43 protein-coding genes and 1 pseudogene (2 of these 44 running past the window's edge) are annotated in these 57,671 nt (G+C 47.3%); 29 read left to right on the top strand and 15 right to left on the bottom strand.

Annotated features, from left to right (window positions below):
* A protein-coding gene (locus M1D61_RS17970; protein WP_458119974.1) for a dipeptidase crosses the window boundary here: on the bottom strand, positions 1 to 227 show its beginning. The gene continues 700 nt to the left of window position 1, outside the view; the window shows 227 of its 927 coding nt (coding positions 1-227); the start codon lies at positions 225 to 227; the stop codon falls past the left edge of the window.
* Positions 228 to 429: 202 nt separating this feature from the next.
* Here M1D61_RS17970 and M1D61_RS17965 point away from each other — a divergent pair, with 202 nt between their 5' ends.
* A complete protein-coding gene (locus M1D61_RS17965) occupies positions 430 to 1,092 on the top strand; it encodes a hypothetical protein (RefSeq protein ID WP_458119973.1) in 663 nt (220 codons plus the stop codon).
* A gap of 104 nt (positions 1,093 to 1,196) precedes the next feature.
* Here the strand turns inward: M1D61_RS17965 and M1D61_RS17960 are convergent, their stop codons facing one another.
* The 3 genes from M1D61_RS17960 to M1D61_RS17950 form a co-directional block, all read right to left on the bottom strand.
* Positions 1,197 to 2,201, bottom strand: a complete 1,005-nt coding sequence (locus M1D61_RS17960) for a cation diffusion facilitator family transporter (protein ID WP_458119972.1) — start codon at positions 2,199 to 2,201, stop codon at positions 1,197 to 1,199.
* 546 nt (positions 2,202 to 2,747) lie between these two features.
* Complete coding sequence (locus tag M1D61_RS17955) at positions 2,748 to 5,291, bottom strand: diguanylate cyclase domain-containing protein (protein ID WP_458119971.1); 2,544 nt, start codon at positions 5,289 to 5,291, stop codon at positions 2,748 to 2,750.
* 35 nt (positions 5,292 to 5,326) lie between these two features.
* Positions 5,327 to 5,914: a biliverdin-producing heme oxygenase gene (locus tag M1D61_RS17950; RefSeq protein WP_458119970.1), complete on the bottom strand. Its 588-nt coding sequence runs from the start codon at positions 5,912 to 5,914 to the stop codon at positions 5,327 to 5,329.
* Positions 5,915 to 6,668: 754 nt separating this feature from the next.
* On the opposite strand from M1D61_RS17950, the gene M1D61_RS17945 reads away from it, so the two are divergent.
* Positions 6,669 to 7,247, top strand: a complete 579-nt coding sequence (locus M1D61_RS17945) for a hypothetical protein (RefSeq protein WP_458119969.1) — start codon at positions 6,669 to 6,671, stop codon at positions 7,245 to 7,247.
* Positions 7,248 to 7,364: 117 nt separating this feature from the next.
* Here the strand turns inward: M1D61_RS17945 and M1D61_RS17940 are convergent, their stop codons facing one another.
* Both M1D61_RS17940 and M1D61_RS17935 read right to left on the bottom strand, forming a co-directional pair.
* Positions 7,365 to 7,754: a hypothetical protein gene (locus M1D61_RS17940; protein ID WP_458119968.1), complete on the bottom strand. Its 390-nt coding sequence runs from the start codon at positions 7,752 to 7,754 to the stop codon at positions 7,365 to 7,367.
* Between the two features lie 25 nt (positions 7,755 to 7,779).
* Entirely contained in the window at positions 7,780 to 7,986 is a 207-nt protein-coding gene (locus M1D61_RS17935) for a hypothetical protein (RefSeq protein WP_458119967.1), read from the bottom strand.
* Between the two features lie 578 nt (positions 7,987 to 8,564).
* Between M1D61_RS17935 and M1D61_RS17930 the strand changes: the two genes are divergently transcribed.
* The 5 genes from M1D61_RS17930 (at position 8,565) to M1D61_RS17910 (ending at position 11,875) form a co-directional block, all read left to right on the top strand.
* Complete coding sequence (locus M1D61_RS17930; RefSeq protein ID WP_458119966.1) at positions 8,565 to 9,221, top strand: hypothetical protein; 657 nt, start codon at positions 8,565 to 8,567, stop codon at positions 9,219 to 9,221.
* Between the two features lie 43 nt (positions 9,222 to 9,264).
* Complete coding sequence (locus tag M1D61_RS17925) at positions 9,265 to 9,441, top strand: hypothetical protein (protein ID WP_458119965.1); 177 nt, start codon at positions 9,265 to 9,267, stop codon at positions 9,439 to 9,441.
* 368 nt (positions 9,442 to 9,809) lie between these two features.
* Positions 9,810 to 9,956, top strand: coding sequence for a hypothetical protein (locus M1D61_RS17920; RefSeq protein ID WP_458119964.1), 147 nt, complete (start codon positions 9,810 to 9,812; stop codon positions 9,954 to 9,956).
* Positions 9,957 to 10,137: 181 nt separating this feature from the next.
* Positions 10,138 to 11,445 carry a helix-turn-helix domain-containing protein gene (locus tag M1D61_RS17915; protein WP_458119963.1) on the top strand — a complete coding sequence of 436 codons (1,308 nt, stop codon included), beginning with the start codon at positions 10,138 to 10,140 and terminating at the stop codon, positions 11,443 to 11,445.
* 73 nt (positions 11,446 to 11,518) lie between these two features.
* Positions 11,519 to 11,875, top strand: a complete 357-nt coding sequence (locus M1D61_RS17910; protein WP_458119962.1) for a DUF1878 family protein — start codon at positions 11,519 to 11,521, stop codon at positions 11,873 to 11,875.
* Between the two features lie 228 nt (positions 11,876 to 12,103).
* Here M1D61_RS17910 and M1D61_RS17905 read toward each other — a convergent pair whose 3' ends face one another.
* Positions 12,104 to 13,477, bottom strand: a complete 1,374-nt coding sequence (locus tag M1D61_RS17905; protein ID WP_458119961.1) for an MFS transporter — start codon at positions 13,475 to 13,477, stop codon at positions 12,104 to 12,106.
* A gap of 291 nt (positions 13,478 to 13,768) precedes the next feature.
* Here M1D61_RS17905 and M1D61_RS17900 point away from each other — a divergent pair, with 291 nt between their 5' ends.
* The 5 genes from M1D61_RS17900 to M1D61_RS17880 all read left to right on the top strand — a co-directional run bounded on the left by M1D61_RS17900 (position 13,769) and on the right by M1D61_RS17880 (position 25,522).
* On the top strand, positions 13,769 to 16,366 hold the full coding sequence (locus M1D61_RS17900) for an ATP-binding protein (protein WP_458119960.1): 2,598 nt from the start codon (positions 13,769 to 13,771) through the stop codon (positions 16,364 to 16,366).
* A 14-nt stretch (positions 16,367 to 16,380) separates the two neighbouring features.
* Positions 16,381 to 18,756, top strand: a complete 2,376-nt coding sequence (locus M1D61_RS17895) for a hypothetical protein (protein WP_458119959.1) — start codon at positions 16,381 to 16,383, stop codon at positions 18,754 to 18,756.
* Positions 18,757 to 18,966: 210 nt separating this feature from the next.
* Positions 18,967 to 20,139 carry a DNA cytosine methyltransferase gene (locus M1D61_RS17890; protein WP_458119958.1) on the top strand — a complete coding sequence of 391 codons (1,173 nt, stop codon included), beginning with the start codon at positions 18,967 to 18,969 and terminating at the stop codon, positions 20,137 to 20,139.
* Between the two features lie 154 nt (positions 20,140 to 20,293).
* Positions 20,294 to 22,576, top strand: coding sequence for an MrcB family domain-containing protein (locus M1D61_RS17885; protein ID WP_458119957.1), 2,283 nt, complete (start codon positions 20,294 to 20,296; stop codon positions 22,574 to 22,576).
* A gap of 21 nt (positions 22,577 to 22,597) precedes the next feature.
* Positions 22,598 to 25,522: a DUF2357 domain-containing protein gene (locus M1D61_RS17880; protein ID WP_458119956.1), complete on the top strand. Its 2,925-nt coding sequence runs from the start codon at positions 22,598 to 22,600 to the stop codon at positions 25,520 to 25,522.
* Between the two features lie 737 nt (positions 25,523 to 26,259).
* On the opposite strand, the gene M1D61_RS17875 is transcribed toward M1D61_RS17880, so the two are convergent.
* On the bottom strand, positions 26,260 to 26,496 hold the full coding sequence (locus tag M1D61_RS17875) for a hypothetical protein (protein WP_458119955.1): 237 nt from the start codon (positions 26,494 to 26,496) through the stop codon (positions 26,260 to 26,262).
* 618 nt (positions 26,497 to 27,114) lie between these two features.
* On the opposite strand from M1D61_RS17875, the gene M1D61_RS17870 reads away from it, so the two are divergent.
* The 3 genes from M1D61_RS17870 (at position 27,115) to M1D61_RS17860 (ending at position 32,409) form a co-directional block, all read left to right on the top strand.
* Complete coding sequence (locus M1D61_RS17870) at positions 27,115 to 29,253, top strand: glycoside hydrolase family 6 protein (RefSeq protein ID WP_458122553.1); 2,139 nt, start codon at positions 27,115 to 27,117, stop codon at positions 29,251 to 29,253.
* Between the two features lie 234 nt (positions 29,254 to 29,487).
* Positions 29,488 to 29,646: a hypothetical protein gene (locus tag M1D61_RS17865; protein ID WP_458119954.1), complete on the top strand. Its 159-nt coding sequence runs from the start codon at positions 29,488 to 29,490 to the stop codon at positions 29,644 to 29,646.
* A 1,140-nt stretch (positions 29,647 to 30,786) separates the two neighbouring features.
* On the top strand, positions 30,787 to 32,409 hold the full coding sequence (locus M1D61_RS17860) for a cellulase family glycosylhydrolase (RefSeq protein ID WP_458119953.1): 1,623 nt from the start codon (positions 30,787 to 30,789) through the stop codon (positions 32,407 to 32,409).
* 358 nt (positions 32,410 to 32,767) lie between these two features.
* Here M1D61_RS17860 and M1D61_RS17855 read toward each other — a convergent pair whose 3' ends face one another.
* Together M1D61_RS17855 and M1D61_RS17850 are read right to left on the bottom strand one after the other, a co-directional pair.
* Complete coding sequence (locus M1D61_RS17855) at positions 32,768 to 33,553, bottom strand: Cof-type HAD-IIB family hydrolase (RefSeq protein ID WP_458119952.1); 786 nt, start codon at positions 33,551 to 33,553, stop codon at positions 32,768 to 32,770.
* 206 nt (positions 33,554 to 33,759) lie between these two features.
* Positions 33,760 to 35,103 carry a nucleobase:cation symporter-2 family protein gene (locus M1D61_RS17850; RefSeq protein WP_458119951.1) on the bottom strand — a complete coding sequence of 448 codons (1,344 nt, stop codon included), beginning with the start codon at positions 35,101 to 35,103 and terminating at the stop codon, positions 33,760 to 33,762.
* A 592-nt stretch (positions 35,104 to 35,695) separates the two neighbouring features.
* Here M1D61_RS17850 and M1D61_RS17845 point away from each other — a divergent pair.
* Positions 35,696 to 38,218: a rhamnogalacturonan lyase gene (locus tag M1D61_RS17845; RefSeq protein ID WP_458119950.1), complete on the top strand. Its 2,523-nt coding sequence runs from the start codon at positions 35,696 to 35,698 to the stop codon at positions 38,216 to 38,218.
* Positions 38,219 to 38,606: 388 nt separating this feature from the next.
* Positions 38,607 to 40,304 (top strand): methyl-accepting chemotaxis protein, encoded by a 1,698-nt coding sequence (locus M1D61_RS17840; RefSeq protein ID WP_458122552.1) that lies wholly within the window; start codon positions 38,607 to 38,609, stop codon positions 40,302 to 40,304.
* Positions 40,305 to 40,443: 139 nt separating this feature from the next.
* Here M1D61_RS17840 and M1D61_RS17835 read toward each other — a convergent pair whose 3' ends face one another.
* Positions 40,444 to 41,532, bottom strand: coding sequence for a glycoside hydrolase family 64 protein (locus M1D61_RS17835; protein ID WP_458119949.1), 1,089 nt, complete (start codon positions 41,530 to 41,532; stop codon positions 40,444 to 40,446).
* Between the two features lie 632 nt (positions 41,533 to 42,164).
* On the opposite strand from M1D61_RS17835, the gene nrdI reads away from it, so the two are divergent.
* From nrdI to M1D61_RS17805, 6 genes are all read left to right on the top strand, one after another.
* The gene (nrdI, locus tag M1D61_RS17830) at positions 42,165 to 42,533 is read left to right on the top strand and encodes a class Ib ribonucleoside-diphosphate reductase assembly flavoprotein NrdI (protein WP_046213271.1); all 369 of its coding nucleotides are present in this window, start codon (positions 42,165 to 42,167) and stop codon (positions 42,531 to 42,533) included.
* Complete coding sequence (gene nrdE / locus M1D61_RS17825; RefSeq protein WP_458119948.1) at positions 42,520 to 44,604, top strand: class 1b ribonucleoside-diphosphate reductase subunit alpha; 2,085 nt, start codon at positions 42,520 to 42,522, stop codon at positions 44,602 to 44,604. Before nrdI ends, nrdE begins: the two co-directional genes overlap by 14 nt.
* Positions 44,605 to 44,681: 77 nt before the next feature.
* On the top strand, positions 44,682 to 45,146 hold the full coding sequence (locus M1D61_RS17820; RefSeq protein WP_458119947.1) for a VOC family protein: 465 nt from the start codon (positions 44,682 to 44,684) through the stop codon (positions 45,144 to 45,146).
* A gap of 199 nt (positions 45,147 to 45,345) precedes the next feature.
* A complete protein-coding gene (gene nrdF, locus M1D61_RS17815; protein ID WP_458119946.1) occupies positions 45,346 to 46,314 on the top strand; it encodes a class 1b ribonucleoside-diphosphate reductase subunit beta in 969 nt (322 codons plus the stop codon).
* Between the two features lie 358 nt (positions 46,315 to 46,672).
* Positions 46,673 to 47,191: a hypothetical protein gene (locus M1D61_RS17810; protein WP_458119945.1), complete on the top strand. Its 519-nt coding sequence runs from the start codon at positions 46,673 to 46,675 to the stop codon at positions 47,189 to 47,191.
* Between the two features lie 36 nt (positions 47,192 to 47,227).
* On the top strand, positions 47,228 to 47,554 hold the full coding sequence (locus tag M1D61_RS17805; protein WP_458119944.1) for a thioredoxin family protein: 327 nt from the start codon (positions 47,228 to 47,230) through the stop codon (positions 47,552 to 47,554).
* Here the strand turns inward: M1D61_RS17805 and M1D61_RS17800 are convergent.
* Positions 47,530 to 47,976 (bottom strand): GNAT family N-acetyltransferase, encoded by a 447-nt coding sequence (locus M1D61_RS17800; RefSeq protein ID WP_458119943.1) that lies wholly within the window; start codon positions 47,974 to 47,976, stop codon positions 47,530 to 47,532. The genes M1D61_RS17805 and M1D61_RS17800 overlap by 25 nt on opposite strands.
* A 355-nt stretch (positions 47,977 to 48,331) precedes the next feature.
* On the opposite strand from M1D61_RS17800, the gene M1D61_RS17795 reads away from it, so the two are divergent.
* The 6 genes and pseudogenes from M1D61_RS17795 (at position 48,332) to M1D61_RS17770 (ending at position 55,790) form a co-directional block, all read left to right on the top strand.
* On the top strand, positions 48,332 to 48,721 hold the full coding sequence (locus tag M1D61_RS17795) for a GntR family transcriptional regulator (protein ID WP_046213266.1): 390 nt from the start codon (positions 48,332 to 48,334) through the stop codon (positions 48,719 to 48,721).
* Positions 48,714 to 49,619 (top strand): ABC transporter ATP-binding protein, encoded by a 906-nt coding sequence (locus M1D61_RS17790; RefSeq protein ID WP_458119942.1) that lies wholly within the window; start codon positions 48,714 to 48,716, stop codon positions 49,617 to 49,619. Before M1D61_RS17795 ends, M1D61_RS17790 begins: the two co-directional genes overlap by 8 nt.
* On the top strand, positions 49,594 to 51,615 hold the full coding sequence (locus tag M1D61_RS17785) for a hypothetical protein (protein WP_458119941.1): 2,022 nt from the start codon (positions 49,594 to 49,596) through the stop codon (positions 51,613 to 51,615). The genes M1D61_RS17790 and M1D61_RS17785 overlap by 26 nt, the downstream gene beginning before the upstream one ends.
* A 475-nt stretch (positions 51,616 to 52,090) precedes the next feature.
* Positions 52,091 to 52,963 carry a rhamnogalacturonan acetylesterase gene (locus tag M1D61_RS17780; RefSeq protein ID WP_458119940.1) on the top strand — a complete coding sequence of 291 codons (873 nt, stop codon included), beginning with the start codon at positions 52,091 to 52,093 and terminating at the stop codon, positions 52,961 to 52,963.
* A 274-nt stretch (positions 52,964 to 53,237) separates the two neighbouring features.
* Positions 53,238 to 53,480: pseudogene (locus tag M1D61_RS17775) on the top strand (GDSL-type esterase/lipase family protein); the annotation flags it as partial.
* Positions 53,481 to 54,047: 567 nt separating this feature from the next.
* Entirely contained in the window at positions 54,048 to 55,790 is a 1,743-nt protein-coding gene (locus M1D61_RS17770; RefSeq protein WP_458122551.1) for a methyl-accepting chemotaxis protein, read from the top strand.
* A 300-nt stretch (positions 55,791 to 56,090) separates the two neighbouring features.
* Here the strand turns inward: M1D61_RS17770 and M1D61_RS17765 are convergent, their stop codons facing one another.
* From M1D61_RS17765 to M1D61_RS17755, 3 genes are all read right to left on the bottom strand, one after another.
* Positions 56,091 to 56,249, bottom strand: a complete 159-nt coding sequence (locus M1D61_RS17765; RefSeq protein WP_458119939.1) for a DUF1540 domain-containing protein — start codon at positions 56,247 to 56,249, stop codon at positions 56,091 to 56,093.
* 263 nt (positions 56,250 to 56,512) lie between these two features.
* Positions 56,513 to 57,349 carry a 1,4-dihydroxy-6-naphthoate synthase gene (locus M1D61_RS17760; RefSeq protein WP_458119938.1) on the bottom strand — a complete coding sequence of 279 codons (837 nt, stop codon included), beginning with the start codon at positions 57,347 to 57,349 and terminating at the stop codon, positions 56,513 to 56,515.
* A gap of 1 nt (position 57,350) precedes the next feature.
* A protein-coding gene (locus M1D61_RS17755) for a futalosine hydrolase (RefSeq protein WP_458119937.1) crosses the window boundary here: on the bottom strand, positions 57,351 to 57,671 show its end. The gene runs 360 nt beyond the window's last position; 321 of the gene's 681 nt are visible here — the last part of the coding sequence; its start codon lies off the right edge, out of view — the gene reads right to left on this strand; it ends in the stop codon at positions 57,351 to 57,353.

Genomic DNA, 57,671 nt, shown 5'->3' with positions numbered 1-57,671 from the left:
TCCAGCACTTCCGCGTAGAAATAATGAATCTGATCCAGACAGGATTGGAACTTTAGCGGATCAGGCAGATCGGGATCGACGAACACCGCGTATCCCTGCAGACGGATCTGTCCTTTCAGCAGTCTGTTCCGGTTCGTCTCCAGCTCCGGAGCATCCGTATAGCGAAGCTTGCCGCCAGATTCCCATATCTTATATAATGCATCACAATGAAGATCGATAATATGCATACAATTCAGCCTCCCTGGCTACCATTTGGAATATATTGTTTCTAAATTACAACATATAAGAACGAGATGGTAAAGGGAGCAGCCCAATCGGGTATAAGAAAAGAAGATCATCAACAGGAAACCATGAATCTGTGCCATGTCAAAAACATGGCTGTCTGTTTCCAGCCAAAAGTCATTATGTATCATACATTCGAGGTGCAGCATGAAAAAATGGTATCAACCTATACAATCCCTGGGACGCCGATTATTTGACAAGGATCATGATAACCGCATTCAATGGGCCGAAATCTATCTGGCTGTTGGTGGTGTACTGCACCGCGCACTGGTCGAAGCACCGCGCCGCCGTGCCGCCGTTCGCCGTCAGCAGCAGGACCTGCCCGTATCCCGCATCCGTGAGACTCCGCTGCTGCCGGGCGACATTATTTATACCCCCAGCTCCGAGTCGACCTATTATGCCGGACATATGGGCATTCTCGGAATGGACGGACGGGTGTATCATGTGCATCCATTCGGTCCGGTCTTCTCGGATACGGTGGAATGGTATATCAAGCGCTTCTACGTAGGCGACCGGTTCGTCGTGTTCCGATCGAGACAGCCGCAAGCGGGAGAGCAGGCTGCCCGCTGGGCACAGGAACACTACAAGCAGGTCACTGCCTACCGACTGCATACCGGCCTGGATAATGTCCAGCGCAATTATTGTTCCAAGTTCATCTATCAGGCATACCTGTTTACCAGCGGTATTGATATCTGGGCCAAAGGCAGAACCCGCACACGGCAAGGCTACATTTATCCGTTCCGTATCGTCAAATCCAAAGAGCTGGACATGATCGCCAGCTACTACCGGGAAGCACCTGCCGGTCAATAAGTTCGCTTGGGAATTGAAATCCGATCCAATACGAATAACCAAAAATAAGCTGCAGCGTCCATAAACAGACACTGCAGCTTATTTTAACTATAATTCCAGTCAGCTTACTCCGGCTTGGTCTCTGCTTTGCCCGCTTTCCAGCTTTGTACGCTGTCGTCCTCGACAATGCTCAGCGCCGCGTCTGCGATATCCGGGTTCATGAGGAGTGCTTGCTGTACCCGCAGTTTGATATCGTCCGCGTCGGCCAGCGTCAGCCCTTTGGTCAGTTCGATGACACCATCGACATGGTAATAGCGCCCTTCCTGGATAATACGCAGCGACTGGATATCCGCTACATGACTGTCTGCAAAGATGGTCGCCGTTACTTTATCCGCCACATCCTGCGGAGCCGCGACGCCGATCAGACCGATCATATTGTCATAACCGACCCGGAAAGCGACCGCGATCATTAGACAGCCGATCAGGAGGGTCACCACACCATCCATCAGTGCAAAGTTGGTCAAGGAGATCACGATAACCGAGATCAGTGCCAGTAGAGCGCCCAGCACGGCAACGATATCTTCATAGAACACCAGACGCGTCGGCGGTGCCGCCCGGCCTACATTTTGAAACGCACTGCTGACGATTCCAAAGCCATGCGCCTCGGGGGCACGGGATTCGTGGATAATCTCCTTCATCGCTTTGACCAGAATCATGCCGTCGACGAGAATATTAATGATCAGCACGACAATATTCAGCCAGGCACCGCCTGATGAAGCCGATGGATGCTGAAGCAGGTGAATGCCTTCATGAATGGTCTCGTACGCCATAATGGTCACCACGATGACCGCGATCATGCAGAAAATATTGATTACCCGTCCAAAGCCGGTCGGGAAGCGGGGAGTCGGTTTCTTTTCCGATAAAATACTGCCGACAAATACAAATCCCTGGTTTACCGCATCCGCCAGCGAGTGCATCGCTGAAGCGAACATCGCCCCGCTGCCGCTGAACAGAAAAGCGCCGCCTTTACACAGGGCAATAATCGCATTGCCGATCATGGCGATCGCAGATGATTTATTGCCTTTTTTAATAAGTGAGCCGAATGTTTCCTTTGCTGGTTCCTGAGCCACAATAGCCCTCCTTGTGTGAATGAATTATGTATGATATAGGACGAATCTAACCGATTATATCCAAAGTTAAACGTTCCTCCAAATAAGATACGGTGCTGACGAGGGGGCTCATGTTACATAAGAGACATATTAATTAAGGCATTACTGTCATACGTTTGGCTATGTCGGTTGTAATAATTGTGCTGCTAACAACTGGTTTTTGTGAATGTGAGTGGAGCGGATAAAAAATATTGCGGAGTAGGTATTGGGATGGCAGAATTTGTTGTGATTTGTTGTGGGTGCTGCATCCAGTACATTCGCTGTATCCGCTGCGGAAAGAGATTCTACCACTCCGTGCTACAAGTTTGCTTGGGTAGATTTTAGATGCAGAAATGATACCTTAGGACGTGTCCTTATTCCTTTCCGGAGTGAATGACATAAGTCTCCTAGCTGCTTTTCGCTGTACATAAACATTTAAAAACAAAACACCCTCTGCTCACAAACGAACAGAGGGTGCATATTCAGCTCCCAGCACAATAGCTGCCAAGCGCAAGTACCACGTACAATCTAAAGGAATGCCACCTGACTTTTGCCCAGATTCTTCGCCTGCATAAGGGCTTCTTCAGCACGCAGGATTAGATCGGTCGGGTGCATCAGCGGGTCAGGATTCAGGACGATACCGCCTACGCTGACAGTGATGTATTCGCCGGAGTTGGACATGTCCGTCGGGATTTGCAGAGCGAGTACATTGTTGCGAATTTCGTCGGCGAGCTCATGGACTTTTTCCTCGGCGTTGCCCTGAATCTTCATCATAAAAGTACCTCCGCTGAAGCGGGCAATATCGGCATTATATTTGGAGCCGACGACGTTCAGTACATCGCCGACCCATTGGACGCAGAGATCGCCGCCGTTGAGGCCATGGATCGCATTGTATTCGCGCAGATCATCGATGTCGATCAGCAGCAGGGACACCTGGTGTTTCTGCTGAATAGCGGTATACCAGTCATCCAGCATTTTCTTTTCAAAGGAAACACGGTTTGGCATATCGGTCAGCGGATCGGTCGCCATATAGCTCTGCAGCTGATCCGTTATGACTGTATAAGCTTCGGTAAGTCCGGATTCCTGCTGGGCTTCGCGCGCGATGATCATGACCGACGGCTTGCCGCTATAGCTGATCGAGGCGAGCGTCAGTTCCAGCTTGATCGATTCGCCCTTGGCATTCTGGAAGCAGGAATTGTTGGAGATCATGTGGATCAGATTCTTCTCCAGCTGGTCAAGGTAGCTGATCATATCGGATTTGAAATTATTCTGAACGAACTGCAGGAAGTCCTGGCCGACCAGTTCGCTGGAGTGCTCTACGCCGAGCAGCTCTGCCGCCTGACTGTTGGAATAGATAATATGCCGATTCGTCAGGGTAAAGAAAGCGACCGGTGACATCTCCATTAGCTGCATATACCGCTGTTCATTACGCCGTAGGGTACGGGCATCCTGCAGTGCCTGATCCTCGATCTGGCGCAGCTGGTTCTCGGTCTGCTGATGCACGATGGATTTGAGTTCCGGCAGGATATTCAGTTCCTTGTTCTGCCATGGCAGGGAAGTGGACTCTACAACCTGTCTCCATTTCTCAAAGGATTTGCGTGGAGACAGACGGACACCGTCGTCTTCCTGTACTACCGCTTTGTCCGGATCTCCCGCCCAATCGACAACCTGTACGACTTCCGGACGGAACCAGATAATATAGTTTTGCTGTCCGGGCGAGATGGCCAGGTACAGGGCGCCGGAAGCTTTGTCCTTGTAAGCACGAGCAGATTCATATTCGAGACTGAGCCGTGACGTAGCATACGCATAATCTCGCGAACGGCTTCCCAACCAGCCAGCCAATTCGCGTACCTGACCGGGATTGGGTGTGATGCCATAGAGCAGCAGCTTGTCCTGATAGCTGACGGCTGCACCCGACGCGCTCATGAGGCTGAGCAGCGTCTCTTCCTCATCCTGCAGCTGCTCGGCGACCCGTACTGCACTGGTCGCACCCGTGAAAATGCTGGAGATGCGCAGCGCCTGCTTGCGCAGCAGCAGTTCGCCTTCATAGCTGTCCAGCTGTTGACGCTGGTAGAGCTCGCTGGAGAAGAACGAACCAAGGAAGTTGCACAGATTACGCAGCCGATGGGAAATATATTTCGGTGAATAATGGTGACAGGTGATCAGTCCCCATAACTGGTTGTCATGGATCAGGGAGATGGTCAGTGTCGCACCGACGCCCATATTATGCAGATACTCAATATGCAGCGGAGATACGCTGCGCAGTACGGACAGGCTGAGATTCAGCGGTTTACCGGTCAGCGGCTGTACTGCAGGCAGCACATCCACCGGCTTGTAATTCACATCGACAATGACTCGCAGCCAGTTGCGCAAGTAGAGCGCACGTGCCTGCTTGGGAATATCGGATGCCGGATAATGATGGCCGAGAAAAGGCTCCAGCTCATCGGTTTTGGCTTCCGCGATGACTTTACCATTCCACTGCGGATCGAATTCATAAATCATAACCCGGTCATAACCGAGCATATCCTGGATCTGTTTGGCAGCGGCCTGACTCGCCTCGGCGCGGCTGCTGGTCTGCTTGACCAGGTTGAAGAAACTGCGAATCCATTCGAATTCATTGAAGACGCGGTCGTCTTCCTTGGAGGAAATCTCCAGCTCCAGGATAATCAGTCCTTCACTCTCATGCAGAACGACAAAGAAATCAACCATTTCGTCACGAACTTCCAGCGCGACTTCGATATATTGCAGATCCGATGTCGCTTCGGCGGTTAGATCGCCGCTCAGTAGAGTGAACAACTGCTCTGCGCCAATAATGGCTTCCAGCGGCTGGCCGAGCATTTCATCCACCGATCGTCCCAGCAGTTCATCGGAATTGGCACTGCATTGCACAATCTGGTGTTCGCTGTCCTTGGTCACGGCGAGCAGTACACCATGGGGCTGAATGCGTCCGGGAATATGAATCGGTTCCCGGTCACAGTTGGTCAGATCGATCGGTTCCTGGGTAACATAGTTGCCGTCCGTTAGTAAGGAACGGTTCAACGACTGATTTTCTTTTTTATTGGTATCAGACATAATGGACAGGCCTCCGTTCTGGTGTTGTAGTCAAATTATGCACCCAGCCATTGATCCAGCAGACGGAAAGTCTCTCTGGCCGAATGAACAATCTCAAGGCTCTCTTCTTCAGATGCACCGATGTCCAGTATCATCTGGCGGAAGGCCAGCCATTGCTCACGGGTGTCCTGGCCATATCCGTTAAAATAGGAAATACCTGCGCCCGGCTCAACCGGCAGGAATTTCATCAGCTGTTTGGTAATGATCTGTCCGCCCAGCGTGGAGCCCTCAATGACATAAAAGCAGCCAATCATGCGCGGCGGTGTCGAGAGATCCGGCAGTTGTATGCAGAGCGGCAGTTGCTCCAGCTGCTCATGCGTGACGCCCAGATGCAGCAGATCCTGTTCCAGCAGAGTGGATTTACCGCGGATGTCCATGTCAAAGCCAAGCTGCTGCGGCAGTCCGGTCTGTACAGCCTGCTGTTCCAGCGGCTTCAAGAATCCGTAAAATAATTTCAAGTAGGACACATATTCCGGCAGTGTCATGCTTTTGTCCATCATGGATTTGGCATAGGCGTTATTCTCGATCTGCTGATGAGCTTCCGCCGTATCCTGCCGTAATCGTTCCAGTACATTTGTAGTCATCGTCATCGCACCTTATCTGAATGAAATTAGTTTGCATACTGCATAACAAAAAAATCCATGCTACCACCAGTACCTCGACACATTCCGTAACATCGGGCGTGTGAGGTCAGAGCCGGGGACGAGTATGAGGATACAGAGCAGACTGTATCTTCTCGATGTGTCATCAGGCCGGAGAGCGGTTTACCATGGATTTCGATTTGAAGCGGGTAAAAGACAGACAGACGCAGTTGAGTTATTCACTTCAGTACTTGTTGGTAACTTGATAGGTTAGCCAACAGCTCATTTGAAGCCTGCACTGCAAAAGGATATCCTTCATGGCAGCACAAAGGCATAATCGTTCCTGACTATTTTACCATGCTACATCAGACAAGAATAGTTACTAATTTAAACATAGTCTATACAAGTAAATGAGCAGATTACATATGTTCAAAAGGAGAATCACCTTATGATCCTCTTGATCCCTGTTCTGTCGTATAATGGAAATGCATCCAGCAGTGGGAACTGGGTACAGCATAGACAGAATTAACCACAAATCTAACTTGTGAATAACCTAACGGCAGGTAGAGAAGTTGCTTGGGCCACCAGCAAAATCTCATTTGTAAATTGTTTGCAGCAATATTCTATCTGCAGATGATGTATTCAATTCCAGTTGAATCCGGGTAATATGTAAGTGAATCGCTGCAGGCTGAAAAGTGACAGAAGAACAGGTACATATCAACTGTCATTATCGTTCAATAATGAGGAGGAATTACATATGAAAGCGTTTAAATTCGGAATACTGTCTGTCGCGCTCACGCTGCTTTTATCCGGTTGTTCCGGTGCAGGAACAGATCATTCTCTATCCGGCGGTGCTTCTGGCAGTACGGCTGCAGCAGATGCCTTGGCGAGTCAGAAGACAGGACAAAGCGGTATGTATGCCAATGCAGTCAGCATCCAGACAATGGAAGCGGCCGAGGCGGTGGAAGAGAGTTCAGGGGTGAATTATGATGAGAATGCTCGTATGGCGCTCAAAGATACGATTAATCTGACCTTTAACCTCATCAGTGCGATGAATAAAAATGATGCGACCTACATAACTTCTGTCGCTGCGCCGGATGTAAAGGTAGACCCCGAGCAGCGAAGTGTCACGGTAGACGAATACGAACGTCCTTTCCTCAAAGGCATCAGTCTGGATAATCTGCAGTACCGCTATTATTTCCCACGGGACCCGCAGCATATCGAACTGGCCTTTACCGTAGTCAGTCACAATGAGACTCCATCGTATGAATTGGTATTCAATTATGTCAAAGGGGAAAATGGGCATTGGCTGTATCACGGTCATTTGACCCGCTAATATCAGTCCACATCGCTAAAATTAGCCTACATTATAAGTCAGAACATAAATAAAACCAAAAGCGCTGTCCGTATAACAACAGGACCAGCGCTTTTGGTATGAATTGCCCAAGCAGCATTATGCACGAGTGGTATCGGCTTTCTTTTTCACCCAGCGCATCATATAGAGGTACCCCGCCATCAGGCCGACCACAACAATGATAATCCAGATATACTGCAGCACGACAGACATCTCCATCTCAGCGATCCAGCGCAGACCATATATGATCAGCGGTGTCGCGACAGCGACCATGACCAAGAATCCGATCAATCCGGCTGTCTTTTCCTGAGTGGAAGAGAATTGCAGATAACTGCGAATTTCTTTACGTTTGTGTACAGCGGTCAGCAGCACGTATACCAGGATGAGTCCCAGATTTGAGCCTACATTTAGCACAATAAAATTAAGCAGCATCAGCAGCACGAGAAATCCGGTCAGTTTCATATAATGACGATCCAGCCATTGCAGCATAGTATCCACCTCATTTTCTATAAATTTAGACGACATCCTTATATTCAATATTACGGATTGCCATATAGGCAAATCCCACACCAATCGCAGCAAAAATGACAGATACAATAGCAAATTCCCAGTTTGTGTTCCAATACATAGGCGGCGCGGCTGATCTCGGAAGTGACCCGTTCGATATATTCTGCCTGCTGATTGCGAGATCTTCTTTGATTACAAGTAAACGTTGATTCATGAGAACCTCCTGCATAGTGGTTATAAGGAATAGACGGAATAAAAGTCTGTAACCTAGCCGTAAAGCCGCCATATGTCATAGCTGCAAGGAATTATATGCTGTACTTTAATGTGCCGCGAGTCTTTCTTTACATTTGCCGCTGACCTACCGCTACTATATTAGACCAAAATAATGGAGGAAGGAACATTAGCGCCATCAACAGACATCCAGCAGTGAACCCGCTGGTACATAAGGTCCACAACTTTTGCAGCGCTCCATCAACAGAATATTGTCGAATCCGGTACGAACTAAGCAGGAGAATAGAGCCGGACAGAAAATAGTCTCGAGAAATTCGCAGAGGAACATCCAGAATCCCGGGTTCTATCCAAAAGCATCTGCCGTATCCCCTGCGGTTGTCCCATTCCTGCATTTCCATTCTGTATACATCCTCATCGTGCATCCTGCTGAATAACAGACAGGGATATGTAAGCACATACAGAGACATAGGTTGCGATTTCTCCATATCCGTAGCTATTGGTTTACAGGTATAGTAGCGTAGTACCTGTATTTTCCAAATAAACATTACAAAGGAGACTCACATGACGCAAAAGGTAAACCGTTACTTCATCCCGTTTCTGGCAATGGTCCTGGCATTCACATCGGCGTTCTCCAGCTATGCCCATGCGGAAGTACAGAAGAATGACGTCAATCAGCAGGCGCTCGACAGAGCCAAGTCTGCAGCAGCCATGAGTGAACAGGAGCGCGAGGAAGCCTTTGGTAGTATCCCGGATCTGGCCAAAAAAGAAGCCGCCCTGTCCGAGTCGCTCGAATACAGCGCTCGTACCGGTAAAATTGCGATTAACCAGGTAAAAGCCAAACAACTGTACAATTTCTCGGATCAGGAAATAAAAGGGTATGCAGCCTTTCTGGACAGCCTGACCCCGGATGAGACCAAAGAATTGCTCACTGCCTACGGAGTGGATGTATCTGCCGCCGATACCGGTAACGGCGAGATTACCCCACAGATCGCTCCGATTATCTGGATCGGTATTATCGCGATCGGTGTGATTGCAGGCGGCGTGATCTTTACCGCACTGTATTTCAATCACCAGCAAAAGATGACGCTCATCAACAGATGCTACGATGAAGGCGGTACACCAAAAATCGACAGCCGCGATAGCAGCGGACTAAATGGCACAACCAGCAGCGGCGCAGCCGAAGGCGCCAACGGCTACAAATTCGAATGTGTGAAATAACATGCTCCACAATGTTTTGGCAATGGAAAGGAGAGTGAACTCCATGGGATTAACGATGCTCATGTACAGTCTGGCATTTCTCGTCGTCGGCGTCATTGTGCTTGCCTTTTATACGACCGTCCAGACGTACAAAGTCCGCAATCGCGAACTGGAACTGCAGCGATTGGAACTCCAGCTGGGCCACCAGTCTGATCAGCCGGCAGCCGGCTCGCATTCCTGATTGGATACACGGTAAATGAACCGGATACACTCCAATCGGATATGACTGCAAGTGGAAACTCCCTAACAGCAACCTGTCCATGCCGATTCGGCTGGGCAGGTTTTTGTGTAGAGCATATATTGGCTGTAACGCACATATTGGTATGGGTACAGGCTCCATAGCCAGGCTGCACAGCGCGTATTGGTATAAGCTCTACAGCCATGCTGCAAAGCACGTATTGGTATAAGCTCCAAATCAGGCGGCAAAGCTGTCTATTCGCGGCCGCAGCTGCACAACGAAGCTGGCTGGAAGCTTATTGGTAATTCGTAGTGAAATATAGTAGGGTAAAGGGAGGAACTATACATTACTGGCCAAAGGATGTGATGACCGTGAGTATAGACACGCTGTATTACGTACTGGCCCTGCTCGTCGTCGGAGTGGTCGTGCTGGCCTTTTACAATACCGTCCAGAGCTTCCGGATCAAGAAGCGTGAGCTGGATATCCGGGAAATGAAGCTGCGGCAGCGAATGAAATAGCATGAATCGTATGGACATTATAGACTCCCGACATATGTTGGGAGTCTATTTGAATAGCAGTTGTAACCAAAATGAGGTTTTACCGGACTGCTGCACAGTCATATAATGAAAAGAGTCGCGCATAACATGCCGAAGACGAATAACAGGGGACAGCCCGCATGGACGATCAGGAGGAATTGAAGTGAATCACAGAGAGACGATCCAACATCATATTCAGCAGTTCCTCACCGATCACCAGATCAACCTGGGCGAGCTGTCCACAGCGACGGGAATCAACCGCGGCTCACTGAGCGCAGCCATCAACGGCAATCCGCCCAAGATGCTGTCTGTACATATGCTTGATGCCATTACGAATTATATGGGTCTGCCGGAAGGTTATTATTATCCGTTATATATAGAAGAATCTTTTCAGGAAGGCGGACACTGGCGCCGAATCAAGGCACTGCTGATGCGGTGTGCGGAGATTGGGCGGCTGGATTATATTGAGAAGATTTTGCGGTATGTAGCAGACGATCTCAAGCAGATTCCGCTTATTTTCGAGACGGCAGAGGAGCTGTACCAGCATGAACAGAAGGAAGCTGCTGTGCTGCTGTATGAATGTGTCATCGAATGCGAACGTTCCAACCAGTCGGAGCGGCTGGCGATCAGCTACTACAGGCTGCTCCAGATGCACCGTTCCAATCCGGGGAAAAATGTGGAGGCAGCGATGCAGTTTCTGCCGCATCGGAATAAGCTGCCCGATCATTTATTGCTGGATGGACTGATTCTTCTCTGTCACTTTTTTGGGGCAAGGGAAGATATGGAGTCATTTATCAAATACGTGGATGAGCTGCTTGAGTTAACCCACAGGATCTATGAGAGTAAAAGCTGGCAGCAGGAAGGATTCGCTACAGATCGTCATTTTGTATACTACTATGGTCAGGCTTACCTGCTCAAATCGCATTATTACGAATTCAAGGAAGATTATGATGAATTCCGCCTGTATACGCAGGGGTATGAAGACCTGAGCTGGTTTGAAGATTTGGATGCAGCAGGGGAAAAAGAAGTAGAACATTTCAAATTTATCGCCAAAGCGAATTTCCTGTCCCTGGAAGTCAGACTCGGTAATCGTGGATTTATCCCGGAGTACGTAGAGCTGCTCAAAGAGAATGAAGACGAGATACTGGATGGATTAATTACACTGGTGACCTCAGCCAATGCCCATCACTATCTGATCGATGAATATCTGGCAGAATTCGATCAATATCTGGAAACTTCCACCGAACACTCCTTCCAGCTCGGAACGTACAAAGAAGAATTCAAAGTGCTGAGATACTACACCCTTAACCGGGAATATGCCCATTATTGTTTTCGCAAAAAGGAATATCGCAAAGGGCTAGATTGCCTGATGCAGTGCTTTCACAGTGCCCTGCGCCTGGATAACAAAGAAGGCATCCAGGAATCGATGAAGCTGCTGGAAAAGTACCGTCAGGAAGCCATGGATCAGTAAGCCATAGATCAATAAGCTACCTGATATTTTGGTAAATACTCGTTTAAATTTCTGTAAAAGGAGATAGATCAAAATGGAAGATCTGCAAAGTAAAGTGGATCGTCTGGAGTTCTACGTCGGTCTATTAAGAAATATTGCCCAGAACCCGGATGAATTCTCTCTGTTGGATTGGGTCATTGCCGAGAAGTTGAACGAGAACCAGTATGATCAATTGATGGAAGTCTTAAAGAAAGCGAATCATTCCCTAATGAAGCAAAAAGAAACCGGCAGTGGAGATATTCCGGGTTTACAGGAATTATCCACGCAAATAGCAGAAGTTCTGGCAATCGAGAATGCTCGCTTAAATGAGAAAAAGGTAGAGCATGTTATCCGAAATGCTGCCAAGCTTCCGGGATTTCACCTGTTCCATCATTATGTGGAGCAGCTCTAATATGGTTTGCTGGAAGTGTCAGTATCCATCATTTCCGTGTAAGTAAAAAAAGACGATCTACCTTGAGTGAGTGTAATATTACCCCTCAACGTAGACCGTCTTTGTTATTTACAATCCTATAAAGTGAACAAACGATACTCACCATATCTCCTGTTAAAGCATACCTCATAACAAGCGTACATCAACCAATGAATACAGCAGACAAATTGCAAGGAGTAAATTAATTTCCTAACCCGCCTCGTTCCCCGCCAGCTGGCCACTATGGGCAGCCCGTGTCGTCCGCACCCTGTCAAAGCTCCCATACTTTTCCTGCACTAGCAGAAACGCTACGCCCCCGATCAGACACGGTACCGCAAAGAACATAAATGCATTTTGCGGCGCCATGCTCGTCGCCAGTAATAATCCGATCAGCACCGGTGCCAGAATCGCTCCAATTCGTCCGACCCCCACGCTCACCCCAACTCCCGTCGCGCGGATCTCTCTTGGATAATATTCGGAAATATAAGGGTTCACCAGATTCTGCGTACCGACCGTACATGCCCCGCCAAGCGCGATCAGCACATACAGCAGCGCCGTGCTTGACGTCATGCTCAGCAGGACAAAGCATACCGCCCCGGTCAGGAACAGCGAGACGAGTACTTTGCGGTGACCGACGCGCTCCACCAGATACCCGCCGAGCAGCGACCCACCAATCTGCCCGATCGCCAGCACCAGGCTGAACGACAGGCTGGACGTGATGCCGTAACCCGATCCCTGCATAATCTTCGGCAGCCATGTGTTCAGCCCGTAGATCATCAGCAGACAGCTGAACACCGCCATCCAAAAGGCAAATGTACTCACCGCCCGGTTCTGGACAAACAGCTTCTTCACCGGCATGCCCTGCGCACGCTGCTGTACTGCCGCATATTCAAAGTCATCGCTCGCCTGGTAATTCCCCTGCGGATTCACCCTGTTCAGGATCGCCGCGACCGGTGCGCCCTGCTTGCGCACGATGTAGTACGACAGCGATTCCGGGAACTGCTTCCAGAACAGCGGCAGGGCGAACAGCGGAATGATGCCGAGCCAGTACAGGAACCGCCAGCCCAGACTCTCCATCAGGTACATCCCGACCAGCGAAGCCGCGATGCTGCCGATCGAGTAGCCGCAGTACATAACTGCCACCGTCAGCGCCCGGTTCTTTTTGGGCGAATATTCCGTCATCAGGGAAATGACCGCCGGCATCAGCCCGCCCATCCCGATCCCCGCGATAAACCGCATAATCGTAAACACCGCCGCATTCGGCGCCAGCCCCGCGAGCAGCGAGAAGACGCTGAACAGCAGCATACAGATCGCGAGCACCTTTTTCCGCCCGATCACATCCGACAGGGCACTCAGGACAAAAGCGCCCAGCATCATACCGACGAGCGTGTAACTCCCGATCGCCCCCGCTTCCACCGGCGACAGCCCGTAATCCTCCATCATGAGCGGCAGCCCAATCCCATATGTAGCAATATCAAACCCGTCAAACCCGATTGCAAAAAAACACCATAAAAACACCAACAGATGAAATTTGTTAAACCGGCTATCCGCGATAACCTGATGTGGCTGTACTGTACGCATCATCCGACCCCTTTATGTCTCTATTTTGCATGTATCATAGCATGGGGAGGGAGAGAGGGCGTAACTGTTAATAGTAATAGTCGGTTATAGGGAAAGGCTATGCCAACGTGGAAATATGTACGAGTTTAACGTATATTTTTATTTACAGATTAGAAACCAAGAAAAAATTTGATAAACCTTCAAAATATTTACTTTTACCTATATTTACAAAAGTGGTACTATAGATCCAGGTGATTAGACCTGATAATTTAATTTAGAGTATGTTTTTAAATACTAATAATTTAGAGGTGAAAAATGGAGAATGTTACTTTTTCAATTAATTCACGTATTTTAGAACACTTAGGAAAAGATCTTATTACCAGTGATGAAATTGCAATTACAGAATTGATAAAAAATTCGTATGATGCTAAAGCAGATCTAGTAAAACTTTATTTTTTTGATTCTGAAGATTTTATCAATTCTGAAAAGTTTCTTAATCCACTTGATTTAAAGGTCAAAGATGCAGTGATAGAGTCTTTGCAAGTAACCAAAAGAGTTATCGTTCTTGAAGATAATGGAGATGGTATGGGACGTGATGATTTAATTGAAGGTTTTTTTACGATTGGGACAGATATAAAGAAGAAAAAGAAAGTGGAAAAAGAAACAAATAATGATAGGTTACCCTTGGGAGAAAAAGGGATTGGAAGGTTAGCAGCTCAGCGATTAAGCCGAGTTTTAATTATGGAAACTACAAATGCAGTTTCTGAAAAAACACACATTGTTAAAATTAATTGGAGTGATTTTTTAGAATCGGAGTCATTATTAGAAGATATAAAAATGCAGTATTTTCAACTTGACAAGAAACAAATAGCATATACAAGACTTTGGTTTGTTGATTCTTATAACAATTTTGATGATTTAATAGATGATAAACGTAGTCAGCAACTTAATTTATTTGAAGAAGAACACGAATCGCAACTACAAATATCAGAAGAGTTTGGGTCCCTATTAGGCTTCCTAATCTCTCCTTTTGAAGAAAAGAAAGAAAAATTTAATATCCAAATTTATCTTAATAACGAATTAGTAACAAACGATTTTAATGGCGAAATTATTAATATAGCTGAAACATTGCATAGTTTTTCCTTTAATCAAGTAAATGATAAAGATATTACTCTAAAAATGGAGATGAACTTAAAGCCCTGGTACTTAGAAAGAGTACACTCTGGATTAATGGAAGCAGATGTTTTTAAAGATTGGAAATTGGATTCTAAGGAGTATAACAAGTTACTTAATGAGAATTTAGAACATTATAGTAAGAGTCTCATATTAGATTTAAATATTGAACAATTTAAAAATCGATTCAAAATACCTTCTGATTACTTAGATGCTTTGAAAATTCTCACTCCAATCAGCGGAAAGGTATATTCATTTAAGCGCTCAGGAAAATTATCAGCTATGGCAATATCTTCTGCAAAAAATTTAGGGCAGTTAAAAAGGAAGTTTACTATTCAAAAAGTAGCAAGATTTTTAGAAGCGCATAATGGAGTGAAGCTTTATAGGAATACTAATCGCGTGACTACTCTTGGCGATAAAGACAGTGACTGGCTACAATTACAGCAGGAAAGAACTAAAGGACAACAATTTTTCAGATTCGAATTAGGTAATGTTATTGGTTATGTAAGCGTAAATGACCCATATCAACATTATATTAAGGAAACAAGTTCTAGATTAAATTTATCCGATAATCAACATTCTAAAATTTTACTATCCTTTCTTAAAACGATATTTAATGACATATTTTATTCATTTAGCCAATCAGCTTTTTATATAACAAAAGAAATTTTAAAAGATAAAAAATTAGTCCCCGAACGATCGTTAGATAATTTAAAAATTACTGTTAATAATACTAACATTCAATTTGAAGAAACAAGTAAAAAAATTATTGAATTAGATAAAGCTTACAAAAGCTTGAAATCTACGCTTCAAGGTCATCACGATCCTAATGTAAAAACAGCATTAGAATATTTAAATGCTACTACAAAATCATTTAAAGATGCTTTTCATGATACCACTATACAATTGAAACGAGCAGGAAAGCTAGTATCAGAAGTAGAGAGTGAAAGAAAACTTATACAGGTAGAATCTTATAATAACTATAAGCTTATGGCAAATGGATTAGTTACAGAAGTTCTAACACATGAACTGCATTCTATATTTAGTAATATTAATAATTCAAAAGACCAAGAAAGTCACTTTGATAATATTATTAAGTATCTTCTTGAACATGATCAGTATTTATTAATCAGTGAGCATTTAAATCCTATATCTGAAGATTATTCTTTTATGAGACAAAGAATGAAAGAACTAGGGAATTTCTATGAGTTGATGGAAAAAACGTTTTTACGGAATGGTACAGCAGATGAATTTGTAAATGAAAATTTAAAATCATTTTTATCTGATTTAGAATCTCGTTTAGAAAATAGATTAAAAGAACGTGCAGTAACGATAGATTACTCTACAATTGACATGACTTGGTTTGTACCAAAAGGTGTATTGGTTCATATTTTTTACAATTTAATTGATAATTCTCTTCATTGGATTCATGAAAGAAAAAATAAACAGAAACAAGATAAAATTTATTCATATAGCGAAAAAGAGAGAATACAAATTCAACGACAAGATGAAGGTGTAATTTATTATTCGGATACAGGAACTGGAGTCCTTGGAAGAATGGAAAACACTTTATTTCAACCATTGGTGTCTGGAAAAGAGAAGGGAAGAGGTCTGGGAATGTATATCACTCGTAACCTACTAAGGTCTTTTGGAGGAGATATTGAATTATTGCCAGATAGAAATGTTTTTGGGAATCGTTATATATTCGCTATCTATTTGAAAAAAGAGGAAATTAATTAAGGAGAGGGTAATCAGTGCAAGATAGACTTGAAGAGTTAATGATGGGACTTAATATTGGTTTAGTAATACTTATAGATGATGATTTTACTATACCTGATAATATTAAAGTAGAAACCATAATCAATGATATACTTTTGCTAAAAGAGAGGAATTATCAAGACTTCATAGCTAGATTAAAAAGAGACGGGATGGATTCTTTAGCTAACAAAATTTCGGAAGCTAAAGAATCTATATTGAAGTTTTATGAAGAAGAATCATTTATGCAGGCATTAAAAGCTAAACAAGTCTTTTTTAAATTGAAAGATACAGACTTAACTCTTTTTGAGCAAATTAAATTAACTATAGAGGAAAAATTAAGTATAGAAGTAAATTTGAAAAATGTGTTTCTAAACTTTGGGATTGGAGTTCAAAATATAAGTAATTATAAAAAAATAAGAGGAATATCAGAAAATGTCTCTTTGAGAATATACAAATATATTCCAGACATAGATGATATATTAAATGAGATTCATATGTCATTACACTCTTCTGAATTCTGCATGTTTATAGTTGATAAAATGATTAGTGATGATAGTCAAGGTGGTATTAATTTTATTAAAAATGACTTGTTACTAGCTGAAAAAAAACCGGAAAATTTAATCACTATTATATACACTACTCAGCCAGAAGAAGAAAAAGCTGATACACGAGTAACAGAACAAGATTACTTTTTATTTGAAGTTGATAAAAATATAAAGGATAGCGAGAATATTATTGCAAAAGGATTGGCAATTTGCGCTTTTAGTATATTACTAGAAAGATTAAGTTCTTTGCAAACTGAATCTATAAAAGCAGCTAGTAGTATGGCCTTATCTAAAAAAGACAATATTATATACCTAGCTGGTATGGCACATAGTGAAGGTATAACTTCTTACGAAGCTATATTGAATTGGTTTAATATAGCAGCACAATATGAAACACAAAAAAATATTACTAGTAGTACTGATAATGAAACCTATAAATTTATTTTAGGTTTGACTCAATTTTTGGAGGAAGAACTCTTAACTGATAATTCTTCTATTAATATAGATGATGAACGTGATATTCAAAAACTTAATACTTTTGAATTATTTGATTATAGTGTAAATATGATGCATCGCCCGCCAGCCCCTGGTGATATTTTTGTTTTAAATGAAGAAAATTTTTTTATTTTAGTAGGGCAAGATTGTGATCTTATGATTAGAAGTAAACCTATTAAAAGAAAAGCTAAATATGCTGAATTACTAAAAAGTAATTTCATAAAAAAGCATAATAATGAAAAGGTAGAGAAAAAAATAAATTCTATTGAGTTTAATTATTTTAAAAAAGCTCAAGAAGATGATTTTGGAGTTTTAAAGGTTAACCTTGAAGGAACAGATACTGGCGACTTTGAGTTATTAGATTTATGTGTATATAATTCTGACGGTCAAAGTAAAATAGCTTTAAATTCGCCTCTAAACCCAGATATTCAAAGGTTCTTACCAAAATTTTGGAAAGAATATTATTATCAACTTCAACAAAAAATGAATTTTCATTTAAAGCATTTTGAAATCTTACAATCATCAAATATGGATCTGGAATTTTTCAACAATACGGATATTTCTATAATTGATAATATTTCGTTAGCTTCAAATCAATGTGAAGAAATAGTTTTTCCACTTAAAAGACTATGTCGTATAAAAGCCGAATTTTTAGATATTTTACTTAACTCGTATTGGGAACATAAAAGCAGGATAGGAATTAATACTATAGGCTTAACACGAGTTGTAGAATTACCTCATGTAAAAGTATATGTTAGATTTCCAGGACAGGAATACGAAGAATTGATTAATACTGATGAAACAAAAGAAATTGACTTCACATGTTATTTGACTAGAAAAAATCAGAGAGTAAGTAGTAAACCTTTAGAAAATGTTAAATTGTGTTTAGAAATCAAAAAAGTAAATGAAAAATTCTCAAGGCTAGACTGCGTAACATCAGAATCTTTGATTATCGAAAAAAATCAATTTGTTCATCCGTCTACTGACATAAGATTTAATAAGATCACAAATGCAAATAATAAAAATAATATCGAAAGAATCGATATTGAAATACCTTATATAATCAGAAGGGGAGATGAAATTCGTAAACATCATAAAGAAAAATTTACTTTGGAAGATATTATATTGAAAGAAGAATTAAATAAGCTTACTATTTCTAAACAAAATTTAACTTATATTGTAGAAGGAAAGGACAAAAATAATCCTTTATATTCAGAAGGAAAACCAATTGGAATAGAAGTAAAACATCTGGTTAAAGGGATATATATTGAAGGAATTAATTGTAAGATAAAAATAGATAAACAAGGGGAAGTATTAGTTACTGATAAATAAATTATAATTACATGATCCTAAATAGATGAGTTATTTTGTAAGATATAAAAATAACTCATCTTATATATTTGCATAGGATTTTAAAATCACATTCTCAAACTAATTTTTATTACTCTAATTTCTCAATATATAATATAATTCTATTATTAAATCGTAACTTAAATACAAATATATAAAGTTATTGTATTTGGAAAGATTAGAGGTAAATTAATGAGATTATTAGACAAAAGAAGTTACTCAATCATATCGCTATTTTCTGGTGGTGGTTTTTTAGATGTTGGGTTTATGAATAATGGATTTCAAATTCAAGCTGCTCATGAAATAGATTTGAAATTTATCCAAGCATATAATTTTGCACTTTCAAATTATGTATCTAATTCTAAAAATCCTTATTTTTCAGAGAATATAATTACTCATTCTTTAGTTAATGATTCTACAGACGTATCAGACATATTTGTACAGTATAAAATAGGAAAAGATTATAAAGGAATTGAAGGGGTCATAGGAGGCCCCCCTTGTCAAGATTATTCTATAGGAGGTAAAAATATAGGAATAATTGGCGAACGTGGTAAATTGATCTTAAGCTACTATAGCATAATTGAAAAAGTTAAACCTTTATTTTTGTTGTTTGAAAATGTAGAGGGATTATACAGAACTAAATCTCATAGAGAAAATTTTTTAGATTTAATAACCAACATAGAAAAATTAGGATACACTGTTTGGTATGATATAATTAACCCTTTAAATTATGGGTTTCCTCAAGACCGACCAAGAATAATTGTAGTGGCATTTCTAAATCAAGTAGTTGAACATATGCAAAGTAAGGGTTTTGTTTTAGAACGAAATAATGATATTTTAAAAAGAAATAGTGATGATAGATTTATTTTTAGATGGCCATTAATAAAATTTGAAAATCCGAAAATATTTCAATGGCCAAAGAAATGGGAGTTTGGAAGTACCGTTTTTGAAGAAGCTAAATTAATTCCAGAAGAGTTTTCGAGCTTATTAGTGAAAAATGCTATAGAAAATATACAAGAAAATTTTCCTAATCAAAATGAAGTGTTTAATCCTTTCTCTAAAAAATTTCAAGAGATTCAAGAAGGTGATACGCAGAGAAAGTCTTTTAAAAGGATTCATAGGTATAGATTTAGTCCAACGGTAGCTTATGGAAATAATGAAGTTCACTTACATCCTACTTTGCCAAGAAGATTAAGTGTAAGAGAAGCTTTACGAATCCAAACTGTACCAGATGAATATATACTTCCTAAGGACATCACGTTAACATCTAAATTTAAATTGATTAGCAATGGTGTCCCAACAGCACAAGCTGATTTAATTGCTAAAGAAATCAGAAGGACATTAAATTTATTTTATAATAACTAATATTGCTTGAAACCATGACCTTAAACTTGTCATGGTTTATTTTTTAATAATTTATAGGAGAATACTTATGACCTTACCAACAGAACTCCAAAACATTTTCATACACAAACAAAAATCATACAAAATGGTCCTCATCCTCATACTCATAGAAGAAATGCGAGCGAGCCGTGAACGCGAAGTGTCCATGACTCGTATCAAAGAACGCTTTCTGGACTATTTCCAAAAACGTGAAGCCAGAAGCGAGCCAGTAGATGCACCGCCATCCCGAATGGCTTTCCGCTGGGCAGACCTGCCTTTGAACAGAGTACAGTACGTAATCGATACACCTATCGAGGCACTATCCTCCATCCTGGACTATCCCAACTCCGGCTACACGATCGGCTTCAAGCCGGAGATCTACGACCAGCTCAATCCGGCTGTACTGGACGAACTGTATCACTTCACCCTCGATGAGCTGGATGCCTACTATGCGCCGCCGCAGTCGGATTTCTCGCTGCGTGAGGACCTGATGAACATCATTCGCAATTACCAGCAGGCCAAGGCGCAGTCGCTGTCCGGGCATCCGCTGGCCGAGTATGTGCGGCGGGATATACCGGAGCATTTGAAGTCGCTACCGTTTATCCATAATCATTTCAAAGTCCAGGGATCGGTGGGGCGTGGCAACTGGGCGACCATACCCTGGATTGCGGTGCTGTACCCGCAGATTACGGATACGATCCAGCGCGGTGTATATGTAGCGTATCTGTTCTCGGCAGATATGAAGCGGATCTATCTCACGCTCAACCAGGGACTGGGCGAGGCGCGCAGTCAGCTGGGACGCGGGGAGGGACTGGCTTATCTGCAGGAGCGTACGCAGGAGATTCGTTCCCGGCTGCCGGCCAGCCGGATGAAGATGTCGGATGATATCGAACTGGGAGACGGGCGGCTCGGAGATGATTACCAGATGTCGACAATTGCCTATTTCCACTATGAAGCCGATCATCTGCCGGATAATGAGCAGTTGATCACGGATCTGTGGGATGCGATGGACAGTTATATGTTCTATATCGAGAGCACGGCGATTACACCGAATACGGTATGGAGCAGTCAGATCCGTGAAGAGAGCAATGCGGACTCGTATTCACCGCGTATTCGTGACCGGGATGTACGGGAGACACTGGAGCATATTCAGCAGTATGTGTTCCAGCGGGGCTTTTATTTCCCGGAGTCGCTGACGCACAACTTCTATCTGTCGCTGAAGACGCGGCCGTTTGTCATTCTGGCAGGCATCTCCGGTACGGGCAAGACGCGGCTGGTCCGCCTGTTCGCGGAGGCAGTAGGGGCTACCGCAGATAACGGACAGTTCCGGCTGATACCGGTACGTCCGGACTGGAGCGATCCGGCAGATCTGATCGGGTACAAGGATCTGTCCGGTGTGTTCAAGCCGGGACCGCTCACGATGGTCATTGCGGAAGCTTCGCGGCGGGAGAACCGGAAGAAGCCGTATTTTGTCTGTCTGGATGAGATGAATCTGGCGCGGGTGGAGCATTATTTTAGCGATATGATGAGCCTGCTGGAGACGCAGCACTGGATGGAGGATGGAACTCGCCAGACAGGAGCACAGCGGGAGAGCAGGCTGGATACGGGACATATGTCTGTTTCCGCTGGAGGGCAGTCGAGAGATTCGGTTCGTCCGCGGAATGGGAGCAGTGTGCAGACAGCGCAGGGACGGTATATTGTAACCGATCCGCTTATTTCCGAGGGAGCGCTCGACAACGAAGAAGACCAGTCCCGCTACGGCCACCTCGGCATCCCGGAGAATGTCTATATCGTCGGGACGGTCAATATGGACGAGACGACGTATCCGTTTAGCAAGCGGGTGCTGGATCGGGCGAATACGATTGAATTCAACGCGATCGATCTCATGCAGCTGCCGAGTCTCACCGGGGACAGCCAGCAGTTGGTGGATGTGGTGCCGGTGGAGCAGTCTTTCCTGCGCAGTGACTATTTGCAGCTGATCGATGCGCTGCAGGATCACCAGGAGCTGATCATTCGCACGACCGAGCGGCTGGTGGCGGTCAATGAGATTCTGGAGGATATTCATGCGCATGTGGGCTTCCGGATTCGGGATGCGGTGTGCTTTTACCTTGTGTACAACGAGCGCTTTGGTCTGATGACCGAAGAGGCTGCCTTCGATCTGCAGCTGCTGCAGAAGATTCTGCCGCGCATCCAGGGCAGTCAATCCGGCGTGCGGCGTGCACTGGTGAATCTATTGAAGCTCTGCCTGAAGGGGAGTGTACGCATTCCTTCGCCGCTGGAGGACGACGATGATTTCTGGAGTCGGTGGAGCCGGGGCGGGACGCCGCCGGAGGCGCGGTATCCGGAGAGTGCGCGCAAGCTGGTGTATATGATCCGGCGGCTGGATGAGGATGGGTTCACATCCTACTGGGTGTCCTGATGATCTCTGCAGGAGGTGCGTATGAATCTGAATAACAGTGTGAATCTGCTGGAGATCCAGACGAGCATCGGGAGCATCTATATGCAGGGGAGGCCGTACCATCCGGCGGTCGAGACGCTGCAGCTGCACCGGGAAGACGGAGAGTGGGTAGATGCGCATCTGAAGTGTATGGCGCTGTCGCCGGAGATTGAGGTGCAGTCGGTGCAGGTCTTTTCGCCGGTGGACGGGCAGCTGGTGCCGTGGACGGCAGGTGCGGCGGTGCTGCCGTGCTTTTACGAGCAGCAGGAGTATGAGTTTGTGTTCGAGCGGGCAGATGACGTGGAGTGGTCGGTGACCTTTTACCATGATAACCGGCAGCTGCGGGAAGCGGTCACGCCCAAGGGCAAGCGGCTGCTGTCCGGGATGCTGAACTTTCGCAATGAAGTGGGCTTTACGGAACTGGAGCTGCGGGCGAATGGACAGCGGCTGCTTGCGATCGAGCTGGAGGTGTTCCCGTCCAAGCTGGATTACAAGCAGGACTATGTCGCTCTGCTGCGCGAGGTGAACGAGCAGGTGTACAATCTGTCCTTTGACTTTCTCAAGCGTACGTACCAGTCGGTCTCGCTGCGGGAGAGTGAGCACCAGAGTCTGAGTGAATTCTTCTCGATTATCTCGCATCTGTTCGGGCAGATGGAGCGGGCGATGGAGCGGATCGCGGCCCAGCCGCATCACCAGATGAACCGGGAGCTGGAGCTGCGCAATGCCTCCCTCGTCAAACGGGCGAGCCGGCGTAACAGCAGCTATCTGGCCCGTCATCCACAGCATCTGGAGAAGCTGCAGCGCCGTTCGTGGATGGAGCGTGGTTCTCTATCCGGTGGAGATAGTGCTGCTGGCTCCAGGGAAGATGGCCGTACTGGGCGAAATCTGCCGGGGAATCTGCATATTGCAAATGATTCTGTAGCAAGTGGGCTGACTGGCCGTCCCATGCGCGGTGAGGATGGAACGGTCAGCGGAGAACGAAGCGAACGAATGAGTCATGAGCAGGATGGACGCGGCACAATGCCGGACCCTATGCGGGGAATAAGGGATGGAGCAGGGGAGGACCTTTTCCAGCAGGACCCATCCCGTCGGGGAGCGCTGCATATTCGCGGCGAAGACTACCGGCCGACCCGGCTGCTCGATACGGTCAAGCATATCTCGTACGATACTGCCGAGAACCGGATGCTGCGCTGGATGCTGGAGCGTATTCTGGGCAAGCTGCATCGTCTGCGTGACCAGTACGAACAGCTGAACCGGCCGCAGAATTACCGCAGCCGCAGCTATGATGAGCAGTTTGTCCGCCGGGTGGATGGCATGATCTCACGTATGGAGCGGATGCTGTCTGCCGGCTGGCTGCAGCAGCTGTCCCCGATGCGCAGCATGAATCTCAGTCTGGTCATGCAGATGGCGCCGGGTTACCGGGAGATGTACCGGTATTATCTGACCCTGCTCAAAGGGCTGTCGATCCAGAGCGATCTGCTGCGCCTGTCCATGAAAGAAATCTCGCAGCTGTACGAATACTGGTGCTTCCTTAAGCTGAACGAACTGCTCGGCCGCAAGTACCAGCTGGTTCGCCAGAATGTCATTCGGATGAACCATTCCGGTCTGTTCGTGACACTGGACCGGGGGCAGCGTTCGCGGATGGAATATGTGAATCCGCGTAATGGCGAGACCTTTGTACTGTATTATAACAGTGCGCCGGATCGCAAAGGATCGCCGACTCTGCCGCAGCGGCCGGATAATGTGCTGTCCCTGCGGAAGATCGATGCCGGGAAGACGCAGGAATACAGTTTTATTTTCGATGCCAAATACCGGCTCAATGTTGCCGAGCCGGGCAGCGCCTACCAGGCGAGCTATGGATTGCCGGGACCGCAGGAGGAAGATATTAATACGATGCACCGTTACCGGGATGCAATTGTGCATGGGGTAGAGGAGCAGGGGAATATCAATTCGGATTGGAACGCACAGCAGGTTGCGGGCACAGATGAAGACGTAAATTGGAATGCAGGTGTAGATGTAAATTCAAATATAGATGCCGATATAAATGCAGATACAGATGCTGAAGCCCTTACCACCAGAGATGTGCCCGATGGTAATCCGCCAGCGACCGGTGCGACTGTCGGCCAAGCTGCCGATTCCGCGCGCATTCGTTACGAACGCAGCATGTATGGCGCATATGTGCTCTTCCCGTACGGCAATGAAGAGCAGTACCGCCAGCACCACTTTTATAAAAGTGTCCGGCGAATTAATGTAGGAGCGCTGCCTTTCCTGCCGAATGCGACGTCGCTGGTGGAGGAGTTCCTGCATGAACTGATCCAGGACAGCCCGGAAAAGGCATACGAACGATCCACAACGCCGCGCGGTACGGAAGAATATTACGTCAACAAGCTGCAGACCCACAACATGATCGTCGGATCGGTACGCGGACCGGAGCAGGTGAAGCTGGCGCTGGAGCATGGATTCTACCATGTACCGCTGAAGAACTTTGCCAATGCCCAGGTCATTACCCAATTGGAATACGTCGCTATGTACCAGTCCAGACGCAAGTTCGGTGCGCTGGGCATGGCTGGAATCCATTCCTACGGCCGTATTACCGGCTGGCAAATTGTGCAGCGGAGGCAGATTACCGAGATTCCGGCAGATGAGCGGCGTGGGGACCAGCTGTATGTGAAGTTTACCGTAGAGCGCTGGCAGAAACGCGAAGAGCCAATTGCACTCGGGGGACAGGGCATCTATACGCTGCTGTATACGAGCAAGTATATTTTCGACCGTGCCCATGAGCTGGCCGAACTGCGGCTGGAATCCGGGGAAGACCTGCGACAGTGGCGCGAGAAGCGCAGACAGGGCCGGGTCAAAGTATCGCTGGATAACGAATATGTCGATCTGGCCCAGCGTGTGGTGGATGTATCGGTGGATGAGCCAGAATAGATGGGATAGCAAGAATAGCAGTAGTAGCTTTAATAGCTCATACTGCTGAAACCATAATAACTGACCCGATAGAATAGACTATTCACAGAAAAAGCCGTAATGCATTCAGACGCATTACGGCTTTTATTCCTATTATTCATCTTATTATTCCAGTGCGAAGCTGCTCAGAAATCGCTTCTGTTACAGCTAAACATAGATTCAAAGCTACTGTTACTCTAAAGTGCTGTACTGATAAAGTACAACACTTATAGAATATAGTACTGATATAAAATGTATCATTCAGGGGTATAGATTGGCCAAGGTATACTGCCACGTGCAGCAAGCGATACTTTTAAATAAACCATCTGCTCTGTACCAGCATATCCAGCTTTGAACTGCATTACCCACGATATACGATTACTCCCTAAAATGCTGCAAATCAGCAGCATTATCTACCTAGAAAACCTCAACAATAAAACCTCAACAATAACTCCGTCCGCAAAGCGAAGAAAAGGGAATAGAGGCAAAGGACGACATTTAAGCCTGGAGATCCTCCTTCTCTCCCAACTATTCAGGATCTCCAGGCTTAACCGGAGGACGTGCCTCTATCCCTTTTCGAAGCGGATGATGCAATTACCGTATTCGAAGCGGATGCCCACAATTACCGAATTCGATGTTCCTCCATTGTGTTCCAACATGCTCTATAAGCATATCCACCAGCAATACATTCCCATCTTATGTATAACGCAACACCTCTCCTACCACTTCCAGATCACCCAAAACAACAACCCAAGCACAACAAACGCCATCACCGGATTCATGAACTTGGTCAGCCAGATCGCCATGGTGAAAGTAGCAATAGTCAGATAGCCAAGCCACTCTTCATGCTTGATATTTCTACGTTGATACAGCAGATGCACATAGCCGATTGGTGGAGTAATCAGGCAAAGTATAGTAAGAAAACCCGGGCGCAGATACCATTTCTTTTTTGTCATGTTCTCACCTCCAGAAGCCATGAATGCGCAGTGATTCATATAAGCATGTCCTTCGCTATGATCACTCCATCATAATATGGAAATAACATCCATATCAAGTTTGCCTGATACATAGTTTTATATGAGGCAGCAGATTATTTTCGCTGGCTTGGTATAGCATAATGAGGAAACATCCAACATGGTTAACATCCTGTGATAGCCTCTGCCCTGTATAATCTCCTATTATACTTTAGTCTGTGAAAGTGCTTGGTGGCAGATGAATTTTTGTTGTTTGTCTGTCCGACTGCTTCCATTCGCCAAAATTCCTGTTTATTTCCGCTCCATTTGCAGTAGCAGAGGATAGTGAGATGCCTCGAATTAAATATAAAAATACAGGCGATTTCCAGCTAATAAACACTCAATAGCTAAATTAAAATCCATATTTTACAATATACTCCATTAATTGATTAGCCTATAATCGACGCTGAGGAGGTGATTCGAGAGGGGAAAGGATGGTCAGTCGACAAATAGAAAACGTTTACTAACACGGCGAGGTCTTACTTCAACACAAATTTCACGGAAAGAAAGGTGAATGGATTGAAGTCTAAAAAAGGATTCTGGCAAGGTTTTAAGTATACGATGGCTGCGTCACTACTGGCAGGAAGTCTGTGGCCCGCGATGTATGGAACACCCGCTTATGCGGAAGCTCATGTGGATAATCCGTTTGTCGGAGCGACCGGCTATGTGAATCCGGATTATGCCAAAGAAGTTGACGGTTCGATTGCCAGAGTCAGTGATCCTGCGCTCAAGGGAAAAATGCAGACGGTCAAATCCTATCCGACCGCCGTATGGCTGGACCGGATCGACGCCATTAAAGGCGGATCGGCCAATGCCGGACGGCTCAGTCTGGAAGAGCATCTGGATGCCGCACTGGCTCAAAAGCAGGGCAACACCCCAATTACAGCAAGCTTTGTCATCTATGATCTGCCAGGACGGGATTGTCATGCGCTGGCATCCAACGGTGAGCTTCCTTTGACCCAGGAAGCATTGCAGCGCTACAAAACAGAATATATCGATGTGATCGCCGAGACGTTTGCGAATCCCAAATACCAGGATATCCGTATCGTCAACGTGATTGAGCCGGACAGCCTGCCGAATCTGGTTACCAATCTGAGTGATGCCCGCTGTGCAGCTGCCAATTCCAGCGGTATCTATGTCGAAGGCGTACAATATGCGCTGAATAAGCTTCATGCCATTCCCAATACCTACAATTACCTCGATATCGGTCACTCTGGCTGGCTCGGTTGGGATAACAACCGGTCAGCGACAATTACACTGTTCACCAATGTCGTGAGAAATACGACTGCAGGACTGTCCAGCATCGACGGCTTTATTACCAATACGGCGAACACGACGCCGCTGCATGAGCCGAATCTGCCGAACCCGGATCTGAATATCGGGGGACAGCCGATCAAGTCGTCCAAGTACTATGAGTGGAATCCGTACTTTGACGAGTCGGACTTCACGGCAGCATTGTACAACGACTTTGTCCGTGCCGGATTCCCGAGCAGTATCGGTATGCTGATCGATACCGGACGCAACGGATGGGGCGGACCGAACCGTCCGACGATGGCATCCGGCAGTGACATTAACACCTATGTCAATTCCGGACGCGTCGACCGCCGTGCTCACCGGGGCAACTGGTGTAACAACAGCGGAGCCGGTATCGGTACCCCGCCGACCGCCGCACCGGCTGCCCATCTGGACGCCTATGTATGGGTGAAGCCTCCGGGTGAATCCGATGGCTCCAGCTCCCTGATCCCGAATAACGAAGGCAAAGGATTCGACCGGATGTGTGATCCGACCTTCACGACTGCGGATGGCGTACTGACCGGCGCACTGCCAAATGCTCCGATCTCCGGCGCATGGTTCCATGACCAGTTCGTGATGCTGATCAACAATGCCTATCCTGTACTCGGTACGTCCACGACTCCACCGGTAACTCCTCCGGTTGGAACTGTACCGACGGCTCCAATCGGTCTGAAAGCAGCAGCCGGTGATGCGCAGGTGAAGCTGAACTGGTCATCCACGACAGGAGCAGATCACTATGTGGTGAAGAGAGCCACCAGCGAAAATGGTCCTTTTACCACACTGGACAGCAAAGTGACGACTACTCTCTACACCGACAAAGCCGTCACCAACGGCACTACCTATTATTATAAAGTCAGTGCCGTGAACAGCGTCGGCACCGGCTCCGATTCTGCAGCCGTCAATGCCAAACCGGCAGCTGTCGTCGTGGTACCGCCTGTAGATCCGGAACCCAACCCTAACCCCAATCCGACACCAGCAGGCAATCTGAGCGTGCAGTATCGCGCAGCGGATACCAATGTATCGGATATGCAGATGAAGCCATTTTTCAATATCAAGAATAACGGCACCACTCCAGTCAATCTGAGCGATCTGACATTGCGCTACTACTTTACACCGGAAGGTTCCCAGAGCATGAGCTCCTGGATCGACTGGGCAAAGGTAGGCCAGGATAACATCACGCGTACGTTTGGCAATGGCTATGTAGAGCTGAGCTTTAGCAGTGCAGCAGGCACACTACAGCCGGGCGGCGAGAGCGGAGAGATCCAGCTGCGTATGACCAAATCCGACTGGTCCGTGATGGATGAGAGCAACGATTATTCCTTTGACGCATCCAAGAGCAGCTATACCGATTGGAACAAAGTGACTCTGTACCAGGGTGGTAAGCTGGTCTGGGGCATGGAGCCTTAAAAAGTTGAAGTTAGCATGACGTTCTGCTGATTGTTCTGCAGAATGGATGGCAGAACAGCAGCAGAAACGGATAGAAAAAGAGAGACTTGAGACGATGTTGGTCTCAGGTCTCTTTTTGATGTGAAAATAATCGGCTGCATGTGCTGGAAGAGGTTACACTTGGACAGCATGGAGCATGGATAGCGATCCGGCTTGCTTTAATGAAACGCTTGTTACATTGAAGGGCAGGAGTTCATGAATGCTGTTCATGTGCTGCAGGAAAATGAAGTTCGCATCGTCAGAGGACCTGTACAGCGAGGACAGGGATGGTCCATTAATTTCCTCGACCCGGATGGCACACAGCTGGAGCTGCACACTTCCACCCTGGAAGAACGAATAAAGGTATGGAAATGAATATGCAGCTGCTTCCGAGATCGGACAGATTCATTGCTGAACGATAGAGCCAGCTGCTGATCCGCTGTGTTAAAATAGTAACCGTATCGCTGTCTTCCGAGGTGTCTATTATGACCGCTGGCCTCCCGCCGATACGTTTATTTTAATACACATGGAAAGGAGCATATATCGTTGGAATTTGTATATGCTGTTCTCCAGGGACTCGGGATGATTTTTATCGTGCTCGCCGTATTCGTGCTGATCACGCTGTTTCGCCTCTGGAAAAAGAAAAATAGATCCTGATCTGCGATCCGAGCTGTACAGCGTTGGATTTTACTACACCGGATATTGCGATAATCCAAAACTACAGAGCAATTAAATCTTGCATACATTATAATAGAAGAAAAGCATCCGAATTCTCATAAATCAACCTCAATCCGAACACAGAAACTCGCCGCCCAGAGCGCAGGAGAGAGACTTCCACCAACTCCCTCCGGTTAAGCATGAAGATCGACCGATGGATCGGTCATTTCAGTTCTCCATGCTTAACCGAAGGGAGTGACAGAATCTTTTTTCAGAGCGGATCAAGCACTAATATGCCTGACTGGTGCACCTAACTGCTGCAATTAAACGCTAAAGCTAATCGTCACATCTAATGAATGCACCTGAATAATGCAGCCTGCCGATGCAGCTCACCATACAGTAAGGGACTTTTTTACCTGACCTTATGCCGTATCCGTAACCATCTGCCCGATTCCACGCCTGCCTCTGCATATTTTAGTGAAAATAACCCCATCCCATATGCCCAAGTTACCGACGAATAGGATCAGAAGAAATAAGCGATTATGCATAAAGCACAAATTTGAATTATTTCATTTAGGACCATCCATTTCATAAGCCTCTGAGTTAAACGTTTTTATGCAAATGTTCCATTCCCCAGCCCCTTGTTATTTGTGATTTATGACCAAAAACTACCATTCGCTTCCTGCTTCACATTCCCTATGCTTCTAGATCTTTATATTCATTTATTGGCAGAAATATATTATTTTGGTTTTAGGCTGTATATACTGACGTAGGCAACAAGGTTCGACATCTTAGTTCAAAATCAGTGTGCTTCCTATACTGAAATCCAAAGAGTACGAACAAAAGGAGATTGGGAATATGTGGATGAAAACAGTTAAGAAATTCTCTTCCGGTATACTGGCAGCAACGCTGACAGTAACCCTCGCCGTATCGGCAGGAGGTACTTCTGCCGAAGCAGCGACGACACCGGTACAGCAGCACGGTCAGCTGTCCATCAAGAACGGACGTCTGGTCGATACGAAAGGAACACCGGTACAGCTGAAAGGGATCAGCTCGCACGGTATCCAGTGGTTTGGTAACTATGTAAATAAAGATACGATGAAATGGCTGCGCGATGACTGGGGCATCTCGGTGTTCCGGGTAGCGATGTACACGAACGAAGGCGGTTACATTTCCAACCCGTCCGTAGCCAATAAAGTAAAAGAAGCAGTAGCCGCAGCCAAGGATCTTGGTGTATATGTGATCATCGACTGGCATATTCTGTCCGATGGCGATCCGAATACGTACAAGACACAGGCCAAAAGCTTCTTCAACGAAATGTCTGCCCAATACGGCAATCTGCCGAACGTAATCTATGAGATCGCCAATGAGCCAAACGGCGGCGTTACCTGGAACGGTCAGATTCGTCCATATGCTGTGGATGTGACCAAATCCATCCGTGCCAACGATCCGGATAACATCATCATCGTCGGTACAGGCACATGGAGCCAGGACGTGCAGGATGCAGCGGACAACCAGCTGCCGGATGCGAATACGATGTACGCCGTCCATTTCTATGCTGGTACACATGGTCAGTTCCTGCGTGACCGCATCGACTATGCTCTGAGCAAAAAAGCTCCGGTATTTGTCACCGAGTGGGGCACCAGTGATGCTTCCGGCAACGGCGGTCCTTTCCTGAGTGAATCCAAGACATGGATCGACTTCCTCAACAACCGCGGCGTAAGCTGGGTCAACTGGTCCCTGTCGGACAAGAGTGAAGCTTCTGCAGCACTGGCACCTGGTGCAAGCTCGACTGGCGGATGGACACAGGCTAACCTGTCCACATCCGGCAAATTTGTCAGAGAACAGACCCGTGCAGGATCGACAACAGTAGGTGGAGGTACGACCACTCCAACGCCAACCACCCCGACGACACCACCGACTACACCGGGAACAGGCGGCGGTAATACAGGCGGAACAACGCCTACCCCTACTCCGGGTAACGGCGGCGGAACCACCAAGCCGGGTACCCCTGCACCAGTTAATAGTGCGATCTCCCTGCAATTCCGCAGCGGTGATAACAACCCTTCGGATAACGCAATCCGTCCGGTCTTTAACATCAAGAACAACGGCAGCACAGCCGTGAAGCTGAGCGATCTGAAAGTACGCTACTACTTTAACAACGACGGCAAATCCGGCGACCAGACCTTCATCGACTGGGCGCAGATAGGAGCAGGCAATGTAACCGCAACATCCAAAGCCCTCTCCAGCAGTAAACCGACTGCGAACCGTTATGTAGAGTTTTCTTTCACGAGTGCAGCAGGTTCGATCCCGGCCGGCGGCCAGAGCGGCGAAGTACAAGCCCGCATCGACCCGTCCGACTGGAGCAACTTTGACGAGACCAACGACTACTCCTACAACAACGGCAGCACTTCCTTTGCCACCTACAACAAAGTAACTGTCTATAACCAGGACAAACTGGTATGGGGCGTTACTCCGTAAAGCTGAACGAAGGCAGGCGCAGCAGAGATAATTAGCAGTAAGCAATCTAGCGATGGATAAATATGAAAAAGGACATGAGCGAATTAACGCGCATGTCCTTTTTTTGTGTTTAAAAATAACGAAGTTGCAGCAAAGAGGAGGACCGTACGAGCCTCTACAAGCATATTTCCATGAAAATATTAAACAAGTACGCAATGAGCTAGATCAATTATACTTTTGAAAACGAGAAAAACCGCCGGTCATAGTGGCAGCAACCCTATCCGGCGGTTTTTCTTATAATATGCGGTTAGAAGCGATTGTCTTGTATATCTGCTGATCTTTTCAGCTATATACAAAGTCGTCTGTATTCTGTAATCCTTTAATCCAGCAGTCCAACCATTTGCAGACCGTGCAGAATACCATCTTCATCCACATTTTTGGTGACATGTCGTGCTACTGCCTTGGCGGCCTCTTCGCCGTTACCCATGGCAACACTGTTGTAGATCTGCTTGAGCATCTCCACATCGTTCAGCCCGTCGCCAAAAGCATACTGGCGTTCCCGCGGGAAGCCCAGCTTGTCGGTGATTTTGGAGATGCCGTTTGCTTTGGAGCCGCCGGAAGGCAGTACGTCGACAGACATCGGATGCCAGCGGATAAAGTCAAATGCCTTGAAATCAGCTTCGTACTGCTGCTCGGCACCTTCCAGGCAGAACAGCAGGCACTGGTAGATCTCCCGCTCCTGGTAATAAGACGGGTCAAAGCTCGGGAATTTGCCGACCTGCAGCGTCTTGATACTGGTCGTAATATATTCATGCTCTTCCGGTACGTTGGAGTGCATATTATCCGCATCCATATAGACGATCGGGTTTTCTTTTTCAATCGCCCGTTCGGTCAGCTGCTGGAGCGCGTCGGCATTCAGCGGATTGGTATAAATGACCTCACCACGCAGCACGACATACTGTCCGTTGTAGCTGACATACGTGTCAATCTCCAGCTCTTTGCGAATATCTTCAAACATAAACGGCGCACGACCGGTAGCAATGGCTACTTCGTGACCGCGTGCACGCAGGTCGAATACAGCTTTTTTGGTGGAAGCGGGAATTTCTTTGTTGTGATCCAGCAGAGTTCCGTCAATATCGAAGAAAATAATGCTTTGTTCAGACATGGGCAGCTCCTATCCACTACTCTATATTTGTTATACGAAGAGGGTATTCCGCAGAATACCCACATATATACCCATTATAGCAAGGATGGAACGTGCTTGTCCCGTTATTGGGGGAAATGATCCTGCAAATCCACCAGAGAGGAGGCGTGTCGTTCTATATCTGTCCGGTCATTCGCCGGAAGCAGGCAGATGGTCTGGCGCTCGGATCAGCCGGATACCTGCTCGCGTATCACCGGCGTCTCGGCAGGCACGATTGGCTCTGCTGCTGCCGGGCGGGAGAGTCGGGAGCTGGACTGGAAGAACACGTTCAGCAGGATCGCCGACAGGCTGCCGGTAATCGTGCCATCGCTGACGATGATGCGCAGTGCAGCAGGCAGACCTGCGAACAGCTCTGGTACTACCGTTGCGCCGATGCCCAGCGAGACAGAGCAGGCGACGATCATCAGATTGCGCTGATCCTGAAAATTCACTTCTGTCAGCATCCGGATACCCGACGCGACAACCATACCGAACAGCACGACCGTTGCTCCGCCCAATACGGCGGATGGGATGACCGTAGCCAGTGCGGCGATTTTCGGTACCAGACCGAGTACGACCAGAATGCCGGAAGCCATGTATATTACATTGCGCGTCTTGACCCGGGACAGCTCGACCAGGCCGACATTCTGGGCAAATGTATTATAAGGGAAAGCGTTGAACAGTCCGCCCAGTACAATCGCAATTCCTTCAGTGCGGTACCCGCGAGTCATGTCCTGTGGAGTCAGCTTCTGTTCGCAGACACGTCCGAGAGCGAGGAATACGCCTGTCGATTCGACGATGATGACCATACAGACGATGATCATTGTCAGAATCGGAGCGATCCGGAATTCCGGCAGTCCAAAAGCGAAAAATTGCGGCAGATGAAACCAGGATGCTTCGGTCACCGCCGACAGGTTTACTTTTCCCATCATGGCAGCGACTGCTGTACCGGCTATAATACCGATCAATACGGACAGCGATCGCATGAAGCCGGTGAAGAAGCGGTTGATCACCAGAATCAGCGCCAGTACGCCAAAGGAGAGCAGCAGATTGTCCAGACTGCCGAATGTCGGGCTGTTGGCACCGCCGGCCATATTTTTGATCCCGGTGGGGATGAGGGAGAGACCGATGACCGTAACGACCGTACCGGTAACGACAGGAGGGAACAGCTTGATCATTTTACCGAACCAGCTGGCAAATACAGCTACGAACAGACCGGCTGCGATAATTGCCCCATAGATGGCACCCAGTCCGTACTGATTGCCGATCCCGATCATCGGCGTGATCGCGACAAAGGAGCTTCCCAGCATAACAGGCAGCCCGATCCCCAGATAGCGGGTCTTCCATGCTTGCAGCAGTGTGGCGATCCCGCAGGTCAGCAGGTCGATCGCTACGAGATACGACAGCTGCTCCCCTGTCAGATTGAGTGCCCGTCCGACAAGCAGTGGCACCAGAATCGCTCCGGCATACATGGCCAGCACATGCTGCAGCCCCAGTGAGAAAATCTTTCCTCCACGTACCTTGTTTTCCATCCCTACACGCCCCTTTTTCTCGATAAATGAGTGATATGTTAGCAAAACTGTCTATGATTTTATTGAACTACTGTCATCTTATAGGGTGTGTCAGGATTTGCAGAGGTATTTACATTGAGTTTGTAAATAAAACTAATTTGATATTCATATATTATGCATAAACATAACTTACGTGTTAAATAATATTACATACAAAAAACTCTGTAGGAATGTTATCGCCCAGCAGTCGATAAAGGGCATACTTTTGCAGTATGAGCCGGCTAAAGGCTCTGTTATTTAAACAGATAAGCCGGATTTGTGAACGCCTGCTGTACACGAGGAATTCTATAATAGAAACAACCTGCAGGAATATCCGGTTACCAAGGCAAAAACCTGCCAGGTATACAGGCATATGGGCAAATGAAAAAGCCATAGCGAAGGGAGAGGATAAGGTATACCACGTATGAACGGAAATAGGGCAGGAGTGAATGGAAGCAAGGGGTACAGCAGTCTATCCAATACAAGACGGGAAGTACACATGTCCTTCTCAATATTGTAAGCGTTATCATAAATGATTATTATGACCACTACCACTGAGGAGCGTGAGTAAGGGATGAGAGAATGGCAGCATTCATGGGCAGTAAAGACACTGGCAGTAACGCTTGGCATTGCACTGGTGCTTCCGGCCGGAGGATTATCGGCTGCAGATTCGGCAGCAACTGCTGTGAACGGTAAAAGTGCGCAGCAGGGCATTCAGCTGGAGCATCTCGACCGGGGGCTGGTCGCCGCCAAGACGGGCGACGGCATATTTATCAGCTGGCGGCTGCTTGGCAATGAAGTGAACGGCTATTCGGATCAGGGACTGACCGGTACGGATTTTGCTCTGTATCGCAATGGCAAATTCGTAACTGTCGTCAAGGACAGCACCAACTATCTGGATCGTCAGGGCTCAGTCAAAGATAGCTATCGTGTGCTGCCGCTCCAGCATCGTGGTTCCAATCAGGGAAATCGTGATACTTCCTTTGCCGCCGATCCGGTCAGTACCGATGTCTACCGGGCAAATACCGACGTGCAGCAGAAGACTACAGCAGAGGAAGGCGGAGATACGGCTACATACAGCGGCATATCTGCCGCTCCAGCGGCTGGTCTGCAGCAGTATGCCGATGAGTACGGCATCAGTGCTGCCAGCTTGACCCGGCCGGACAAGCAGAAGCTGAGCCCGCCTGCGACCGTATGGAACGATACGTATTATGATCTGCCGCTGCAGAAACCGGCTGACGGCGTTACCCCTGCCGGTGAAGCGTATACCTATTCGGCCAATGATATGAGTGTCGGTGATGTAGACGGCGATGGACAATACGAATATTTCGTCAAATGGTATCCGTCCAACGCCAAGGACGTCTCCCAGAAAGGCTACACCGGCAATACCTACATCGATGCCTACCGCCTCGATGGAACCCTGCTGTATCGGATTGATCTGGGTGTAAATATCCGCTCCGGGGCGCATTATACCCAGTTCCTCGTCTATGACTTTGATGGCAATGGCAAAGCCGAACTGATGATGAAGACAGCGCCGGGAACCAAAATCACCCGTTACGGCAAGCGCGGCAATGTGGTGTCCGAGCAGTACATTTCTCTGCCCAAGGCAGATCGGCAGGCTGGCTACTCCAATACGGACGATTACCGGATGAGCAGCGAGGACTATTATGAACATGTGGTGCAGATGTTCCAGAACTGGAGCGAACATCCGGAAGTGAAGAACGGTCACTGGCCAAAGACGCTGGAAGAATGCTTTGGAATCGCACCGAAGTATCAGTATCCACTCTCCATGGAAGACGCCCGGGCCATGGCAGATTACTTTATTGACGTCTATGCGCCATCCCGCAGTTCACGTAATGATCTGCGCGACTTTGAAGGCTTCATCGTGAGCGGTCCGGAATACTTGACCGTGTTCGAGGGACGCAGCGGCAAGGAAGAAGATACGGTCCGTTATGAGCCGGAGCGCACGGATGACGGACTGATGTGGGGCGATTACGCAATGGGACGGATTGAACCGGGCAACCGGGTAGACCGCTTCCTCGCCACCGTCGCCTATGTAAACGGCAAGACACCATCGGCTGTATTCGCACGCGGCTATTATACTCGCGCCGTACTCGTCTCCTACAACTGGGACGGCAAGAAAATCGGCAAGGACTGGACCGCAGACAGCGGCTGGGCGATAATGAGCAATCCGTTTAACGACGGACCACATGGACGCGACGGCACCGACCCCGATCTGGGTCCGCTGGCCGGACAGGGCGCCCACTCGCTCACGGCAGCCGATGTGGATGGAGATGGACGGGATGAGATCGTCTATGGCTCCGGTACGGTGGATGACGATGGCAGCCTGCTGTACAGCTCGGCAGATGTGATGCCGGCGGGCAGTGCCACACCGGGACAGACAGCCAAGCTGGGACACGGAGATGCGCTGCATGTATCCGACCTTGATCCGTCTCATCCGGGCATGGAGATCTATATGGTGCATGAAGGAGGTGCGTATGCACCGTATGGCTATGCAATGCGTGATGCAGCTACCGGCAAAGTACTGTTCGGAGCGTATACCGGCAAGGATACCGGCCGCGGCATGGTCGGTGATATCGATCCGTCCCGTCCGGGTCTGGAAGCCTGGGCGACCGACCTGCGTACAGCCGGTGGCGAGCTGATCGGCCGCAGTGCACCGGGCACCAATATGAATATTAAATGGAGCGCAGACATGACTACCCAGGTTATCGACGGTGCCCTGGAAGTCACTCCAAGCATTCAAAATTGGCAAAAGGGACCTGTACTGGTGGCAAACGGTACCCTGACCAACAATGGTACCAAAGGCAATCCGTCGCTCGTCGCTGATATTTTCGGTGACTGGCGTGAAGAGCTGCTGCTGCGTACGGCGGACAGTTCGGCAATCCGTATCTACCTCAGTACGGAAGTGACCGATCACAAGCTGTATACGCTGATGCATGACGCTCAGTACCGTACAGGCATCGCGCGTCAGAATACGGCGTACAATCAGCCGAGCTATACCAGCTTTTATCTGGCTTCCGATACGGACTGGGCGCGTATACCCAAGCCTGACTTTTATACGCCAGGACATAAATGATTTACAAATGAAGTGAACCAGAGTACCGTCTGCGCTGGTATCATTTGCACTGCTCATATGGTTTCAGGTGATCCCAACTCATAATATGGGATTATTGCATGAAGTTCTACTCATTTCCGATTCAGCAGTCTATTGGCTCGGACAGCATTTTGTGGATTCATCACATGAAATGCTGTCCGGGTCTTTTTAGTGTTCTTTTCCAGCGTTTTATTCAAATTAAGTAATGATCCAACTATGCCTTACTATAGATGAAAAAAATTTCCCTAAAAAACTGTAACAAAAGTGTCTGTTCCTGTCGAAAGTATAAGAATGAGAAAAGATGAGAAGATTTGTATTGACAGCTAATGAATGAATAACAACAGATGATGGGGGAATCGCAACTGTGAGAATGACTGTGCGTGCAAAATTATTAAGCGGATTTGCCGGTATGATGATTCTGATTTTGATTCTGGGTGTGCTTATATCGGCACGTCTGAACTCGATCGGAGACAATGCCAATGATATCCGCGGGAACAGCATCCCGAGTCTGGTATCCCTGTATCGGATCAATGATAAAGTGACCGATGTAGAGAATCTTGTGCTGCGCAGTATTATTGAGCAGGACGATACCGCTATGCAGCAGATTAATTCGGAGATTAGCAGCACCAGCGTGGATATCGCCAAAAATATGCAGCTTTACGAGACGTATCTCTCGGATGAGGAGGAGATCCAGTTATATAACTCCTTCAAAGAAAGCTGGACAAGCTACACCGCCATCATTCAGCAGGTTCTGGAAGCATCCGATGTTAACAATGATACGCTGGCCATGAATATTCAGTTCAATGCAACACCGATGCTGACATCGATGAACGAAGGGCTGAGCAAGCTGGTCGATCATAATGTAAATGATGTTACGCGTTCAGCAGATGGACAGCTGAGTGAATTCTACCTGGCACGCTGGATTACATGGGCTGCCGTAGTGGCAGCTATCCTGATTGGCAGTGTGCTGGCATTGGTCATTTCCCGCATGATCGTCCGTCCGCTTCACCGGATGCTGGAGCAGGTCAATTATATTGCGTCCGGTGATCTGACTCGTACTGCCGAACTGCCGGTAGAGGTAAAGGATGAACTGGGTGACCTTGCCAAAGGCCTGCAGCAAATGGGAAATTCACTAAACACAGTTATTGCCGAAGTCAACGAGACCTCCCAGCGGCTCAATGATTCTGCCGAAGAACTGACAGCAATCGCGGAAGAGAATGCTTCTACTTCTGCCCATACCACTGAATCGCTGGTCTCCATGGCCGACCGCTCTGCGGATCAGACGAGCCAGTCGGAACAGGGAGCATTGCTCGTACAGTCAATCTCCGCCAACATCCAGGAGATCGATAACAGAATCGAGCAGGTTAGCCAATCTGCCCAGACCGCTGCCGATCATTCGGTCAACGGAACTGGTATAGTTACCGAAGCAGCCGGACAGATGGAAGCTGCCCAGTCCCGTATGAATGAAATGAACGGCGTCGTCAATGAGCTGAGAAGCCGTTCGCAGGAGATTGGCAGTATCGTCGGCATCATCACCGGAATCGCCGGACAGACCAATCTGCTCGCCCTGAATGCAGCGATAGAAGCTGCCCGGGCTGGCGAACATGGCAAAGGATTCGCAGTCGTCGCCGCCGAAGTACAAAAGCTGGCGGAACAGTCCTCCTCTTCAGCCGGACAAATCGTCAGCATGATCGATTCGATTCAGCAGGATACGGATCGTCTTCATCAGGCGATGGATATGGCTGCCGAGCAGATCCTGAGCGGTACCGAGTCGATGAAAACGACAGGCGACCTGTTTGAAGATATCAAGCAGTCTGTGAATGAAGTCGCAGCGCAGAGCCGTGAAGCAGCGCAGCTGTCGGGCAGTATGAACCAAAGTGCCGAAGCAATGGAACAGTCCATTACAGGCATCGTGGGCAGCATCGAGCATTCCTCGGATGAGATCCGTAAAATCTCTGCCGCTTCCGAGCAGCAGTCGGCTTCCATGCTGGAGTTATCCTCCAGCGCAGCTGCCTTGTCGGAAATGGCGGAAGAGATGAACCGTATCGTCGACCGGTTCAAACTGTAACTAAACAAAGTCATAACCAAAAAGCCTGGATAGCACACAGATCATCTCTGTATGCCGTCTCAGGCTTTTGGTCATGCAATAAATATGGAAATCATCATTCTATTATTTTGGAAATGATTATAGCTGCACTTGGTATAGATCATTTCCAACCGACCCGTACGATCAGACCTTTCGGATCACCGACTTCCAGATAGGCAGCCTGCTGATTGTAATCATCATACGCAAATCCGTAAGCAAGGCGGTCGATGCTGTGATCATGCCAGAACTTGGCATAATAGTTGGCAGGTGCAGCCTGGTAATACGCGGCTACATTGTTCCAGTTGGACTGGTTCTCATACACATGGCGGTTGATGGCGGAGCAGATTCCCGGCGATTCCTGCAGTCTGCCGTTGCACAGCAGAATCTCCTGGGTGTTATAACCGCCGCCATAGCTGCCAAAGTAGTTGGCATTGGCACCGCCAGCTTTGAACGAGCCGTGGATCGGTGCGACGATCCGGTAAGGAGCCTGTATATCTGCCAGAGAGCGGAAGGCAGCCGGCACTTCGCTGCGGTACTTGCTGAAGATGCTGGCGCGGGTCTCGGACTCCAGTTCGCCGACCGTGCGATCGTAGTTACCGGCACGGTTAACGAGGCGATGCTGCAGCGGGAAGCCGAATCCGTCGACACGGGTCGTATTACCGTGATAACCGGTGTTATCTACCGTAAATTCCACAAAATCAAAATACACATCCAGATTCGGATCGGTTGGGTTGTTAATGTCCGGTCCGGCAAATCCATCATTGTAGGTTTTGATGTAGCATGGCGAGCCGACACAGATGAACATGCGTCCGGAATCCATTTTCGGCAGGCTTACCCATTCCGCCTGGCTAATAGTGCTGTAGATGTTGGCATAGTTGACGCCATTCTTGGTCAGATGTCCGGGAGCATCATTCAGCGCTACAGAGATCGGTTGCAGCTGTCCGGAGCTGGTTAGATAACTCCACTGCTTGGTCTCCGGGTTAATGCCCAGGATGCCCCAGTAGACGCGGTTATCCGGGTAGGCACCGTTGGTAGCATTCATTACCTTGAAAGTCATTACACCCTTACCGGAGGGGGCAGGGATGGAGGAGGCCGGAATCGAACCGACCGAAGGTGCAGCAGCAGAGACAGAAGACGTAGACAGTGGGGACCATACGCTTACCATAATCAGAACAGCGAGCAGTACATACTTGAAGACCGAATTCTTCATAAACTACCTCCTTATTTTGTATACGCTTTCGACTGCAGTATTAATTATTACAATATCTGGAACTGATTTCAATCGAAAACCATGTGCGTTTCTCATGTGTTTTTTTATCCAAAAAAATCTTTATTTTTATATAAGTTTCATTTGCTTTTTCATGTTGAAAGCTTTAGAATTTTAATCTTGAGTGTCCAACGTGATTGCTGTATGACTTCATTTCATAATCTGGAAATGATAGTCAAGACAGCTTGAAAAACATACTAGATATAGTGTGTCAAGTGAATTATTTTTTTGAGTATTTTTCCCCGGGCTGTGAGTGTGCGAATAAGCTGAATATACGGAGAATTTAACGGATAACTGCTTTTTTCGGCTGATTCGGATACTGCTTTCTCACTTGTTAGTCCTATTGACAACACTATATATAGCGTATAATCTTAATCTCACGTTCTATATATTGCGTTACGGCTTGTTTTAAGATGCGGTATATGGGTAATGCTTGTTAAGAGAAACCGAGCTGATGCTTCAGGGCTTTGAGAAGCCTTGCTGCTCTATGGCTGGCGCAAGTTCATCACCGTTCTTTAGGTATAAAGAACGGTGATGAACACTATATATTGAGTGAGAAGGAGATGTCATCCCACATGCTGATTGCATATGATTCCAAGACAGGCAATGTCAAACGGTTTATCGGAAAATTGAAAAATTCATCGGTGCAGGCCGTACAGATCGACGAGGCGCTGCAGCTGAATGAACCATTCGTACTGGTCACCTACACAACCGGCTTTGGTCAGGTCCCCGAGAAAGTGACTCATTTTCTGGAAAACAACCATGGCCGTCTGCTTGGCGTAGCAGCCAGCGGCAACCGCAACTGGGGCGAGAACTTCGGCAAGAGTGCAGATTTGATATCGGAGCGCTACGGTGTTCCGGTCGTATATAAATTTGAACTATCCGGCACTACAGGAGACGCACAACGATTCGTACAGGAGGTAGAGAAAATTGCGGCATATTGAATTGAACAACCTATTGATGCAGCGTGACGAGAACGGATTTTTCCGTCTGGATAAAGATAAAGAAGCAGTACAGGAATACATGAAGGAAGTGGATGAGAAGAGTATCCATTTCGCGGACACTACGTCCAAAGTACGTTATATGATCGACAATGATTACTACGAAGATATGTACCAGCATTACACTGCACAGGATGTGGAAGAAGTATACGCGATTACACACAGCTATAACTTCCAATTCCCTTCCTATATGGCAGCTTCCAAGTTCTACAAGGACTACGCGGTAAAAACGAATGACCGTGCGAAGTATCTGGAGCACTACCCGGATCGTGTAGCCGTTGTAGCACTGCATCTTGGACGCGGTAATGCCGAGAATGCCAAGACGCTGGCACGTTCCATGATGGAACAGCGTCTGCAGCCGGCCACACCGACATTCCTGAATGCCGGCAAGAGTCGCCGTGGAGAGATGGTATCCTGTTTCCTGCTGGAAATGGACGATTCCCTGAACTCGATCAACTATGTACTGAATACCTGCATGCAGCTGTCCAAAATCGGCGGCGGCGTAGCGGTTAACCTGTCTAAGCTTCGCGGACGCGGCGAGCCGATCAAAGGTGTCGAAGGCGCAGCCAAAGGCATCATGCCGGTACTGAAACTGATGGAAGATGCGTTCTCCTATGCCGACCAGATGGGTCAGCGCAAAGGCTCTGGTGCAGCATACTACAACATCTTCGGCTGGGATATCCTGGAGTTCCTGGACAGCAAGAAGATCAATGCCGACGAGCGTACCCGTCTGAAAACACTGTCGATCGGTCTGATCGTGCCGAACCGCTTCTACAAGCTGGCAGCCGATAACGAACTGCTGCATGTATTCGCACCATACAGTGTCTACAAAGCATACGGCAAACACCTCGACGACATGAACATCGACGAAATGTATGATACCCTGATGGCAGACGATCGCGTCAAGAAAAAACCAATCATGAGCGCACGCGATATGCTGACCAAGATTGCCAGCACCCAGCTGGAATCCGGCTATCCTTATATTATGAACAAAAGTAACGCCAACAAATTCCATGCCCTGAACGGCATCGGATCGGTGAAAATGTCCAACCTGTGCACGGAGATCTTCCAGCTGCAGGAAACGACAGAAATCATGGACTACGGCGTGGATGATATTATCCGCCGCGATATCAGCTGTAACCTTGGTTCCCTGAACATCGTAAACGTAATGGAACTCGGCAAAATCCGCGAATCCGTACACGAAGGCATCATGGGACTGACTTCGGTAAGTGATATGACCAATATCGCCAATGCACCGGGCGTTGCGAAAGCGAACCGCGAGATGCATTCCGTGGGTCTGGGCGTTATGAACCTGCACGGCTACCTGTCCAAGAACAAGATTGCCTACGAGAGCGAAGACGCCATCGACTTCGTGCGTACCTTCTTCATGATGATGAACTATTACTCCCTGGAGAAGAGCATGGAGATTGCTCGCGAGACCGGCAAAACATTCATGGACTTTGATAAATCCGACTATGCGAGCGGTGTGTATTTTGACCGTTACCTGGCGACCGACTATCGTCCGTCCAAGCCACGTGTACAGGAACTGTTCGGCAGCATGTACATCCCGACACCGGCAGACTGGCAGAACCTCAAAGCCGATGTAATGAAAAATGGTCTGTACCACGCCTACCGTCTGGCGATTGCGCCGACAGCAAGCATTTCCTATATCCAGAACGCGACATCCAGCGTAATGCCGATTGTAGAACAGATCGAGACACGTACGTATGCGAACTCGACGACGTACTATCCAATGCCGTACATGCAGCAGGATAACTACTTCTACTACAAATCCGCCTACACGATGGATCAGTTCAAAGTACTGGATCTGATCGCCGAGATTCAGCAGCATGTGGATCAGGGCATCTCGACCGTCCTGCACGTAAGCAGTGACGTAACGACTCGCCAGCTGGCCCGCTACTACCTGTATGCGGCGCACAAAGGCCTGAAGTCCCTGTACTACACACGTACCAAGCGTCTGACTGTCGAAGAATGCATCAGTTGCTCCGTATAATATTGATTTCGTGCAGAATTTTATCTATTTGATTCAAGAGCAGCTCGCTGCTGAACAAAAGGTGAAGGATGAGCATAATGATCAAAGGTATTTTCGAGACACATATCAATGTGAGTGATGTCGAGCGGTCGGCGGCCTTTTATGAGCGTCTGCCCGGCATTACACTCCTGCATGCAGATACCGCCCGCAAAAGCCGATTCTACTGGGTCGGAGCACCCGGGGAAAGCATGCTGGGGATTCGCGAGAATTATCCTTCTCCGCTTGTGCAGCGTCAGCATTTTGCTTTTCGTGTAGAGCTGGAGGATCTGAGACATGCCCGGGAGCAGCTGGCTCGTCTGGGCATCCCGGCACAGAACTTCCATGGCGAAGATGCCGCGCAGCTGATGGTATTTCCATTCATGCCTGCGGTGTCCATCTATTTTGACGATCCGGATGGGCATTCGATTGAATATCTGGCTATGCTGGACGATGAGCCAAAGCCTGAGCTGGAGATTATGCCCTGGCAGGAATGGGACCGGCTGCATGGCCGTCAGGAATCCTGAACCAGCTCCTGTTGTATCTTGTTGTAATGAAATGAATACCATCTAATCCGCCACTGGCGTAAATATAAATATTGGGTCTTTACCTTGCAGTATGCAGCAGAAGCGCATCACCCTTCTTCTTGCATACTGCAGTCTTGTTATGACGTAAACAGCTACTGTTTCACTACATAACGGCAGGTAAGAGAAAGGGGCACAACACATGAGTGAGCCAATCAAAGCAGTCAACTGGAACCGTCCGGATGACGATTATTCCCTGATGTTCTGGAACCAGAACATTATGCAGTTCTGGACCGATGACGAGATTCCATTGTCCGATGACAAAATGTCCTGGATTCAGCTGAGCGACCTGGAACGCGAGACATATATGAAAGTCCTCGGCGGTCTGACTCTGCTGGATACGATTCAGGGCGGCGTCGGCATGCCGCAAATTCTGGAGCATGTAGACGGCCTGCAGCGTAAAGCTGTCCTGGGCTTCATGGCAATGATGGAGCAGATCCATGCCAAGTCCTACAGCAGCATCTTCACCACGCTGTCTTCCACCGAAGAGATCGACGAGATCTTCAAATGGGTCGAAGAGCATCCGCGCCTGCAGACCAAAGCGGAGACGATTCGCCAGTATTACACCAACATCAATTCACCCAAAGAACTATTCCTCGCCATGGCAGCTTCCGTTCTGCTGGAGAGCTATTTGTTCTACAGCGGGTTCTTCTATCCGCTGTATCTTGCGGGTCAGGGCAAAATGACCTGCAGCGGTGAGATCATCGACCTGATCCTGCGCGACGAGAGTATCCACGGCGTATACGTGGGCGTACTGGCACAGGAGATCTACAACGAGCTGGATGAATACGAGCAAAAAGATGCCTATGAGACGCTGGAAGGGCTGTTCCGTTATCTGCATGAGAACGAAGAAGGCTACACTGCAGAGATCTACGATCCGATCGGCCTGACGGACGAAGTGAACATCTTCCTGCGTTACAATGCCAACAAAGCCTTTATGAACCTGGGCTTTGATCCGCTGTTCCCGGACGAAGAAGTGAATCCAATCGTCTTCAACGGTATCAGCACACACACCAAACAGCATGACTTTTTCTCCAAAAAAGGAAATGGTTATGTGCGCGCTATGAATGTCGAGCGTCTGACAGACGAAGATTTCAAATTCGATTTCTAAAATTTTCGAATATTAAGAAGCATCTGCAGAGATCAGATGCTCTATACAGAAAGTGTTTGGGACATGAAAAGGGTTATATAGAGAAAAGAAGTAACCGTACAGGTATACCGTTCACACAGAGAAGCGCGGATGCCGGTAACAGGTGTATTTAAAAGGGGATAAGAGAAGGCTGTCTGGCTGCGCATCATGCAGTGTAGGCAGCCTTCTTACGTTATATTCGGTATGTGCGTATCCATATAGCCTGAAGTTATGGTGAGCAAACGCATCCTAATTGTTATGAGTAAACAGTCATAATGCGCGATACAGCGCCCATTACATTAGCTTGGATGTTTTGTAATCAATCCCGGAAGCGTATACAATGAGTAATACTACCATTACCAACAAGGGAGCGATGAACATGGGAATGACAGGCATCTATTATGCGGAAAAAGACAATTTACAGACGATCCTGACAGGCACGTCGGGTCAGCCGGCTCTGGATATCGACAAAACCTGGAGTCTGATCGCAGACATGTTTCCGGATATTCCTTTTGTGCCGGTACAGAACCAGTATGCCATTGACAGCCAGCTGACAGAGTTCGGTACGTTCTATCTGCCACCCCACCAGGTCGCGCAGATGGCTGAGTCCATTCCGGTCGTACGGCAGCGTGAAGCGCTGGAGCAGCGCATTGACTTTGACCGCTGGAAAGCGAGCAGTCAGCCGGATGCGAAGTCCGAAGAGGACGATGCGATGATGATGTTCTTTTTCCCGATGACCCAGGAAGATACGTATGAGGATCTAGTCGAAGGTTATCTGCTGCCGCATCTGGATCAGGTATTCGATCTGTATCTGAGAGCAGCGAGTGAAGGACAGGGTATTATTTTCGCCATTTTCTAAAAGAGATAAACCGCCTGGAGAGGAGCCGCATTATTCATGAAGTCATTAACCACACTGGAGCAGGTGCACGAGCAGATTGCCAGTCACCGGCTCCAGCTGCTTATGCTGAAGACCCATCACTGCAGCGTCTGCGAATCCGTCCAGCCCCAGGCCGCACGTCTGCTGGAAGACTATCCGCAGATTGCCGGTGCCTATGTATATATGGAAGACGCGCCGGAGCTGGCCTCCGAGCATCTGATCTTTACCTCTCCGGTGCTGATATTGTTCTACGAAGGCAAGGAAGTATACCGGGCTGCCCGATTTATCCGGTTTGCGGAGCTGGAGCAGCAGCTGCAGCGTTATGCATCGCTGTTGGATGAATGAGAAGAGTCGGAGGAGACGGGGAAGAAGCGTTCCATAATCACATACTGTTTACCTCCACGGATAAATAATTCCTCAGTGGGTGCCAGGCCGAATTTGCTGTAAAATCCGGTCTTTTCTGCACGGGCATTACAGTAGATGCGTCTGATGCCGGCTTGTTCGACTTCCTGCAGCACGTAGGAGAGCAGGTGACTTCCATATCCCTTTCCCTGCCGGTCCGTAAGCGTAGCAAATTTACGGAACTGGGCTTCATTGTGATCGATAAAAAGAGAAATGACGGATACCAACTGGCCGTCCACCAATAAGCCGTAATGTCTGCCCTGATCATCATCTTTTAATTTTACATAATCCAGCTCACGATCCGGCCACATTACCTGATGGCGGAGCTGCCAGACTTGTTCCAGAGTAACAGGCTGAATCAGCATAGAGTGTCCTCCATAAGTTATATTCCTATTTTGAAAAGGTTGATTGTATCATAAGGCAAATAGAGCATGACTGTAAATTTTGGGATTAAAAATGTGGTGTGATGCGAACCGATAAATGCTGTTAAAGTTTGAAAATTGCTTTAGATTATCAATCTGTTACCTACTGTGCCTGCATAAGATCATACGTATCCATTATAGTCTGCATCTCTCAAAGAGCTGCAGGCTTTTTCGTATGGGTAAGACGAAAACGATCATTTTCATATTACTCTGAATTAATTTCCAGTAAATGATTGACAGACTGTACCAACTGTATTAATAATAGTAGTACAGTTAATACAGTGAAAGGGGGAAGCCCATGTTTGAATTGGATGTACGCAGTCGCAAGCCCATATACGAGCAGCTGATGGACAAGATCAAGGAAATGATCCTGTATGGCATTCTCAAGCCGGATGAGCAGCTGCCTTCGGTACGCACGTTGTCGGGGCAGCTGACGGTCAATCCCAATACGATCCAGAAAGCGTATCGTGAGCTGGAACGGGAAGGATATATTTATTCCCAGGCCGGCAAGGGAAGCTTCGTCGCGCCATCCCAGCAGCAGCCGGGTGCCGCGCAGCTGGCAGAGATGAAGGAACGGCTGCTCAAGCTGTTTGCCGAAGCTATCTATCTCGGCTTTACCAAATCAGACATCGAAAAGCTGTATCAACAGACCATGGAAGAACAGGAGAGGGGGAAGAGCAGTGATTGAGATTAAGCAGCTAACCAAGATTTTCGAAGACGAACGGGCAGTAGAGGATGTATCCCTAACCGTACATAAAGGCTCCATCTTTGGATTGCTCGGCTCCAACGGTGCGGGTAAAACGACACTACTCAAGACAATGGCTGGAGTGTACCGGGCCGACAAGGGTGAAGTACTGCTGGAAGGACAGCCGGTATACGAGAATCCGCAGAGTAAGCAGCGGATGATTTTTCTGGCGGATCAGCCTTACTTTTTTGCCCAGACCTCGATTCAGCAGATGGCGGTATTTTACCGGGCTATCTATCCACATTGGGATGAACAGCGTTTCCAGCAGATGGCGCAGGCTTTTGCCAGTATTCCGCTCAAGCGCAAGCTGCATCGTCTGTCCAAAGGTATGCAGCGTCAGGCATCCCTGTGGCTGGCGCTCAGCTGCAAGCCGGACATACTCATTCTGGATGAGCCGATTGACGGACTCGATCCGGTCATGCGCAGACAGGTGAAAAACCTGCTGTTCCAGGAAGTGGCCGACCGGGAAATGACGGTCGTCATCTCTTCGCATAACCTGCGGGAGATTGAGGATATGTGTGACCATGTAGGCATCATGCACCAGGGACGTCTATTGATTGAAAAAGAACTGGACGATCTCAAGGCCGCCAGCCATAAAATCCAGATTGCTTTCCGCGATCCGAGACATGAGCAGGCAATCTCCGGGCTGTTGGATATCCAGCACAAGGAAGAGCGAGGCAGCGTAGGGACCTATATTATTAAAGGTACGGTCGAGCGGATTACCGAGGTTGTGCAGACGTATCAGCCGTATGTGTTTGACGTACTGCCTATGACGCTGGAAGAGATATTTATATACGAAATGGGGGATGCCGGTTATGACGTTCAACCACTACTTCTTTAACCGGGGACTATGGATGCACGCCTGGCGGCAGGGCGGCTGGATTGGGATTATTTATTTACTGCTGATGATCTTCTCCGGGCCGATGATGCTGCTGTCAACAAATTCGGCTTATGAATATCAGAGAGAGGCCCGAGTACTGGATTATATGTTTCAGGAAAATGGAGAAATCGCCATTCTGTTTACTTTTGTCATGTCTATATTGATGGCCATTTTCTTGATGAGGTACATACAGTCCAAACGAGCGGCTGAAATGTTCCATAGCCTGCCTGTACGCCGGGAACAGCTGCTGACTGTACCGCTGGTAGCCGGACTTGCCATGCTCATCATTCCGATATGGATTACCGCGCTTATTAGCGGATCGCTGGCAGGCAATCTGGAGCATGTTGTCTTTACAGGTGATCAAGTGATCGACTGGGCGGTGTCTCTGACAGTCATTAGTTTATTATTCTTTACTTTTACAATGTTTGTTGGGATGTGTATCGGTCAGTCCATTTTACAAATCATTGTCACACTTATATTGCTATTGCTCCCTTCAGGCTTGTTCTTTCTTTACAACAAATATTTTGAAAGATATTTGTACGGGTACTGGAATGACGATACATTCAATACCTATATGGCAAGCTGGTCTCCATTGGAAAGAGTAATGAATGTAAGTATAGAGGGTTTTAGCCAGTTGGAAGGCTGGGTTTACTTTGGAATCTCTGTCCTGCTGATTGCTCTTAGTTATCTGCTATATAAGCTGCGTCCAACCGAGAAAGCAACTCAACCAATTGTATTTCGCTATTTTAATCCATTATTCCGTTTGGGCATCATGTTATGCAGTGCATTAACAGTCGGAATATACTTTATCGTTTTCTTTGAAAAATGGGATATTGCAGGTTACATTATTGGTGGATTGCTTGGCTATCTGATAGCAGAAATGATACTGCGCAAAACCTGGTACCTTTTTGAAAACAGATTGTGGACCAGACTATTGATGTATGGTTTTATAACTTTGCTTCTGCTGTATATTCCGGTCTCTCCACTTAACGGTTATGAAAAAAGAGTGCCAGCGCTTAATGAAGTGAAATTTGTGTACGCTGGCAACAGTATTTCAAATGTTCTCCCTGGATACACTGAGAACGGAAAAACATACAAAAAACTGAATCAAGATATGCTTGCTTCTAATCCTGATTACATCCGCAATATTATTAATTTGCATTCTCAAATAGCGGCTAATCAGCCCGAAAATGGAAACAAGCGCGATGATAATTACTATATGAGTAATGAAATGATAGTAATAGGCTATATTCTAAAGGATGGAAATACATTATTCCGATCATATGCAGTACCTCGTACCTCAGAATACAACCCATATTTGCTGGCTGTCCATCATTCCGAGGATTATAAAATGTCATTTTATAATTTAAGAGGATTGGAAAAGTCTAATACGGAATTTAAAATTACAAATCCGGATAAGCAAAAGCGAACAGTGACCATTACTGATCCTATTGAAATTGAACAACTGAAGCGACTAATCATACAAGAAAAACTTGCCGTGAAAGATCCAAATAACAATCCCATCCGGGGAAATACATTAGCAATCCGAACTTATATTATGCCTGTATCTAATTATGGTGAAAGCTATCATTACAATTGGAATCCTGCATTTAAGCCAACTGAAAAGTGGCTGAAGCAAAAAGGATACTGGGATCTGCTGGTTACCAAGGCGGAAGATCTTTCTGCCGTCGTTATTGTGCCGGATAACCGTGCTGAAAGAGAGCAAACGATGGATGGTTATGCTGGATTGTTCAAAAAGTATCGTGGAACTCCACAGCAGGTTATTGTCAACGATAAAGACCAGATTGATAAATTACTGAACCAAAGTGAAACCGAAAGCAGAACGAATGAACAGAGTTATTTGCTCAAACTCAGATTCAAAGATGGAACAGGGGCATACCGTGTTCTGAATAAAGAAAATATCACCCCCGATATTTACAAGATTCTTCCCAAGTAACATGTACTACTAAATGCATGTGGAATTTAGCAAAACCACACTTTATGAAATAAACACTGCTTAAGAGCCTTGCCAATCAATAAAATAAAGTCCAGCACAGCAAAAAAGAGGATGGCATTTATAGTCAGCCTCTTTTTTGTTTGTATTATTTTGGTATAGAGTTTGTTTTGTTGCATTCTTTTCTTGTATCGCGTACTGGTTTCTCTTTTGCATCATCAATATTGCTGGGAGCACAAACAAATGGATCCAGCGGAGCAACCAATTTGCCGATTTAGCATCGTTGACATCTACCTAACGTACCTCTTACTATTCTGTCTAACCGTATCCTTATAACCTCCATAAACATGCGGAATAACCGTATCGGTTCCCTCTGATTATTGAACAAACAAAGCGGTTTCTTGCATACCCGGCCTGAAGCGTAATGATTATCATATCTATGTAAGCGCTATTATAAAATGGGAAAGAAGGGATGCAATTGAATAAAAAAGTCTACATCCGGCGAATGATGCCACTCTTGCTGCTCGGTCTGATCACCTGTCTGGGAACACTTTTTGGCGCTATGGGAGCTTCGGCTGCACCGACAACGAATACGATCGAGGACTCCACCCATGGCGTAACGAACAGCCTCGCTACATCAGCTGTCACCCAGGATGTCTATGCACATCGTCCTACCATCTACCTGGCAGGTGATTCCACGGTGCAGAGCTACCGGGAGTCCCAGCGTCCACAGGCAGGCTGGGGACAGATGATCGGCCGATATTTGGATGATTCCATCGCCGTCAGCAATCATGCGATCGGCGGCAGAAGTTCGCGTTCCTTTATCGAGCAGGGGCGGCTGGATACGATTATCGGTCAATTGCAGACGGGGGATTATCTGATGATCCAGTTTGGACATAACGATGCCGATCGCAAGCCGGAGCGTTATACGCCTGTAGGAGATTACCGCAATTATCTCAAAGTCTATATTCACGGTGCCCGCAGCAAGGGAGCGACCCCGATTCTGGTCACCCCGGTATCGAGAAGAGACTACAATCCGGATGGCCAATTCAATGTCAGTTTCCCTGAATATGTGGAAGCGATGAAGCAGGTGGCTGCCGAGACGCAGACACCACTGCTGGACCTGAGCGCTCGCAGCGTTGCCTACTACAATGCGGTGGGCATAGAAGGCACCACGTCCATCTTCCTGCATGTGCAGCCGGGTGTATATCCCTATTTTCCAAATGGAGTCGTGGACAATACCCATTTCCAGGAATATGGAGCTGTGCAGATTGCCGGATTGGTGGCAGACGGTCTGCGTGAATTGAACCTGCCGCTGTCCGGGCATTTGCTGGAGACTGCCGGACAATAAGCATGCGGCGGTACCGGCAGAGCATAGAATTATTCAAATGGGACAGACCTGCGGGGCTGTCCTTTTTGCCTTGCCTGAAAAGGGAGATGGGATGGATACTTGATGCCCATGTTGTATATTATGTTGCGAAAGAGGGAAGCCTTTGCGTATATTTCACTGGAATGCGATTAGCCGCCGCCTTGGTCCTGCTGCACTGCTGGGTATTATGATTTTCAGTCTGTGGTTTATGGTAGGCGCTTCGTCCGGGATCAGTGCCGGTCACCAGCAGCTAGTCGTGTATCTGGCGGGTGATTCCACAGTACAGACGTATACGGATGCCCAGCGTCCACAGGCAGGCTGGGGGCAGATGATTGGCCGTTATTTTGACCAGGGAGTTACGTTCAGCAATCATGCGATCAGCGGCAGGAGTACACGCACCTTCATCGAGCAGGGAAGGCTGGATAATATTCTAAGCGAGATTCAGCCGGGGGATTATCTGCTGATCCAGTTCGGTCATAATGATGCCAATCAGGCCAGGCCCGACTGGTCGCTGATGGGATAGGAGCGCTGAATCTGCCTTTGTTTGCCCATGTACTGCATTAAATGAACATGATGGAAAAATATTGGCTGAATTGCATAGTATAGTTCTATTGTCCTCATTCGTCCTGAGGGGATCGCTGGATATATTATCTTCTATTTCCTCTATGTATAAGGTCATCCATGTAAACTGCCAGCCGGCAAGGTTGGCAGTTGTTGCTCTGTATATCAATGCGGGTTCATCTAACTACAGACTGTGAATCTTTTCCCTGGGATTGTCATCTGTTGGCTTACAGTAAATAACTATATTTTGATATTCCAGAAAATATACATAAAGAAATAGGCCATTTTACCGATAATAGTACATATCAATCATATGAAGCGATATAGGACGCAAAAGCAGCGATAAATTAGTAAAGGCCTAACTAATGAACAGTTGCTGCATGATATCGCCGGTTTGTCATGTATGTTATTGCATACCATTTTTGAAGCGGAGTTTCTGTCGGGTCTCCAATCGAACACTGAACTTGTATTTCAGTCAACCATGCCGGGAGGATGTATATTGAAAATGTTTAAAATGAACAACTGGAGTCTTAGCACCAAGATGCTGTTACCTGTCCTTATTCTCGTTATCGCTCTGATCGTATTATCTGTACTGGCGATCCGGAATATCGATAAAATGGGGGATAAATTGATTACATCCCTTTATGAAGAAGCTTACCAGATCAACTATCACATCCTGAATGCAGACCGTGATTATTATCAGGCGATGATTGCCGAGTTTACATTAACCGGCATTGAGAATCCTGCCGAAATCAAGGTTCAGCAGGACAATTACAACGAAAATGTAAAACAGACTCACGACCGGGTACAGGAAGCCAAAGCCATTATGGAAGAAAATCGCTCTGTATTCGAGAAATATGCCGACCCCCAGACTAAAAAGAATGTATTCCAGCTCATCGAAGAATTTGATACCAACTACGAAGCATGGAAAAGTGAATTCAACTTCGAAGAACGCCGCTATGTGAATTCGACCGATTCGGGAGTAAAGTTTGCAGCTTCCCGTCACAATCTGGATCAGATTGAGAATATTATAGACCAGTACAGCAAGGATGCGATTGAGGAAAGTGCTGCACTGAGCGGTCAGATGAGACTGATCACCATTATTCAGCTGGTCGCTATCCTGCTGGTTGCCATGCTGCTAATCTTCTTTATCGTGCGCAATGTGCGTAACCGTACCAGAGATACACTGACCATGATCCACAAAACAGCGAATTTCGATCTCGTCTACGATGACAGCTTTACCCGTTATCTGTCCGAGAAAGATGAATTTGCGGTTATTATCCAGGCACTCGGCGAAGCGAGAAAAGAATTCAGAACAACGTTTAGCCGTGTCATCCAGGAGAGCCGCAGTCTGCAGGATACGATCCAGATGGTGGATGAAGAAATGAACAAGCTGGAAGGCGGAATACAGGATATCTCTGCGACTACCGAGCAGCTGTCTGCCGGTATGGAAGAGACTGCAGCCTCCACGCAGGAGATGAACGCCACTTCGACAGAGATCGAAGCGGCCGTCAATTCCGTTGCGAGCAAAGCCCAGGAAGGTGCACGTGCAGCCGAAGGATTAACCGTGCGCGCCGCCGATCTAAGCAAGCAGTTCAAGCAGTCGTACAGCACGAGTACAGAAACTTACAATCAGGTGCGGGACAGTCTCGTACAGGCTCTGGAAGAATCCAAGTCCGTACAGCAGATCAATAGTCTGGTCTCCTCGATTATCGATATTGCTTCACAAACGAACCTTTTGTCCCTGAATGCGAGTATCGAGGCGGCCCGGGCAGGAGATGCCGGCCGAGGATTCGCAGTTGTTGCCAGCGAGATCAGCAAGCTGGCTGAAGATTCCAAAAAGGCCGCTGACCAGATCAACGAGATTACTCAGGTAGTGGTGGGCTCGGTAAGCAATCTGTCCTCCAACTCCAATGATCTCCTGAACCTGTTCAGCACCAATGTTCGTACCGATTACGAGATGATGTTGTCCTCGGCAGATCAGTACGCTTCCAGCGCGCAGGAAATTGATGATATCGCCAATGATCTGAGCGCTACTTCTGAAGAACTGCTGGCTTCCATTGAGAATGTTGTCAAAGCGATTCAGGAGATCTCGGTAGCCGCCAATGAAGGTGCCGAAGGCACGAGCATGATCGCCGAGAAGACCGATGATATCGTACAGCAGACGGCACAAGTAGCCGAGCAGATGAAGCAGTCCAAGCAGGGTGTCAATGAACTGGCTGAATCGGTAGCCAAGTTCAAACTGTAACTCCGGCTGTAGACGAAATATCTGATACCGAGTATCAGTCCGGGGCAGGTGCAGCATCGCAGAGATAGGGCAAGACACGAGCGCAGTGGATGCCTCAAAAAGCCTGCTGCTTGAGCATTTGGACCGGATAAAATGAAGACAAGGATGTCCCTATACATGGGGGCATCCTTTTTTCTCAATCTTTTCTCAATAAATATTGAAAATCTACTTGATAATAATAATCATTGTTGATAGAATATAAAAAGAAAGAAGGAACTCGGCAAAGTCCCTTCTTACGATTTGAATATGTGGTTATAATTATTATTTCTTTTCAAAAGTCTGACAGTCTGTTTCTTGAACTTCAGAAGTTTGTTCTTTCGCAGCAGCGTGACTAACGACAAAAATAGTATCAGCGGTACATTTATTCTGTTCCGCCCAGTGAGTGCATGCACTTACTTCACACATTACATCTTGAGCCATGATGATTCACCTCCTGTGCTCATAATATACAACATTTAACAGTCTCTTCGGCAAAAGAGGCTATTTGTGTTGGCTACTTCTATTAGTAGCATTCCCAGTATACAGGATGTACGCTGACTTTGGCAAATGCTTTTCTTCTTTATATTCTCCGATAAAAGGGCAAATGAAGCGAATCCGCTTTGTTTTTATAAGAAAATCCCCTGTTTCTCCATGAGAGAGAGCAGGGGATTTTGTTTTGCTCTAATATGCTGCCGGTACTGTCCTTATTTACGCAGCAGGCTGAGATCAAATTCGGGAACCAGTCCTTCACGGGCAGCGCGGCCAAGCAGCGCTTCGATCGCGCCATAGCCGTCTTCACCGAGATTACGGGTGAACTCGTTCACATACAGATTGATATGTGAATCCGCTACACTGGCATCCATCTCCTGAGCATGTTCCATTACATAGCCGCGGGATGCTTCCGGATGTTCCCACGCGTATTCCACCGATGAGCGTGCCCATTCGGTAATCTGGGCGATATCGAGTGAACGACGGGCGATAATCGCTCCGAGCGGAATCGGCAGTCCGGTATCTTCTTCCCACCAGCTGCCCATATCCTGCAATAGGGTCAGGCCGTAATTCTGGTAAGTGAAGCGGGCTTCATGGATGACCAGTCCGGCGTCGATCTGTCCGTCACGTACAGCAGGCATGATCTGGTCAAATGGCATTACAACCACTTCACCGATACCGCCCGGTACGTTCTGTGCGGCCCACAAGCGGAACAGCAGGTATGCGGTAGAGCGTTCGCTCGGTACGGCTACCTTTTTCCCGGCGAGGGCTGCTGCATCGGTCGCTTCCGGATTGGCAGTGAGCACGAGCGGACCACAGCCGCGTCCAAGTGCACCCCCACAAGGGATGAGTGCGTAATCTTCCAGCACCCAGGGAAGAGCGGCGTAGGAGATTTTGAGTACTTCCGGGCCTTTGCCTTCGGCAGCCCAGTTATTCGTAATATCGATATCGGCATACGTCACATCCAGTTCCGGCGCACCGGCAATTAGGCCGTGCACCCAGGCGTGGAAGACGAATGTATCATTGGGACATGGGGAAAAAGCAATATTCATATTAAAGCACCTCCGGTAATAGGGAACTTGCCAGCGATAGAGACTGCAATGCTTCGGGGATACGCCAGCTGCCGCGGTCACGCGGACCGACCTTGTTGGAGATCGCCCGAATCTCCAGTACGGGTACGTTCAGCAGCCGGGCAGCCTCAGCTACACCGTAGCCTTCCATACCCTCTGCCGCTGCATCGGGGATGCGCTGCAACAGTGAGGCTGTCGTCTCGGCCGATCCGGTCGTTGTCGATACGGTGAGTACAGGTCCGGTATGTACCGTCAGACCTGCATGGCGCATGGCAGCTGTCAGATGTTCATTATACGAACTGTC

Source organism: Paenibacillus sp. Z6-24, from assembly GCF_054161335.1.
The sequence above is the reverse complement of the archived record's forward strand: the minus strand, read 5'-3'. Positions and strand labels throughout refer to the sequence as shown.

Excerpts from the sequence above, each read along its gene's own strand:
- M1D61_RS17950 (WP_458119970.1), bottom strand. The coding sequence starts at position 5,914 with ATGACTACAAATGTACTGGAACGATTACGGCAGGATACGGCGGAAGCT.
- M1D61_RS17965 (WP_458119973.1), top strand. The coding sequence starts at position 430 with ATGAAAAAATGGTATCAACCTATACAATCCCTGGGACGCCGATTATTT.
- M1D61_RS17800 (WP_458119943.1), bottom strand. The coding sequence starts at position 47,976 with ATGCTGATTCAGCCTGTTACTCTGGAACAAGTCTGGCAGCTCCGCCAT.
- M1D61_RS17850 (WP_458119951.1), bottom strand. The coding sequence starts at position 35,103 with ATGGAAAACAAGGTACGTGGAGGAAAGATTTTCTCACTGGGGCTGCAG.
- M1D61_RS17945 (WP_458119969.1), top strand. The coding sequence starts at position 6,669 with ATGAAAGCGTTTAAATTCGGAATACTGTCTGTCGCGCTCACGCTGCTT.
- M1D61_RS17935 (WP_458119967.1), bottom strand. The coding sequence starts at position 7,986 with ATGAATCAACGTTTACTTGTAATCAAAGAAGATCTCGCAATCAGCAGG.
- M1D61_RS17905 (WP_458119961.1), bottom strand. The coding sequence starts at position 13,477 with ATGATGCGTACAGTACAGCCACATCAGGTTATCGCGGATAGCCGGTTT.
- M1D61_RS17795 (WP_046213266.1), top strand. The coding sequence starts at position 48,332 with ATGTTTGAATTGGATGTACGCAGTCGCAAGCCCATATACGAGCAGCTG.
- M1D61_RS17810 (WP_458119945.1), top strand. The coding sequence starts at position 46,673 with ATGAGTAATACTACCATTACCAACAAGGGAGCGATGAACATGGGAATG.
- nrdF (WP_458119946.1), top strand. The coding sequence starts at position 45,346 with ATGAGTGAGCCAATCAAAGCAGTCAACTGGAACCGTCCGGATGACGAT.
- M1D61_RS17820 (WP_458119947.1), top strand. The coding sequence starts at position 44,682 with ATGATCAAAGGTATTTTCGAGACACATATCAATGTGAGTGATGTCGAG.
- M1D61_RS17840 (WP_458122552.1), top strand. The coding sequence starts at position 38,607 with ATGACTGTGCGTGCAAAATTATTAAGCGGATTTGCCGGTATGATGATT.
- M1D61_RS17875 (WP_458119955.1), bottom strand. The coding sequence starts at position 26,496 with ATGACAAAAAAGAAATGGTATCTGCGCCCGGGTTTTCTTACTATACTT.
- nrdI (WP_046213271.1), top strand. The coding sequence starts at position 42,165 with ATGCTGATTGCATATGATTCCAAGACAGGCAATGTCAAACGGTTTATC.
- M1D61_RS17760 (WP_458119938.1), bottom strand. The coding sequence starts at position 57,349 with ATGAATATTGCTTTTTCCCCATGTCCCAATGATACATTCGTCTTCCAC.
- M1D61_RS17940 (WP_458119968.1), bottom strand. The coding sequence starts at position 7,754 with ATGCTGCAATGGCTGGATCGTCATTATATGAAACTGACCGGATTTCTC.
- M1D61_RS17855 (WP_458119952.1), bottom strand. The coding sequence starts at position 33,553 with ATGTCTGAACAAAGCATTATTTTCTTCGATATTGACGGAACTCTGCTG.
- M1D61_RS17770 (WP_458122551.1), top strand. The coding sequence starts at position 54,048 with ATGTTTAAAATGAACAACTGGAGTCTTAGCACCAAGATGCTGTTACCT.
- M1D61_RS17930 (WP_458119966.1), top strand. The coding sequence starts at position 8,565 with ATGACGCAAAAGGTAAACCGTTACTTCATCCCGTTTCTGGCAATGGTC.
- M1D61_RS17910 (WP_458119962.1), top strand. The coding sequence starts at position 11,519 with ATGGAAGATCTGCAAAGTAAAGTGGATCGTCTGGAGTTCTACGTCGGT.
- M1D61_RS17925 (WP_458119965.1), top strand. The coding sequence starts at position 9,265 with ATGGGATTAACGATGCTCATGTACAGTCTGGCATTTCTCGTCGTCGGC.
- M1D61_RS17865 (WP_458119954.1), top strand. The coding sequence starts at position 29,488 with ATGAATGCTGTTCATGTGCTGCAGGAAAATGAAGTTCGCATCGTCAGA.
- M1D61_RS17785 (WP_458119941.1), top strand. The coding sequence starts at position 49,594 with ATGACGTTCAACCACTACTTCTTTAACCGGGGACTATGGATGCACGCC.
- M1D61_RS17900 (WP_458119960.1), top strand. The coding sequence starts at position 13,769 with ATGGAGAATGTTACTTTTTCAATTAATTCACGTATTTTAGAACACTTA.
- M1D61_RS17805 (WP_458119944.1), top strand. The coding sequence starts at position 47,228 with ATGAAGTCATTAACCACACTGGAGCAGGTGCACGAGCAGATTGCCAGT.
- M1D61_RS17890 (WP_458119958.1), top strand. The coding sequence starts at position 18,967 with ATGAGATTATTAGACAAAAGAAGTTACTCAATCATATCGCTATTTTCT.
- M1D61_RS17845 (WP_458119950.1), top strand. The coding sequence starts at position 35,696 with ATGAGAGAATGGCAGCATTCATGGGCAGTAAAGACACTGGCAGTAACG.
- M1D61_RS17885 (WP_458119957.1), top strand. The coding sequence starts at position 20,294 with ATGCGAGCGAGCCGTGAACGCGAAGTGTCCATGACTCGTATCAAAGAA.
- M1D61_RS17870 (WP_458122553.1), top strand. The coding sequence starts at position 27,115 with ATGGCTGCGTCACTACTGGCAGGAAGTCTGTGGCCCGCGATGTATGGA.
- M1D61_RS17880 (WP_458119956.1), top strand. The coding sequence starts at position 22,598 with ATGAATCTGAATAACAGTGTGAATCTGCTGGAGATCCAGACGAGCATC.
- M1D61_RS17955 (WP_458119971.1), bottom strand. The coding sequence starts at position 5,291 with ATGTCTGATACCAATAAAAAAGAAAATCAGTCGTTGAACCGTTCCTTA.
- M1D61_RS17860 (WP_458119953.1), top strand. The coding sequence starts at position 30,787 with ATGTGGATGAAAACAGTTAAGAAATTCTCTTCCGGTATACTGGCAGCA.
- M1D61_RS17765 (WP_458119939.1), bottom strand. The coding sequence starts at position 56,249 with ATGGCTCAAGATGTAATGTGTGAAGTAAGTGCATGCACTCACTGGGCG.
- M1D61_RS17835 (WP_458119949.1), bottom strand. The coding sequence starts at position 41,532 with ATGAAGAATTCGGTCTTCAAGTATGTACTGCTCGCTGTTCTGATTATG.